The sequence below is a fragment of the Bacillus mycoides genome, from assembly GCF_001757995.1.
GTDB classification, from domain to species: Bacteria; Bacillota; Bacilli; order Bacillales; family Bacillaceae_G; genus Bacillus_A; species Bacillus_A mycoides_B.
On the sequence record NZ_LXLV01000032.1, the window covers coordinates 57,672 to 104,571 of the forward strand.

General features: G+C 34.5%; 34 protein-coding genes, 7 pseudogenes, 1 riboswitch and 1 other annotated feature. Of the genes and pseudogenes, 9 read left to right on the plus strand and 32 right to left on the minus strand.

Annotation, left to right across the window (positions count from 1 at the left end; translation table 11 throughout):
• Positions 1 to 44: 44 nt before the first annotated feature.
• Positions 45 to 323, minus strand: a pseudogene (locus BWGOE10_RS33400) (alpha/beta fold hydrolase); the annotation flags it as partial.
• A 59-nt stretch (positions 324 to 382) separates the two neighbouring features.
• Positions 383 to 868 (minus strand): DUF2798 domain-containing protein, encoded by a 486-nt coding sequence (locus BWGOE10_RS12685; protein WP_070142600.1) that lies wholly within the window; start codon positions 866 to 868, stop codon positions 383 to 385.
• Positions 869 to 1,091: 223 nt separating this feature from the next.
• On the opposite strand from BWGOE10_RS12685, the gene BWGOE10_RS12690 reads away from it, so the two are divergent.
• Both BWGOE10_RS12690 and BWGOE10_RS12695 read left to right on the plus strand, forming a co-directional pair.
• Positions 1,092 to 1,694 (plus strand): DUF2441 domain-containing protein, encoded by a 603-nt coding sequence (locus BWGOE10_RS12690; RefSeq protein ID WP_070142598.1) that lies wholly within the window; start codon positions 1,092 to 1,094, stop codon positions 1,692 to 1,694.
• 33 nt (positions 1,695 to 1,727) lie between these two features.
• Positions 1,728 to 2,681, plus strand: coding sequence for a nucleoside hydrolase (locus BWGOE10_RS12695; protein ID WP_070142596.1), 954 nt, complete (start codon positions 1,728 to 1,730; stop codon positions 2,679 to 2,681).
• Between the two features lie 252 nt (positions 2,682 to 2,933).
• Here BWGOE10_RS12695 and BWGOE10_RS12700 read toward each other — a convergent pair whose 3' ends face one another.
• The 3 genes and pseudogenes from BWGOE10_RS12700 to BWGOE10_RS12710 form a co-directional block, all read right to left on the minus strand.
• Positions 2,934 to 3,800: an MBL fold metallo-hydrolase gene (locus BWGOE10_RS12700; protein ID WP_070142594.1), complete on the minus strand. Its 867-nt coding sequence runs from the start codon at positions 3,798 to 3,800 to the stop codon at positions 2,934 to 2,936.
• A 388-nt stretch (positions 3,801 to 4,188) separates the two neighbouring features.
• Complete coding sequence (locus BWGOE10_RS12705) at positions 4,189 to 5,502, minus strand: hemolysin family protein (RefSeq protein ID WP_070142592.1); 1,314 nt, start codon at positions 5,500 to 5,502, stop codon at positions 4,189 to 4,191.
• A gap of 506 nt (positions 5,503 to 6,008) precedes the next feature.
• Positions 6,009 to 6,780 (minus strand): annotated as a pseudogene (locus BWGOE10_RS12710) (class I SAM-dependent methyltransferase).
• A gap of 154 nt (positions 6,781 to 6,934) precedes the next feature.
• On the opposite strand from BWGOE10_RS12710, the gene BWGOE10_RS12715 reads away from it, so the two are divergent.
• Together BWGOE10_RS12715 and BWGOE10_RS12720 are read left to right on the plus strand one after the other, a co-directional pair.
• A complete protein-coding gene (locus BWGOE10_RS12715; RefSeq protein WP_070142590.1) occupies positions 6,935 to 7,672 on the plus strand; it encodes a ZIP family metal transporter in 738 nt (245 codons plus the stop codon).
• 82 nt (positions 7,673 to 7,754) lie between these two features.
• Positions 7,755 to 9,455: a pyruvate oxidase gene (locus BWGOE10_RS12720; protein WP_070142588.1), complete on the plus strand. Its 1,701-nt coding sequence runs from the start codon at positions 7,755 to 7,757 to the stop codon at positions 9,453 to 9,455.
• Between the two features lie 47 nt (positions 9,456 to 9,502).
• Here the strand turns inward: BWGOE10_RS12720 and BWGOE10_RS12725 are convergent, their stop codons facing one another.
• The 8 genes and pseudogenes from BWGOE10_RS12725 to BWGOE10_RS12760 form a co-directional block, all read right to left on the minus strand.
• Positions 9,503 to 10,507 carry an ABC transporter permease subunit gene (locus BWGOE10_RS12725; RefSeq protein ID WP_070142586.1) on the minus strand — a complete coding sequence of 335 codons (1,005 nt, stop codon included), beginning with the start codon at positions 10,505 to 10,507 and terminating at the stop codon, positions 9,503 to 9,505.
• A 1-nt stretch (position 10,508) separates the two neighbouring features.
• Positions 10,509 to 11,375, minus strand: a complete 867-nt coding sequence (locus BWGOE10_RS12730; protein WP_070142584.1) for an ABC transporter permease subunit — start codon at positions 11,373 to 11,375, stop codon at positions 10,509 to 10,511.
• Positions 11,376 to 11,417: 42 nt separating this feature from the next.
• A pseudogene (locus BWGOE10_RS12735) lies at positions 11,418 to 11,714 on the minus strand (MFS transporter); the annotation flags it as partial.
• Between the two features lie 288 nt (positions 11,715 to 12,002).
• On the minus strand, positions 12,003 to 13,358 hold the full coding sequence (locus BWGOE10_RS12740; RefSeq protein WP_070142580.1) for an RNA-guided endonuclease TnpB family protein: 1,356 nt from the start codon (positions 13,356 to 13,358) through the stop codon (positions 12,003 to 12,005).
• Between the two features lie 43 nt (positions 13,359 to 13,401).
• Positions 13,402 to 13,491 (minus strand): annotated as a pseudogene (locus tag BWGOE10_RS12745) (MFS transporter); the annotation flags it as partial.
• Between the two features lie 268 nt (positions 13,492 to 13,759).
• Positions 13,760 to 14,791 (minus strand): alpha/beta hydrolase, encoded by a 1,032-nt coding sequence (locus BWGOE10_RS12750; RefSeq protein WP_070142579.1) that lies wholly within the window; start codon positions 14,789 to 14,791, stop codon positions 13,760 to 13,762.
• A gap of 233 nt (positions 14,792 to 15,024) precedes the next feature.
• A complete protein-coding gene (locus BWGOE10_RS12755) occupies positions 15,025 to 16,908 on the minus strand; it encodes an ABC transporter permease (protein WP_070142577.1) in 1,884 nt (627 codons plus the stop codon).
• Between the two features lie 12 nt (positions 16,909 to 16,920).
• Positions 16,921 to 17,688, minus strand: coding sequence for an ABC transporter ATP-binding protein (locus BWGOE10_RS12760; protein WP_070142575.1), 768 nt, complete (start codon positions 17,686 to 17,688; stop codon positions 16,921 to 16,923).
• A 389-nt stretch (positions 17,689 to 18,077) separates the two neighbouring features.
• Here BWGOE10_RS12760 and BWGOE10_RS12765 point away from each other — a divergent pair, with 389 nt between their 5' ends.
• Both BWGOE10_RS12765 and BWGOE10_RS12770 read left to right on the plus strand, forming a co-directional pair.
• On the plus strand, positions 18,078 to 18,560 hold the full coding sequence (locus BWGOE10_RS12765) for a DUF2975 domain-containing protein (RefSeq protein WP_070142574.1): 483 nt from the start codon (positions 18,078 to 18,080) through the stop codon (positions 18,558 to 18,560).
• Between the two features lie 10 nt (positions 18,561 to 18,570).
• Positions 18,571 to 18,789, plus strand: a complete 219-nt coding sequence (locus BWGOE10_RS12770) for a helix-turn-helix domain-containing protein (RefSeq protein ID WP_002168434.1) — start codon at positions 18,571 to 18,573, stop codon at positions 18,787 to 18,789.
• A gap of 164 nt (positions 18,790 to 18,953) precedes the next feature.
• Here BWGOE10_RS12770 and thrS read toward each other — a convergent pair whose 3' ends face one another.
• From thrS to BWGOE10_RS12790, 4 genes and pseudogenes are all read right to left on the minus strand, one after another.
• Positions 18,954 to 20,873: a threonine--tRNA ligase gene (gene thrS, locus BWGOE10_RS12775; protein WP_070142572.1), complete on the minus strand. Its 1,920-nt coding sequence runs from the start codon at positions 20,871 to 20,873 to the stop codon at positions 18,954 to 18,956.
• Between the two features lie 303 nt (positions 20,874 to 21,176).
• Positions 21,177 to 21,399, minus strand: a binding site (T-box leader).
• 124 nt (positions 21,400 to 21,523) lie between these two features.
• Complete coding sequence (locus BWGOE10_RS12780) at positions 21,524 to 22,231, minus strand: pseudouridine synthase (protein WP_070142879.1); 708 nt, start codon at positions 22,229 to 22,231, stop codon at positions 21,524 to 21,526.
• A 186-nt stretch (positions 22,232 to 22,417) separates the two neighbouring features.
• Entirely contained in the window at positions 22,418 to 23,038 is a 621-nt protein-coding gene (locus BWGOE10_RS12785) for a YdbC family protein (RefSeq protein WP_070142570.1), read from the minus strand.
• A gap of 221 nt (positions 23,039 to 23,259) precedes the next feature.
• Positions 23,260 to 23,603, minus strand: a pseudogene (locus tag BWGOE10_RS12790) (hypothetical protein).
• Between the two features lie 131 nt (positions 23,604 to 23,734).
• Between BWGOE10_RS12790 and BWGOE10_RS12795 the strand changes: the two are divergent.
• On the plus strand, positions 23,735 to 24,310 hold the full coding sequence (locus tag BWGOE10_RS12795; protein WP_070142566.1) for a hypothetical protein: 576 nt from the start codon (positions 23,735 to 23,737) through the stop codon (positions 24,308 to 24,310).
• A gap of 213 nt (positions 24,311 to 24,523) precedes the next feature.
• A riboswitch (glycine riboswitch) is annotated at positions 24,524 to 24,644 on the plus strand.
• Positions 24,645 to 24,751: 107 nt separating this feature from the next.
• On the plus strand, positions 24,752 to 26,119 hold the full coding sequence (locus BWGOE10_RS12800; protein ID WP_070142564.1) for an alanine/glycine:cation symporter family protein: 1,368 nt from the start codon (positions 24,752 to 24,754) through the stop codon (positions 26,117 to 26,119).
• Positions 26,120 to 26,382: 263 nt separating this feature from the next.
• Here the strand turns inward: BWGOE10_RS12800 and BWGOE10_RS12805 are convergent, their stop codons facing one another.
• Positions 26,383 to 26,907, minus strand: a complete 525-nt coding sequence (locus tag BWGOE10_RS12805; RefSeq protein ID WP_070142562.1) for a DinB family protein — start codon at positions 26,905 to 26,907, stop codon at positions 26,383 to 26,385.
• A 14-nt stretch (positions 26,908 to 26,921) separates the two neighbouring features.
• Positions 26,922 to 27,689, minus strand: a pseudogene (locus BWGOE10_RS12810) (DUF3891 family protein).
• Between the two features lie 205 nt (positions 27,690 to 27,894).
• Here BWGOE10_RS12810 and BWGOE10_RS12815 point away from each other — a divergent pair.
• On the plus strand, positions 27,895 to 28,167 hold the full coding sequence (locus BWGOE10_RS12815; protein WP_001043908.1) for an HU family DNA-binding protein: 273 nt from the start codon (positions 27,895 to 27,897) through the stop codon (positions 28,165 to 28,167).
• 43 nt (positions 28,168 to 28,210) lie between these two features.
• Here the strand turns inward: BWGOE10_RS12815 and BWGOE10_RS12820 are convergent, their stop codons facing one another.
• The 13 genes and pseudogenes from BWGOE10_RS12820 to BWGOE10_RS12875 all read right to left on the minus strand — a co-directional run bounded on the left by BWGOE10_RS12820 (position 28,211) and on the right by BWGOE10_RS12875 (position 46,728).
• Complete coding sequence (locus tag BWGOE10_RS12820) at positions 28,211 to 28,753, minus strand: cold-shock protein (protein ID WP_070142560.1); 543 nt, start codon at positions 28,751 to 28,753, stop codon at positions 28,211 to 28,213.
• A 29-nt stretch (positions 28,754 to 28,782) separates the two neighbouring features.
• A complete protein-coding gene (gene sfp / locus BWGOE10_RS12825) occupies positions 28,783 to 29,538 on the minus strand; it encodes a 4'-phosphopantetheinyl transferase Sfp (RefSeq protein ID WP_070142557.1) in 756 nt (251 codons plus the stop codon).
• A gap of 64 nt (positions 29,539 to 29,602) precedes the next feature.
• On the minus strand, positions 29,603 to 31,045 hold the full coding sequence (locus BWGOE10_RS12830; protein ID WP_070142555.1) for an MDR family MFS transporter: 1,443 nt from the start codon (positions 31,043 to 31,045) through the stop codon (positions 29,603 to 29,605).
• Positions 31,045 to 31,269, minus strand: coding sequence for an MbtH family protein (locus BWGOE10_RS12835; protein ID WP_000184075.1), 225 nt, complete (start codon positions 31,267 to 31,269; stop codon positions 31,045 to 31,047). The genes BWGOE10_RS12830 and BWGOE10_RS12835 overlap by 1 nt, the downstream gene beginning before the upstream one ends.
• Positions 31,266 to 38,426: an amino acid adenylation domain-containing protein gene (locus BWGOE10_RS12840; protein WP_070142553.1), complete on the minus strand. Its 7,161-nt coding sequence runs from the start codon at positions 38,424 to 38,426 to the stop codon at positions 31,266 to 31,268. Before BWGOE10_RS12840 ends, BWGOE10_RS12835 begins: the two co-directional genes overlap by 4 nt.
• A 33-nt stretch (positions 38,427 to 38,459) precedes the next feature.
• The gene (locus BWGOE10_RS12845; RefSeq protein WP_070142551.1) at positions 38,460 to 39,350 is read right to left on the minus strand and encodes an isochorismatase family protein; all 891 of its coding nucleotides are present in this window, start codon (positions 39,348 to 39,350) and stop codon (positions 38,460 to 38,462) included.
• A 24-nt stretch (positions 39,351 to 39,374) separates the two neighbouring features.
• On the minus strand, positions 39,375 to 40,991 hold the full coding sequence (locus BWGOE10_RS12850) for a (2,3-dihydroxybenzoyl)adenylate synthase (protein ID WP_070142549.1): 1,617 nt from the start codon (positions 40,989 to 40,991) through the stop codon (positions 39,375 to 39,377).
• 13 nt (positions 40,992 to 41,004) lie between these two features.
• Positions 41,005 to 42,204: an isochorismate synthase DhbC gene (gene dhbC, locus BWGOE10_RS12855; protein WP_070142547.1), complete on the minus strand. Its 1,200-nt coding sequence runs from the start codon at positions 42,202 to 42,204 to the stop codon at positions 41,005 to 41,007.
• 26 nt (positions 42,205 to 42,230) lie between these two features.
• Positions 42,231 to 43,016, minus strand: a complete 786-nt coding sequence (gene dhbA, locus BWGOE10_RS12860) for a 2,3-dihydro-2,3-dihydroxybenzoate dehydrogenase (protein WP_070142545.1) — start codon at positions 43,014 to 43,016, stop codon at positions 42,231 to 42,233.
• 745 nt (positions 43,017 to 43,761) lie between these two features.
• Positions 43,762 to 44,964 carry an OFA family MFS transporter gene (locus BWGOE10_RS12865; protein ID WP_070142543.1) on the minus strand — a complete coding sequence of 401 codons (1,203 nt, stop codon included), beginning with the start codon at positions 44,962 to 44,964 and terminating at the stop codon, positions 43,762 to 43,764.
• A gap of 195 nt (positions 44,965 to 45,159) precedes the next feature.
• Positions 45,160 to 45,281, minus strand: a pseudogene (locus tag BWGOE10_RS33410) (DNA-binding response regulator); the annotation flags it as partial.
• A 165-nt stretch (positions 45,282 to 45,446) separates the two neighbouring features.
• The gene (locus BWGOE10_RS12870) at positions 45,447 to 45,665 is read right to left on the minus strand and encodes a hypothetical protein (RefSeq protein WP_070142541.1); all 219 of its coding nucleotides are present in this window, start codon (positions 45,663 to 45,665) and stop codon (positions 45,447 to 45,449) included.
• Positions 45,652 to 46,728 (minus strand): RapH N-terminal domain-containing protein, encoded by a 1,077-nt coding sequence (locus BWGOE10_RS12875; protein WP_070142539.1) that lies wholly within the window; start codon positions 46,726 to 46,728, stop codon positions 45,652 to 45,654. The genes BWGOE10_RS12870 and BWGOE10_RS12875 overlap by 14 nt, the downstream gene beginning before the upstream one ends.
• Positions 46,729 to 46,900 lie beyond the last annotated feature (172 nt).

Here is a 46,900-nt window from a genome sequence, read left to right on the forward strand (position 1 = left end):
TATAATTCAATATTCCAATCATTAACCCTCTCTTTGTTTTTATACTATATTTCTAAAAACTCTATAATCGCTTCACATACATTATCTGTTTCTTCAATATCTGAAAAATGAGCACTATTTTCAAATATAACAAGTTTACTATTCTTCATATGATTCGTTATCCTTTACTCATTTCCACACCAGTATTATAGTCCTACGCTCCAACAATGACACATGTATCTTAAACCATTAATGCGCTCAATAAGCGGTACAATTGATTTCGTTTCAAAAATAACTTTACTCACCTTCCCTGTATTACTTAAATGACTTTCTTCCCAAACTCTTTCGATACATTGAATCTATAACATCACTTAATTTTTATAAATAAATAATACATATTTATTTATGCTACATTAACACCTTTACTTTTCAAAACAAACTTTCCAAATAAGAAACGCACAAGTGGCCCCATAATAATTAATTGTAATGGATACGCTACAATAAAGTTCCTCATAAAGATTGAAAAATAAATGGTAACAACTGAATCTCCGTGTAGTCCGCCATGTAAATACATCATAGCCATTCCGTAAAATGACATAAAGAAAACCATCCCAATTACCATTGCTGTCGCCATCGCAACGATAATATTTATTTTCTTTGATTTATCAAATGGTAACGCGAATACAATTTTTTTCGCACAGGGCCCAACAATACATATTTCAATTAATAGCGCAATAATAAATCCAATAATTAGTTCAAATGCGACCTCCTTAAAATGAATTGGCCCTCCTGCTCCATTCATTAATAAATTGTAAAACGTCATTACGATAACCATCCCTAGGCACATCATCATTCCAAATTGGAGGTTTTCCTTTCTTGTTGTTGGCAATTTTCATCATCCCTTCTCTTTGAGTCTTTGCCATTATATCGATATTGGAAACTCCTTCGTAAGTGAACATTTTGTGAACGTTTTTAAAGCGGTTATGTGTATTTCTTTCACTCTTCACTCAAATCTTCCCATTCTATAACTATATGCTTATAAAGGTTTTATATATTTCAATGTTGAATTACTAAATTTAACATTGAATTACATTACTACTAGGAGGATAACCATGAATGAAGCTGAATTTTACGCATATCACATCGTTACAAGGAAAAAAATGAATATCGGACAAATCATTCATTTTGACAAAAATCAAACTAACACTTTATTTCACTTCTTTTTTGAAAGAGAACAATTGAATGCTAACAGTGAAGATTGCATGCAAATTTTAAACAAGCATTATATAAATGACGGATTACATATAAATAATGAAAATGCTCAAGTAGTTATGAATTATATGGATCAAACAATAAGAGCGGTTAGAGAAACGATTGTAGAAATGGTTAGACTGCAAGAATATCCTGAATACCCTTCAAGGTTGTCTTGCTTATATGCTTCCAAAAGCTATGAAGATGCTTTGAAATGGAAAGCGCTATTTGATTCTTACAATCGAGAAGTTTTGCAGATTGTTAAATTACGAGTGATCGGTAGTTCTTTTGAAGGTGACGGAAATCTTTTACCGAAAGAAGATGGTATTCCTTTCGCTCAAAAAATTGAACAGGCTAGAGAGTATTGGAAAGGAAACGTTAGAAATGAACTTCCTGAGCTACTAATTAATGGGAGAATTGAAGTGGTAGAAATTATTGATGATTTTTCCCAAATTCATATTTAATTCCTGACTAAATATTATAGGATGGAGATTACAATGATGAAAAAAGTGTACTTCAATCATGATGGTGGTGTAGATGATTTAATTTCATTGTTCCTATTACTTCAGATGGACAATATTGACCTCACAGGTGTTTCTATTATCCCAGCAGATTGCTATTTAGAACCAGCGATATCTGCAAGTCGTAAAATTATCGATCGCTTCGGAAAAGGTAATATTGAAGTAGCAGCGTCAAACTCTCGTGGGAAAAATCCATTTCCAAAAGACTGGCGGATGCATGCATTTTATGTAGATGCTTTACCAATTTTAAATGAGTCTGGGAAAGTTGTAACACCCGTAGCAGCCAAACCTGCGCATCACCATTTAATAGAAACTCTTCTACAAACTGAGGAGAAAACAACTTTATTATTTACAGGTCCTCTTACCGATCTTGCCCGTGCACTATATGAAGCGCCTGTAATCAAAGAAAAAATTGAAGGCCTCGTTTGGATGGGCGGTACATTTCGTACTGCGGGCAACGTACATGAACCTGGGCATGATGGAACAGCCGAGTGGAATTCGTTTTGGGATCCCGAAGCAGTCGCTCATGTATGGGACACTAATATAAAAATTGATTTAGTGACGCTAGAAAGCACAAACCAGGTTCCGCTAACATTAGACGTACGTGAACGCTGGGCAAAAGACCGTAAATATATTGGTGTCGATTTCCTTGGTCAATGTTATGCAATGGTCCCCCCTCTCGTTTATTTTTCAACTAACTCTACCTACTATTTGTGGGATGTATTAACTACTGCATTTGTTGGAAAAAGTGATCTCGCAAAAACACAAATGATTAATAGTATTGTTCATACATATGGTCCTAGCCAAGGGCGTACAGTGAAAACTGCTGATGGACGACCTGTAAATGTAGTATATGATGTAAACCACAATGCATTTTTCGACTATATAACTGAATTAGCTAAGAAAGCTTCTACTCGAAACCCCCGCTAATAATAACGTATTCTACTTAGGGGATGAAAACTAACACTTGTTTAAAGGCTAGGAATTGCAACGAAAAGTTTATTATGTTAACTTTCACAACCGTGGTATAAATCCAGATGATGAGCCATCTAAAAGATTTAGAAATTGGTTGGAACTAATTATTTAATTATTAAAAAGAGTATTGAATTAACTTTCAATACTCTTTTGTGCAGTTAAATTGTATTTGGTCAGAATAAGCATTAATTTCATTAGAGTTAGGTTTTACAGATTAACCATTTCATAACCATTTACAAAATACGCTATTGTTTCTAGCTCATCTTCATTTAATTCTCTATCTAGCTCTTGCTTATACGCTGCCTTTATCTTCTCTTCATCGCCTTTATGAGTTTCCGTATAACTTCCTACTGTTTTTAGCAAACAAATCTCTCGCAAAAACTCATTTCGATCTATTGCTTCCCCATGAGAAAGAATATATGTCTCAGCATCAAATTTCTCTAATTCTTCTATTAATGTAAACGTTCGTTTCGTCGTATAGTTCCACTTCGAAGAAAAAATATCTGCATATATACAGTCTCCTAAAAACAATATCTTTTCTTCTTCAATATACATAACAACAGAGTCATGTGAATGATCTCCGCCCACATGCTTTAACACACATGTCACATCACCAAGGTCTAATTCAAGTTGATCCTGGAACGTTAAGGTCGGAGGAATAATTTTAATATTTCTTGTTTTTTCACTGAACTCTTTTTTGATACATTCCGCACAAAATTCAATTTCTGTACCTTCTTTTACACGTGCGTCCAATGCCTCATCCGTCCACTCGTAAGAAACAAGTGTGTTCATCTCTTTTTTCGTTTCAATATGTGCAATAGATACTGCATCTTGTAATACAGGCAATCCAAAAATATGATCCCAATGCCAATGCGTTAATGCTACGAAATCAGGATTTGATACATTCTGTTCTTTTAGCATTTCTAAAAACAATTGTGTATGTGCTTCTGAATTACCTGCATCTATCATCAAAGTCTTTTCTTTTCCAACTACCATTCCTAAGATAGGTCTATCAGTCTCGGAAACTGGTGTCATATACCAAAATGCGTTTCCTATTTTTTTAATTTGCTGCATAACTATTGCCTCCATTTTATGACTGTGTAAAAATTCCCAGCCAAGAAATTTCTTTATTTTGTATTTTGATTATTAGTAAATAACAATGTCAGAAATGAAATCATTCTACATTTTTTATTATCTAGTGAAATACAAATACTAATGTTGATAAAGGCATCCTTTCTCAACATTTGTTACTTTTAATCTATTTTACGCTACGAATTTACATTTAAATTATATTACAATATGTATAAATGAGATACATTTTACAATATCGAAGAGGTGTTGAACCTTGAATACAAAGGAAACAATCATTCCTATTTCGGTAATATGTTACAGATAAAGAGTTGATTAATCAATGAATTTAATGAGGAAGGCTACCATGTTATCAGCTGAATAAAAGCAGCAACTATACAGTTGCTGCTTCCATCATTTCTTTTTGTATTTCAACACGTTTGATTTGGTGAGGGTCTTTAGAAAGAATTTTAAATGCATATCCTTCGCTATTTACTGTTTGCCCTTCCTCTATATCATAATTCTGCATCAGAATCCAACCACCAATCGTGTCAACATCACTATCATTCATATGTAATCCTAGTAAATCATTTAATTCACTAATTAATACCTTACCTTCTACGACAACATGACCTTCATTCATTTGCTGGATGGGCGGACGTTCATCTTCATCGTATTCATCACGGATTTCTCCTACAATCTCTTCCAGAATATCCTCAATGGTTACAATACCAGCCGTACCGCCGTATTCATCATATAACACAGCCAATGGAATACGTTTCTTTTGCATTTGTAGTAAAAGATCATGTATTGGTATAGTTTCAATTACTCCGATTACTGGACGCGTATACGAGTGAATTGAACTAAATTCTTTTGTTTCCTTATTCATATAACGAATAAAGAAGTCTTTCACATTCACCATACCAATGATTTCATCTTTATCTTCCCCAAATACTGGGTAACGTGTATACTTTTCATCCCGAATTATTTTTAAATGATCTGCTAAAGAATTATCTACATGTAGCCCTATAATTTCTGTACGAGGGACCATGATTTCTTTCGCAATACGATTATCAAATTCAAAAATATTATTTACATATTTGTATTCAGCTTGATTAATTTCTCCACGTTCATAACTTTCAGAAAGAATCAATCGTAATTCTTCTTCTGTATGTGCTACATCATGCTCTGATACAGGTTTTAAGCCGAACATTCCTGTTATCATCCTTGCAGAGCCATTTAACAAGCGAATAAACGGATACATGATTTTGTAGAACCAGATAAGCGGAGCCGAAAGTAATAAAGTAACCTTCTCAGCCTTTTGAATCGCCAATGTTTTTGGTGCTAATTCACCAACTACAACATGTAAGTACGTCATTATAGTAAAAGCAATTCCTAAAGATAATACACCTGCAATGGAAGGATTGATGTTCCACTTATCAAATAAAGGATGTAAAAGTCTCTCAATCGTTGGTTCACCTAGTGCTCCAAGTCCCATTGCTGTAACTGTAATCCCTAATTGACAAGCTGACAAATATTCATCCAAGTTTGATGTCACTTTCTTAGCTGCCAGCGCACCCTTCTTTCCTTCTAATACAAATTGATCAATCTTTGAACCTCTTACTTTTACAATAGCAAACTCAATTGCCACGAAAAATGCAGTACATGCGATTAAAACCGCTACCATGATTAAATTAAATATGTCCAACTAATTCCTTTAGCTTCCTTGAAACTAAAGGATTCACCTCCTGATATATTTTCTCTTTCCATACCTACAATTTCATACACATTAACATGAGATTGTATAAAATCTACATTCTCAAAATGATGATGGGTACTCTGAGAAAATCGAGGTCATTTAGCCACCTATCCGAGTCAACATCTGAGTCCAATACATTTCCACCGCCTTGATTAAATTATCTATATGTTAGCATGAGAAATAAATCCCAGTCAACGTTTACATTTTGTATACCCTAAAATTCAAACAAAAAACTTCTCTTTCCTGTTACATAAAATCTCTTAATACGTACATCAAACACTATAACATACCCTTCGCCTCCACTAACTATATTATTTTTTGTTCATGAGTGCGAGCGACTTTGATTCGCTGTTTCTGCCAGTTCGCTCCGCCTTTTGTATGTCTAGATAGAATGCGCTTAGCATGAGCAAATTTGACAAGACCAAAATGTCATTTTTCCTTAATATCCACCAACACTATCTTTTCTTCCGACATACTACCACCATCGAATAACAATCCTCACCTAGCTCATTCCCCTCCCAATCATTGTATATATGTAACAATTCAAACCTATTCGCTACTAGTAATCTTTCTAATTCTTGCGGATACGTATATCGAAGATCTATCGTAGTTTTTAGTTCCTCTACTAGCGTATCTCCCTTATAAAAACGTCTCGTTGTAATATACATGCTGTATTTGCTGAATTGAATCATATGTCATTTCAGTATATAGATCACATTTTCTTCCCTTTTCATCACTAACAGTTGTCCAATATTCTTCTGTAGATGGTTGCATTAATTCTTCTTTTAAAGGAAAACGTGTATCGAATATAAATATACCATAGTCAGCTAACACATTATGAATAGATGTTAATAACTGATTTTGATGTATATTTGTAAGAAAATGCTGGAATCCGTGCCCTACCATAAATGCTAACGGAATAGTTTCTTCTATGTTCAATTGTAAACAGTCTTGCTGTAACCATTTCACTTTCGGATAACTTGTTGATTTTTTCTTCGCTTCAGCAAGCATTCTTTCATGTATATCTACTCCAATCATTTGATATCCGTTTTCTATGAATGGTATTGTAACTCTCCCTGTTCCACAAGCAATATCTAGAATCCATTCATTTTGTATATTTAGTTTTTGTGCCCATGATAGTAAGAATGGAAAATCTGACAAACTTTTATTTTCTATATCATATCGTTTTGGATTTTTATATTCAGATAAACTCCATTTTGTTTGCAATCTTATTCCCCCTTTCGCATCTTCTATTAAATACAATATACAGATTATGACGAATTAATAGATTCTTCTCTATAATCGAACACAATTATTTGGACTAATCTCCCTCCCCCATTAGTAAGCTGAAATTAAGGGTATAGAATCGGAGTGTGATACTATGGAACGTTTATGGATTCCAATAATCGTTACGTTTTTTTCGTTCGGCGGGTTACTATTAGGAGGTGCTGTTGGAATAGCAACACGCCAACTAATTGAAGAAAAGATGCATCGCTTATACGCATTATGTGGTGGGATTTTACTTGGATTATTATCACTTGAAATTATTCCTGAAACATTTTCAAGCTATGAAATAATTGGGCCTATGCTCGGTATAGCTATCGGTATTTTAGTTATGAGCTTATTAGATAACTATTGCCATCATCCGATTATACATAAGAAAGATCAACAAGCATGGCAAACCTTCCTTTTTCTTTCTTTCGCTATATTCATTCATAATATGCCGAGTGGATTTGCGTTAGGAACAGCGTTTATAAATCATAATGACTCTGCCATTCCTTTCTTACTTGCGATTGTCATTCACCATATTCCAGAAGGGTTAGCTTTAATTATTCCATTTCTCTTTACAAAACATAAATACATTTCATTTTTATTAACAACTTTATTACTTTCTCTTATCCTAGGGACCGGTACTGTTTTTGGCATTATGATGGACGGGAAAGCTCTCCATTTACAAGGACTTATTATGGGAAGCGCAATTGGTTCTCTTGGCTATGTCACAATTCACGAAATGCTTTGGAAAGCAAAAAAACAGCTACCTTCCCTTCCGTTTCTATCGTGGTCTATTAGTGGATTTTTACTAATAACAGTCTTCACTCTTTTCACTGGCCATCATTAAAATAAATAAGTCATACCATTTGTATATTTTTCCTTTTTCTCCAAAACATAATAGTATCTACCTATTATAAGGAGGAACGATTATGTTTGGGAAAACAGCCGGTGAGGCATTAGTTGATCTTTTAATTGACTGGGGTGTAGAACACATATATGGTATGCCTGGAGATTCCATCAATTCTATAATTGAAGCTTTAAGAAAAAAACAAGATAAAATTAAATTTATTCAAGTTCGCCATGAAGAAGCTGGCGCGTTAGCAGCGGCAGCCTATGCGAAATTAACAGGAAAACTTGGTGTTTGTATGGCTATTGCAGGGCCTGGAGCTATTCATTTATTAAATGGTTTATACGATGCCAAACTCGATCAAGCTCCCGTACTAGCAATTTCAGGACAAGTAGAAAGTGATTTACTCGGAACGGATTTTTTCCAAGAAGTAAACTTGGAAAGAATGTTTGATGACGTTGCGGTTTATAACCAACGAATTATGTCAGCTGAACAGTTACCTGCTGTAGTGAATCAAGCGATTCGAATGGCATATACGAAAAAAGGTGTATCGGTTCTTACAATTCCAGATGATGTTCCGAAATTTGAAGTGAAAAATGGTGCGCGCATTACAAACTCTTCCTTTACATTACCAGAAATATTTCCGCAAGAAGAAGATTTAGCTGTAGCAAAACTCGCACTTAATGAAGCGAAAAAACCTGTTATTTTAGCTGGGAAAGGAGCGAAACATGCGAGAGAGTCTTTACTTGCATTTGCAGAACATATCGGTGCTCCAATCGTACTTACATTACCAGCTAAAGGGATTGTTCCTGATGAACACCCTCTTTGTATCGGTGGATTAGGATTAATCGGGACGAAACCTTCTTATGAAGCAATGAAACATGCAGATACTTTAATTATGGTTGGTACTTCTTATCCGTTCACTGGTTTCTTACCCGAAAAAGCAAAAACACTTCATATTGATACAGACCCCGCACAAATCGGGAAACGTTATACGACAGATATCGGCTTAGCTGGTGATGCTGATAAAACATTAAAATGGTTAATTGAAAATGTAGAAAAACACGAGGACCATTCCTTCTTAGAGCATCATCAAGAAATGATGAAAAAGTGGGAAGAAAAATTACACAATCAAGAAGAAGATTCTTCGACTCCAATTAAACCACAGCGAGTTATGCACGCTCTTCAACAAGTAGCAGAAGATGACGCAATTCTTTCAGTCGATGTCGGAAATGTAACAGTATGGACTGCAAGACACTTCCGTATGACAAACCAGCAATTTATCATTTCTAGTTGGCTTGCAACACTTGGCTGCGGTTTACCTGGTGCACTTGCTGGACAAATTGCTTTCCCGGATAAACAAGTGTTTGCAGTTTGTGGTGACGGCGGGTTTGGAATGACAATGAACGATTTCGTAACAGCTGTTAAATATAAACTGCCAATCGTTGTCATTGTATTAAACAATAATAAAATTGCTATGATTAAATTTGAACAAGAAGTTATGGGGAATATTGAATTTGGTACCGACTTAACGAATCCTGATTTTGCAAAATATGCTGAGGCGTGTGGTGGTATTGGATACCGTGTAGAACATTTAGATGACTTACTTCCCGCCTTTGAAAATGCAGTAAAACAAAATAAACCGTGCATTATTGATGTAGTTGTAGATGTAAATGAAGCACCAATGCCAGCAAAAATCACATTTGGTCAAGCAGCTGGTTATACGAAACATATGATAAAAGAATTATTTGAAGAAGGTAAGATTGATCTACCTCCACTTTAAAATATAAAAAAGGTAGCTGAAAACTTTTTGTCTTCAGCTACCTTTCCCTATTTTGATACCTCTCTATGAAATGAAAAATCATTCACGGTAGGCTGTATTTGTTTCTCTACTTTCACCTCTTTATCCTTCCGTTTCGCTCTTCTAACATTTCCTAATTTAATTGCATCCTGCATACTATTACTAATAAGATTTCCTGACAAGATTGTCATACTATAGAAAGCAATCGGAATAAGTACAATCCATGTATGAGTAGTTAAGTGACGGAAGTTTTGTCCGATTAACCCTGTCCATTCTTTTGTTACACTATCTGCATCTATACCGCCAAAGATTATTGTTCCACCAAAAAATAATTGCAACAAACCCAGATGTAAGAGAAGTAATAAAGTGCTAACAAATTGCTGGGCTACTAATAAAAGAAATGATGGTAACATATGCGGCCATACATGACGCTTCAGTCTCTGCCACTTACTTCCTCCAAGCACTGTTGCCGCCAACATAAATTCTTCTTTCTTAATACGCTTGACTTCTTGCGCTACATACAACATAACTGTCGGTACTGCAAGAAATGCAAGAACTATAATTTGAAACGCAACTCGCAAATGAAACGGAGCAGCTGCCTCTCCACTGTCGAACATTAAAACTCCCTTTAATATAAAATAGGAAATCATAATCATCGGTACAATACTAAACGGATCAAAAAAAGATGAGATAATTGGAAATGAGCGTTTACTGTACATACCAAGTAATAAACCAATGCCTCCCCCAATCACTACACGTAAAACTGCAATAATTATACTCGCACCTACGGTCCATTTTGCTCCCTCTATTATTAGTTGAAAAAGATCGCGGCCTTTCGCATCACTTCCAAACCAAAATTCACTTGATGGTGAAAACGGAGCAGCCTCCAATTCTCCTTTTTCGTTATACATCATCGTTAGTTCGCGAATATTCCCATCAAAAAACAACGTATTCCCAATACTAACAATCATAAGTACACTTAAAAAAGTAACACCAAACCAAAATCTTATATCCCTTTTTACAACTTGCCACATATTACACACGCTCCTTTATAACATTTTGTAAGAACGTATGTAATAAATGAAATAAGATAAAGAGCGGTACATATAATATAATTAAACTTACTGTGAAAATTTCTATATTCGAATATTCTTTTACGAATACAAACATTCCATATGTGTTAAAAATCCATTCAATAATATATAAATTGGATAGCATAAATAAAATATTTGTTTTCGCATAATAAATTGTCGTCAATAAAACATTTCTTGAAATATGATGTGTCAAAATATGCCGTAAGCTTAACCCTTTACTCTTGGCAAACATACTATAATCTTTCTCTAATTCTTCTCTGAACCTTAATAACAAAAGTTTAATAAACAATAACGTTGTTGGTATTGTAAGACATATAATCGGTAACAAACGTACTCTTTCTTCCCCTAATCCAGCAAGTTTGATTGGCATAAAACCTGTTTTTTGAAAAATAAGTATGACAAGAAGTTGCGATAATAAAATAAGTAAAATATCTGGTATGCTCTCAAGGGTAAGAAAAATCCCATTCCATATTCTTTGTTTCATATGAGAACGCTGCAGCACAAAAACAACAAGTACATATGCTATACATAAAGAAAATAAAAAAGCTGAAAGAAATACTATCATCGTTTCAATATAATGGACCCAAATTTGCGGAAACAATTTTTTCGGTACCTGAAACCCATATGTAATTTCAGTTGGATGAAGTAATTTCTCTCCTACATATATGATTGCATTCCAAAAACCGATTAAATCAATTTGCAATCCCTTAAATAACCGAGGGAGCGCACCTAGACAGATTATACATAAGATTGCAGCAAATAACTGTAAACAAGTAATCCCACACCACTTAGCAGTTCGCATTAACATAACTATTACCCCTTTACTTTCAGAAATAAAAATTCAGATATATTACATCTCTTCAGCTATACTCTGCACTCGCTTTTTCCCACTAGGTAAAATAGCTTGGTATAAACACGTAACAAATAATAATAAACCAAATAAAATAATATACAATGTATCTGCACTAATCCATTTTGGGAACAACATTGCTATGGTGCCAAGAGATAACAGTTGGAATCCTGTCGTTAATGGACTAAGTAAACTTTGAACGCGTCCCATGAATGACTCTTCTACAATTTCATACATCCAGCCCGATATTGCAACATTAATAAATGGTAAAAAGAAAGTCGCAAAAGCGATACATACGTCAACTCCCCCACTGAGATGAAACGTTTCAGTGGGGGCTTAAGTTAGTACTCTAGGTCTTTTCGTCTATCGCTAGACAGTTTGACGCTCTAGAATTCATGCCACCTTATGGGTAACACCCCAAGTAAGTTTTTGGTTGGGACTGGCAACGAACTATCGTTTTCCCACTTGCACCACCCTTTCGAAAAAGAGCAATTCTTCCTTGTGGAAGAAGCCACCACTCAGATGACTCCGGCGTGTGCTACAAGCCCCGACAAGTCGAGTACACATGGATGGTTGACGCACCCACTAAGCTATGCACGAAGCAACAGCCTTACGTTTTTGCACTTCTAATAGAATCGGCGTTTTCACTTTGAGATTGTCATCCAATTCTACAACTCTCGATTTTTTCAATGTATTCAATGCACCATTAATATCAGCATGAATACATTTCCCTGCTTTACTTTGGTACAGACCACGAGTGATCCGTTTGCCGCTAAAACGATAATGAGTTCTATCATCCTTAGACCAAACTGGAATCGTATCTTTATCTAGAAAACTAGCTTTTGAAGTATAGCTTTCTTCTTGTTTTAAAAATCGGATACCTTCTTTTACACATTTATTCTCAATTGCTGAAATCAGTTTATGAAATGGGATTTGAACAAATGTTTGATTATTCTTTTTTCCCATATCAGATTTTTGTTTCCAACCAGCGTTATACCCTACGACAACCGTATCTATGTTGCATGCTTTCACTTTTTTGAACAACAGGCCTACAGTTTGTGAGATATAACCATTTATTTGTCGTTCTCGTTTATGCCAAAATGCAGCCATTTGGTTCGTTACAACACGTTTTGAAAGTCCATTTTCAATATTTTTCAGTTGCAGATTACGTATCATTTTGTTGAAGTACTGGTTAATGGATTTTAGTTTTTTTCCATCAATTAAAAATGCATCACCTGTATTTGTTACGCAACTTAATAATCTATCTACACCTAAATCGCAACTCAAAGCGTTACTAGTAGTCGTGGATTGTTTCTTCATTTGAGAAACGTGCATTTCATATGTATAATGCACCTCAAAGAACCGACCTTTTTGCTTGGGTACAATCTCAATGTAGGAGATTTTTTTATTTCTTAAGTTTTTAGGCATACGTATTTTAATGGAACCGAATTTTTTCCTGAATGCAACATTCATCGGAATCATCCAATACCCGTTATCATCCACTTTTGGAACTTGATAGATTTCAATGATTCGTTTGTCAGTTGAACCAGAATAATTCGGAAACTTAGGACGACCTGTGAAGGTTTCAGTTTTTTTCTTCCACTGCTCCAATGCTTTAAAAAAGCTTTTTACTTCTGTAAATAAGGCTCTACGAATTGCTTGAACAGAGTTTGATTGAATGCCCCAGTAGTTCATATCGGTTTGCATGGCAGTGTCCACTTCTTTTACAGTAGCCATCTTGTTATTATTCAAGTAACTTTGTTTAATAGTGTACAATCCAACATTTCGCAACGCTTTTGAACTATGCGACATGCGTTGCAGTAAGCGAAATTCTTTTGCAGTAAGGCAAGCTCGTCCGATATTCTGTTTCTGAGTGAATCGTTGCATATTTTCTCTTTTCTTTTGTTTACGTAATACTTTCATTGCTTTCTTTTTAGCCATCGTTTTCACCACCTTTCTCAGAGAGTTCAGCCTATTGACTGACAGCAATCATAGAACCAAGGCGTTCTAAAATATTCGCTAGAAAAAAGCGTGCATAAACTTTGTTTCGAAATAACTGTAGCATTTCTTTCATACGTAATATCCTTTCTCTCGACAAAATATTATTATTTCAGTCATTTCTCGGAAGTTACATTATATTTTTCGACCAATATCCAATATTTTCCTTTTCCATAAAGAATATCCTATAAAAAAGACCCTTGTTCATTAATACAAGAGTCTTTGCATTTTTCTTCGCTTCACGAATCTGCTGTTGATATTTATCTAAAATCTTTAAAAGTATTGCTAATACCTACTTAATCTCTCTAACCTTTTTGATTTCCTAAAGTTCGGATCAATTGTATTTATTTCACAAATGTATCACACATCCACTCATAAAACTTTTCCTTCTCTTCAAATTGCGGATAATGAGCTGATTTCTCAAAAGTAATAAATTCTTTTTTATCCGCTTCAATCATATCAAAATATTTTCTTGCTGCAAGAAATGAAGTATTATAATCGTATTTTCCCATAAGAAAATAAAACGGTAGATTCAGCTTAGTTACTTTAGTAGGTAATGGATTCTTTAAATCTTCTTCTAATAAAACTGTTTGAGAATAGGATAATCCATAGTTATAACGAATTACGTCAAACAAGTTATATTCATTACTGAATAACATCCCTATGCTATCACCATCTGGATTTTCAATAAGTCTTGAAGTTCCACCGTATTTCGCAACATAATTTCGCGGGGTATATGTATCGCCATTTTTAATTTGTTCAGTTAACCCTTTTAAATGTGAAACCTCATCCGCATTCCCAGCATTTTGTGCCTGTTCAATAACGTAGTTTAAACTATCCATCTCACTTTCTACTGTATCGCTCATCTGTCCAATGCCAATATATGCTTCATATTTTTCAGGAGCTTTGTTGGCAGCCTGTATTCCAATATATGTACCATAAGAATGGCCTATTATAATTACTTTTTCTTTGCCTAGACGTTTTGAAACGTAATCCGTCATAGCTAATAAATCCTCCACGAGTAGATCTGATGAAAGGTTAGAATAGTCTTCAAAGAAATGATACGATTTTCCACTTGCTCTTTGATCGTAATTGACAACCGTGAATTTCTCTTCCAATAAGTCTTGGTATTTTTGAGCATATGGTATTTCCGAAGAACCTGGTCCACCATGAACAAAGATAATAACTGGATTACTCTTATCTTTGCCTCGTATCATAATTTCATGACCAGTTCCATTTATCTCTACTTGTTCTAATGTACTTATACTGTTTTTGACCTTTATTTGTGAGGTCCATGTAGGAAATACCAACGCTATGATTAGTAATAGTATAGTAATGACTCCGATAAGTTTTATTAATTTTTTTATCTTCCTCATACAACGTTTCCTTTCCTTTAAATTTATAAAAATATCAATTCCATCTAAATTTGTTTGTACATTATTAGTCTCCCATACACTTCTTAACTTTCCACTACATAAACCCTTAACATTTCCTTAATTTTCTATATATTCATTACAGAAAGACTTGAAAACATCTCGCATACACGTATTTATGTATCACAAGCACAGAAAAAAGCCCTTATTTTCATAACAAGGACTCCATTGTTTTCCTATTTCGCTATCTCTTCTTTCGGCATTACCATACCTTTATAAAGTTGGACAGTAATCCAATAATAAATGAAATAAATTACTATGAATATTCCTATTGGCATCCACACTTTTACAAACGGGTCAACTAATATAAAGCTGAATAAGTTAAGCCCTACTAACACGTGGGAAATTCCAATAATTGCTGGGAATATAAATAAATATGAGATTTCTTTATATATACTTTTTGTTAACATACTACGTCTCACACCGATTTTTCGTAGCATTTCATAACGGCGTACATCACGAGAAGCGCCTGTTAATATTTTGAACATAAGGGAACTCGCCATCATTGCTAAAAACGCAATTCCAAGGAAAAACCCCATAAACATTGTTCCGCTCATGAAACTGTTCATGAACTGATAAATTGTCATTTTCGTATATAGTTCTACTTTTGCGCCTGTTGTTTTTTCAATTAATTCTTTTTGTCTCTTATCTATATCGAGCAACAATGGTTTATATTTTTTCATATCATCTACTTTTGCTAATGTTACAGTATGTTCTGTTCCTTGAATTCCTTTATAACGCTCTTCATCTGCAATTCTTACAGGTTTTCCGTTAAATTGATTATGTGTAATTTGTATTTCTCTTACAACCGCATCTTCCCAATCTTTTGGCATACGAGGAAGCTTATTCGCTACCTCAGGAGCTTCCAAAGCAGAATAGACAGGTTCAGTTAAAGGTTCAGTCACACGTTTACGAGCAGGTTCTTTCAAAGTCTTTGTATCAAAGTGATCAGAAACAAGTGGCGGTTTAGCAGTTAAATCGTTACGTAAGTAATAAACCGCTTCTCCATCTACTTTATACTTATACTTACTTTCTTCAACAATTTCCATTTCTTTTAATGCTGCTTTATCTTGTTCATTTGGATCATGAATTACGACATCATATACACGTGAGAAGTCTGTCATAATGCCTACATTCTTTTGAAACGCCATACCTGCTGTCATGGCACCTGCACCTAATGCAATTAACATCGCTACAGTGCCTAGTACTCTCGATAAACTAGTTACTCGAAAACGTAATTGTGCATAAGTAAAACTATTTAATCCCGTTTCATTTCGTTTTTTATTCCCCTTAATTTTCATTACAAAAAGTGGGAGTAACGAGCTAAAAATGAAATACGTTCCTACTGTCGTAACAATTGTCGCTATTATAAATCCTAGTTCAGCAAACATTTTTATATTTACCATAAAATAGTATCCTGTACTTACTAGCAATACACCTAGTACTGTCATAATAACTGTGCGAGTTTTACTTTTCTTCACTTCATCTTGCGTTTCGTCTTCACGTATTAACTCTAATTCTGTTTTACGTAATAATCGGAAACTATTCATTACACCAGTAATGAAAAATAATATTAAGAAGAAAATAGATGTAACTAATATAGCTGGTGTGTATACAGATGCGTAATTACCTTTTGCTGAAATTTCCATTCCATTCATTAAAAAATTTCCTGCTACACTAGCAAGTATTATTCCTACTAAAATACCGATAATAATACTGACAATACCCATACCAAAAGTCTCAATAAATAATAATTGCGCTACTTTTTTCTTTTTCGCTCCAAGCATCATGTACATACCGAGTTCTTTTCTTCTTAATGTAAGTAAAAAAGAATTGGCATATATGATGTAAAAAACTGTAATGAAAGAAAGCAATATTGCACCAACCCAGAAGACGAGCCTAATACTACTAATGAGACTATTATCTTTTGTAAATTCACTATTCATCGCCATCGTTTGGAACATGTAAAAAATACTAATACTAATGACTAGACCAATAAGTAAAACCATATAATCCTTTAACATTTTTTTCATACTATGACGTGATAATTTGAATAACATAGTCTCGCCCCCTTACTTCGACTCAGTTGCTGAGCCCATTTGGGCAAGCACACCTAAAATATCTTGATAGAAATTTTCTCGTGTTCCTTGACGATTTAACTCTTTATAAAGAAGTCCATCCTGAATAAATAAAATACGTTCACAATAACTCGCACTAAATGCATCGTGTGTTACCATCAAAATACTTACATTGTGATTTTCATGTAAATCTTGCATCGCTTCTAATAAACTTTTTGCATTTTTACTATCAAGCGCTCCTGTCGGTTCATCTGCTAATACGATTGCCGGATTATGTACTAAAGCTCGTGCTGCCGCTGTTCTTTGTTTTTGTCCACCAGAAACAGCAGTCGGATATTTTGTTAAAATTTCAGTAATCCCTAATTTCTTTGCTACTCCATTTACCTTCCCAGTAATTTCACTTGACGGTACACCTTGCAAAGAAAGTGGTAAAGCGATATTTTCATAAATTGATAAATTTTCTAGTAAGTTAAAATCTTGAAAAATAAATCCTAATTTTTGAGAACGAAAATCTGATAATGCATTCCCCTTCATAGAAGTAATATTTGTGCCAGCTATTGTTACACTACCACCTGTCGCTTGATCAAGTGTACTAATCACATTTAGTAATGTCGTTTTACCAGATCCAGAAGGACCCATAATCCCTACAAACTCTCCTTCTTTAATACTTAATGAAACACCCCTTAATGCTTTGGATTGATTTTCATTCCTTTTTCCGTACGTTTTTTCTACACTTTCCACAGTAACTACATTTGTTGACATCTCTTTCACTCCATCCCTTTTGTATAAAATTAATTTCTCACATTTTTCTTATCTTTTTCTCATGTAAATCCTTAAGAATTTTTTAATTTTTCTAACAAAAATAGATATATAAGTAGAATGAACCTATTTCCTCTTTCATATTCTCACTTTTCTAAAACTCGTTCCTTCGATTTCCCTTACATTTACCTTACATTTTTGTAAGGTAAACAAGAAAACACACAACTTCATAAAAGCATTTCTTTGTAATGAGAAATACTTTTTATTTTTGTTAAAATTAAAAGGATATTTCAATAACAATAATAACATAATAAAAAACAACACAATTTTATTGTTAAACGATAAATTATATGATAAAATCATGTTGACATTAAATAATCGAGGTGCTTTTTATGAAACAAGTTACGACACTCTTTTTAAAGCTAGCTATTATTTTTATAGGAATCCCAGTTCTTGCATTGTGCATATTTTTGGTGCCTAAGATCGGGAATTTTGCTGGAGAATTGTATCCAGATATTGCTTATATGAAATCTCTCATTTTAATCGATATGTATGCGGCAGCGATACCTTTTTACTTTGCTCTGTATCAAGCTTTTAAACTTTTAAGCTATATTGATAAAAACCAAGCGTTCTCGGAATTATCGGTAAACGCTTTAAAGAATATAAAATACTGTGCCATCACGATCAGTACCTTGTACTTGCTAGGTATGCCACTCTACTATCTCATGGCGAAAAAAATTGATCCTCCAAGTTTCATACCAATCGGATTGACCATCATTTTCGCCTCTATGGTAATCGCCGTTTTTGCTGCTGTTCTCCAAAGACTTTTACAAGAAGCTATTAATATAAAATCAGAAAATGATTTAACGGTCTGAGGTGGAGGATATGGCAATTATTATTAATATTGATGTGATGTTAGCAAAACGAAAAATGAGCGTAACGGAGCTTTCGGAGAGGGTCGGGATTACGATGGCGAATCTTTCCATTCTGAAAAATGGGAAAGCAAAAGCGGTTCGTTTTTCAACATTAGAAGCGATATGTAAGACTTTAGATTGTCAACCAGGTGATATTTTGGAGTACAAAAGCGACGAATACACTCAATAAAAACCGACAACAACTTTCTTCAACCAATGGGATTAAATTGTGAAACGCAGAGAAGGGATAGCGATTAAGCTATCCCTTCTCTGCATTTATTATTGTTATTTAATTTATCTTTAATTACTTTAAATTCAGTATTACATATAAATGGTATGTTTTATTATCAATCTCTATTTCCTGTTTTTCATTTCCTCTTTCATACTTTCCACAAACGCATCTAGCGCAACAACTTCTGACTTCTCTTCACCATATTTACGTACATTTACAGCTTCGCTTTCCATTTCCTTATCCCCAATAACAAGAACATAAGGAACTTTTTGCATTTGCACTTCTCTTATTTTATATCCTAATTTTTCATCTCGCATATCTTGCTCAACACGAATGCCAGCTTGTGCTAATTTATCTACAACCTCATTTACGTATTGTTCATGTACTGCATTTGAAACTGGAATTACTTTCACTTGAACTGGTGCCACCCACGCTGGGAACGCGCCTCCAAAGTGCTCAATTAATATTGCTAAGAAGCGATCTAAAGATCCTAAAACTGCTCGGTGGATGACAACTGGTCTTCTCTTTTCATTCTTCTCATCTATATAATTTAAATCGAATTTCTCTGGCATTTGGAAATCGAGCTGGATTGTTCCGCACTGATGACTTCTATTTAAAGCATCTTTAATATGGAAATCAATTTTCGGTCCGTAAAATGCACCGTCACCTTCATTTAGTCTGTATTTATAATTTAATGATTGTAATACATTCGCTAATGCTGCTTCTGCTTGCTCCCATAACTTATCATCACCCATTGAATCTTCTGGACGAGTAGAAAGCTCTACTTCATACTGGAATCCAAAAGTTTTATATACGTAATCAATTTGCGCCATTACTGATTTGATTTCATCTTCAATTTGTTCTGGAGTTACAAATAAATGAGCATCATCTTGGCAGAAAGTACGAACTCTTAATAATCCGTTTAAAGCGCCACTAAATTCATGTCGATGTACTTGACCGAACTCACACATGCGAATCGGTAATTCACGATAAGAGTGCAATTTGTTTTTAAACATAAGCATATGTCCAGGGCAGTTCATCGGTTTTAATGCAAAACTTTTATTATCCACTTCTGAGAAATACATATTATCTTTATAATGTCCCCAGTGTCCTGACTTCTCCCATAATTCTTGATTCATCATAAATGGAGTACGCACTTCTTGATAATTGTACTCTTTTTGAATTTCTCTTAAAAATGCTTCTAATTCGTTGCGGATAATCTGTCCTTTCGGCAAGTAAAACGGCATGCCCGGAGCTTCTTCCGAAAACATAAACAATTCAAGTTCACTACCTAATTTTCGATGATTTCTCTTCGCAGCCTCTTCAACAAAATGCAAATAATTTTCTAATTCTTTTTGTGAAGCAAATGCAACGCCATATATACGCTGAAGCACTTGATTATTACTATCACCTCGCCAATATGCACCGGAAACGTTAGTTAATTGAAATGCTTTCAAATAGCCTGTTGACGGTAAATGTGGTCCTCTACATAAATCTACAAATTCACCTTGTTTATATAGTGTTACACTTTCCCCATTAGGGATTGCTTCTAAAAGTTCTAATTTCAAGTGATCGTTCATTTCTTTAAACAGTTTTTTTGCCTCTTCTCGTGAGACCTCAACTCGTTCTATCTTTACATTTTCATTTATAATCTTTTTCATTTCTTTTTCGATTTTCGGTAAATCTTCTACGTTTACACTACTCGGAAGATCCATATCATAATAAAATCCATTTTCAATAACAGGCCCTACACCCAGGTTTATGTCACCATACATTCTTTTTACAGCTTGAGCTAAAATATGTGCAGCGGAGTGTCTTGCAATTTCTACACCTTCATTTGAATCTATAGTAATGATTTCTACTTCCGCATTTTCTTCAATGTTTCGGCGTAAATCAAAAAATTGATTGTTTACTTTTCCTGCAACTGCTTTCTTTTTTAAACTACTGCTAATGGATCCAGCAATTTCTTCTAAAGTAATTCCTTTCACAAATTCTTTCACGCTACCATCTAGAAATTTAATTTCGATCATCTGTTCTTTCATTTTTCATCTCTCCATTTCATAATAAAAAGCACACTCATCCCTAATATAGGGACGAGCGTGCTTTTACCCGTGGTTCCACCCAGATTCCCATCACTAAATGCAATGGCTTCTTTTACGGTAACGTCGTTTACACGGCACTAGATACTTTGTTTCCCCAGTGCAGCTCTAAGGTGGTAAGTTATTTTTCTGCGTTAGGAAGTTCTCAGCTTTCCTTCCCTCTCTGTATAACCGGGTAAAATAACTCGTGTCCTTTTCTTCGCTTATTATAAAATTGAATGCAAAAAAAGCATATTCATCCCTAAATATAGGGACGAATATGCTTATATCCGTGGTTCCACCCAGATTCCCATCGAAAAAAGACGATGGCTTCTTTTGCGGTAACGTCGCTTACACGGCACTAGATACTTAATTTCCCCAGTGCAGCTCTAAGGTGGTAAGTTATTTTTCTGCGTTAGGAAGTTCTCAGCTTTCCTTCCTTCTCTGTATAACCGGGTAAAATAACTTGTGTCCTTTTCTTTGCTTTTATAAGTACATCCATTAATTGTTATTTACTATATCTTATTCAATTTATTTTTGCAAGTGTTTAAAAAATATTTTTTCATTAATAAAAAAGAAACCAAAAATCCACTTTTGGTTTCCCCTTCTCTTTATTACCAATCTTGTGGTTCGTAATTTAAGTCTGAAAATAGGCGTTTTTTCTCTTTTTTCGATAAATCTCTCCACTGTCCAACCGGTAAATTATTCAATTCAATATTCATAATTCTCGTACGTTTTAACGTATATACTTGATAACCTAAAGCTTCACACATACGGCGAATTTGACGATTTAGCCCCTGTGTTAAAATAATTTTGAACTCATATTTTGATAACTGTGTAATCTCACAAGGAAGAGTTTTTGTATCTAAAATTTTAACACCTGCTGCCATTTTCTCTAAAAACTCCGATGTAATCGGTTTATCTACTGAAACAATATATTCTTTTTCATGTTTATTTTCAGCACGTAAAATCTCATTAACAATATCGCCATCATTCGTTAACAAAATTAAACCGTCTGAGTCTTTATCAAGACGTCCAATATGACTAATTCGTAAAGGATGATTCACTAAATCGATAATATTACCTTTTACTGCTTTTTCACTTGTACATGTAATACCTACTGGTTTATTTAAAGCGATATATACGTGATCTCGAGCAATACGAAGTTGCTCTCCATTTACGCGCACATCATCACCTGGATTTACTTGGTCACCAATTTTTGCAACCTTACCGTTAATAATTACTCTTCTCTCATTAATTAATTTATCTGCTCCACGTCGAGACGCTTTTCCAGCTTCACTAATAAATTTATTGATACGCAAATTAGGCACATCCTTTTCTAAAAAAAATTTCAAGCTCACACTGCTTCTACCGTACAATACAAAAGGGTAAGCCTCCTATTATAACTTAAATATATTAACATGAAAGGGTATATAACGTCTTCTATTAATTACTCATTTATAAGAAAATATCATTATTATACATTCATTTATGCACGTTTTGTACACTTAATATACAAGCCACTCTTCCTTACATACAGCTTGTTTACTTCTTATATCTTCTAAATCTTCATGAATATTAGCTAGTTTATACAACTCAGGGAAAATCTCTTCTACATAATTTTGATGCGCCATTTCATCTTTCCAATAAGTTAACACTATGTAACGATTTTCAGTTTTTAAAGACTTCCCAATAACGCCACCTAACATCCCTTTTGCATTTTCCATTCCTTTATTCCAAATTGTTTCTTGCTTATGTAAGAATTGCTTTTCCTTTTCTTCCTTTACATCACAAATTGCAACTCTTACAAATGCTCCTTGTGTAATTACATCTTTCATAGACGTTTCTGTTATATCATACAACGCTTGAAACATCTCGATATTACAGGAAATATATGTACCTTCTTGATTACTATTTAGAAAAATTGTATCATGAGCATCATTCATAAACGATTGATATGCATTTCTATCTGCCCATAAAGTAAATACACATGCTTCCTCTTCACTCCACCCACCAAATTGTCCATTAAATCCATCTAAATGCTGTAAATCACGCCATTTTTCTTGAGCAGCCGCAAACATCTCCCTTTTCTCTTCTTCCACTTTGCAAAATATTGTTTTTAGTAACATTTCTAGTTCCCCCTTATAATACAATCTCCCTCTTACAACAATTAGTTTACATAACAAAACTATAGTAACTTACAGTTTCTACTTTTGTACAATACACAAACAATCATTTTGTAGCACTATATCTATCAAACCATCTATCTATGTTCATTTCAAATAATTATGAATATAAAAAAGATGTAGCCCTATACGAATTACATCTAAATCTTATCTCCCTTGTATATCTATTGCTCAAATAAATAATACGTAATTTCTCCCGGATAATGTAATATAGTTACATTTCGCTCCCCTTTTTTAAAACTAACAGTATGCCCATTTTCACCTAAGTTCTCCCATCCACCTGCATTCGTAATAGGCATTACACTTATATATTTATAATCCTCTTCATTATCATCGTTAATATGTATTGCTGACATTGGTACTGGAAAATCTTCAATTTTAGATTCTTTATTCATATATATGAGTGCAAATAAACCAACCAATAACATAGCCGTTGCACTATTTGAAACTAGTTTTCTTTTATTCATTTTCACTAAAAATCCCCTTTCTCACATATTACTTTCATCATTTTACTAATTTTAATTATTTATGTATAGAAAAGATGTAATTCAAATCTCTTCTAACCTATTTTCACTATTTAAAACAACATTATTGTTATATATTATAATTATAAGTTTTTATTTTTGGAGGCGTTACATATTGAAGAAATTATTTTTTACTAAATGGACAGTTGTTATTTTTATTTTCATCATTTTCGGTACGATTTTCTACGTAACTAATGTTAAAAATAACAACGAAAAAGTAACTGTAGAAACAGTGGATACAAAAACTTTTAAAGCTAAATTACAACCTAAAATTAATGAATTAACTACTAACTATAATGACATCATTGAGAAAGATTGGTTGCCCGCCTGGGAAGAGATTAACACGAATGGAGATGCAGTAGATAGAAATAAGCTATTAGTTACAATGAGTGCTGTTTCCAAGCAATATGAAACAATTATGAAAGAAATAGACACGATAAAAATTGAAGAAAACATAACAGATATACATATACAAGAACAACTAATCCAATTCACAACTCAGTTTAAAGCTGCATCAAACTTCATGAAAAATGCAGCAGATTTAATTATTGATAAATACAATAATTCTACTCCAGCCAATGAAATAATTGAAGAGACAAAACAGGCTTTAGGGCTTGCGGATCAACATATTGTCATCGCTTTATCTACTTTAAATGAAATTGAAGATAAATTAGGACTTTCTAAAAAATAAAACTGTTTACTATTTTAAAATAAAAAATGATTGCAATTCTCATTTTGTCTGTCTATAATATTTTTATTGATTTATAATCAATGCGTTTAAGTTATTAATTTTATAATTCGGATGAACCATTCAGGAGAAGGTCTATTGATCTACCGACGGGGCAAAAAGTTGTTAAACCAACTTTGAAACTCTCAGGTCTTGGTTACAAGTAGAACTGCATGGGGACGAATCTCTGGAGAGACTCCCTCTCGCTTTTAATAGCGCGGAGGAAAACGAGCGCCGAAGGAGCAAATCCGCTATTTTAGCGGATAATCTCTCAGGTAAAAAGGACAGAGACAAGCGAAAGAAAATGCCGATTTGTATCGGTTTATTTTTCTATTCCTTGTTTCTCCAGAGACCATTTCATTTACTTGAAGTGGTTTTTATTTTTTCTAAAAAAGGAGAATAAAGATGGAGACAGTAAGTAAAGTATTAGAACAAATTAATCAGTATGTGTGGGGGTTGCCAACTTTGTTGCTACTCGTTGGAACTGGTATCATTCTCACAGTGCGCTTAAAAGGTTTACAGTTTAGTAAACTAATATACGCTCACAAACTAGCTTTTAAAAAATCAGAGGATACATCATCTTCTGGAGATATTAGTCACTTCCAAGCACTTATGACGGCTATGGCTGCAACGATTGGTATGGGAAATATAGCAGGTGTCGCAACTGCTGTGACGATTGGTGGACCCGGCGCAATCTTTTGGATGTGGATTACTGCTTTATTCGGAATGGCAACAAAGTATGCCGAAGCAATCCTTGCGGTGAAATACCGTGTTAGTAATGAAAATGGTGAATACTCTGGTGGACCAATGTATTATTTAGAACGTGGTTTAGGGAAAAAGTGGCTGGCTGTTTTATTCGCTATATTCGGCACAGCTGCTTCTTTCGGTATCGGTAATATGGTTCAATCTAATTCAGTTGCAGAGGCAATGCGAATCAACTTCTCTTTCCCTCCTGCATTAACTGGTATATTCATGTCATTCTTAATCGCTATCGTTATTTTAGGTGGTGTAAAAAAAATCGGGAAAGTGACAGGATTTATCGTTCCTATTAAAGCTTTCTTTTATATAATTGCTGGTCTTATTATTATTTTCTATCACTTTGATCAAATTCCAGAAGCATTTTCACTTATTTTTTCTGGTGCATTTAATGGTACTGCAGCTGCTGGTGGTTTTATTGGAGCAACAGTTGCATCAGCTATTCAAATAGGAATGGCGCGCGGTGTATTTGCGAACGAAGCTGGTTTAGGTAGTGCTCCTATTGCTGCGGCTGCTGCCAAAACAGATTCACCTGCAAAACAAGCTTTAGTTTCTATGACTGGTACTTTTCTCGATACATTTATTGTATGTACAATTACTGGTCTTGTATTAATTACAACAGGTGCATGGAAATCTGGTAAAACCGGCGTTGAAGCTACAACATTAGCATTCCAATCTGTATTCGGTACTGCTGGTAGTATGATTCTCGGTATCGCCATTATATTATTCGCCTACTCTACTATATTAGGATGGTCGTATTACGGTGAGAAATGTGTAGCTTATTTATTTGGACAAGGTGCTGTACGATATTATAAAGCAATCTTTATCGTTATGATAGCTATTGGAGCTAATTTAAAGTTAGGTGTTGTATGGACATTTGCTGATATTGCAAATGGACTTATGGCGATTCCAAACTTAATTGGTCTAATTGGATTAAGTGGTGTAGTTGTCGCTGAAACAAATCGGTTTTTACAAGCAGAGAAATTAAAAGAACGCAATAAAAAACAGGCAAGTTAATGTTTGCTTGAAATAAAATCCGTTCAAATTTCATTACAAATATCGATTGTATATAGAATAAACCCACACATTTTGAAAAATGTGTGGGTTTTAATTATTGTCCACTTAAACAAACACAACTGTTAGTTTAAGAATATTCCTTCATGATTAACATAAATAACGCTTTCTTTAAACGGTATAACTTTATTTTAAAGCCACAGTTAATCTATCAAAAAAGGAATGACTCATATATAATATAATGAGCATTCTTTTTTCAAACTATATTACTCCCCATCCTTCTGAACCATATGTAAATACAGTACAAAATCCATCATAGTCGACGAATGACCAAGTTGACGAATCATTGCTGTTATATTTCCTCTATGATATGTACCATGATTTACGACGTGTTGCACTAATTCTAAAATTGAAGTATCTAGTGTCCCTGCATATGGATTCTTGATAACAAATTCAGCATTTACATCTTGTTGTGTACTTAGAAATTCTTTATACTGATTAGCCATATTTATAAACATTTTTTCTAATTCATTTAGCGATTTTGTATCGATTTGTTTTTTAAATTTTTCACGATTTTGTATTGCTTCACTCATACTACTGCCATGTAATATGTGTAACCACACTTGATCTGTAATATAAATATGCGCAAAAGTATCCTTAATTGATGGAAATACACTCTGTATCTGTTCATTAAAAATTGTCTCATAGTTTGGTAACTCTTTTAGTCGATTGAATAATCGTGTATTAGCCCAAGCATGGTAATCAAACTGCTTTAACATATAATCTTTCAATTTAAATCGCCTCCTTATTGTATGAAACGAATGTTTTGCTTCTTCATTTCCGATTCTCTATCAGCTTTTACAATCCCTTTTTCATTCATTTCATGTTTATTTATAGTTTTATATTTTACGTACGTATGAAATTCCGTTTTAAATGGAAACGGTGTAATTTGAATTGTTTCCTCGTCCACCCATTTAGCTTGAATAGGCTTCTCCCCCTTACTATTAAACATTTCTGTTCCTTCAAAACCCTCTTTAAATAAATCAATTTCATCTTTCTTTTTTACACCAGGTTTATTCATACATACATATAAAGAAAGTTCATCGCAAAACTTTAATAATCTATAATATTTATCGAACATCGCATATTGTTCTTTTGTTAACGTTTTCAAAATTCTTTTTTGTCGTTCCAATTCATGTTTATAAAAAGACATCATCTCTTCATTTTCCTCATTTAATGGAAATGATAAAAAGTGCTTACTACAAAGTAGCGCCCCGTATGGATTAGAATCTTCAATTTCATTCAAGCCAATCGTATAAAAAACAAATCGTAATGAACTTGGACAATCCATAAATGTATACGGAATATTTTTAGCATCATTCAAAATTGGTACTTTATCAAGCTCTATCCATCCTCTATCATGTTCGTATATTGCATCAATTGTCTCTTTTTAGTATGTTTTATCTTCAAAAACATCTTCTTTTATATGGCTTGCAATCTCATCAGCTAAAAAACCATGATCATGTTGACGAATTAATATACTTTCTTTCTCATTCTTTTCACGAAAAATCATCCGTATACTCCCCCCTCATCTTCATATTATAACTTGTCGTATGCATCAATTCTTAATAAATTCCTTTTAATTTGCAGGGATTCAGTTTCTTTCAACGAAATTAACATAAATATACAGCATTCTTTCTAATCACAAAGTTAGCTTTATCTTTACTAACCATTATACTAAAACATTCATTCTAAAAAATTTTTTATGAGGTGAAAACATGAATAAAACAGAATTAATTAAAAATGTGGCACAAACAGCTGATATTTCTCAAAAGGATGCTTCTGCAGCTGTACAATCCGTATTTGACACAATTGCTAACGCATTACAATCTGGCGATAAAGTGCAATTAATTGGCTTTGGAACTTTTGAAGTGCGTGAAAGATCTGCCCGTACAGGACGTAATCCACAAACTGGCGAAGAAATTCAAATCGCTGCTGGTAAAGTTCCAGCATTTAAAGCAGGTAAAGAATTAAAAGAAGCTGTAAAATAAACAAGAAACCAGCCATTTTATAGGCTGGTTTCTTGTTTATTTCTTATTTAAGCAGTTCCTTTATATTCTCTGCATGATACACTTCACAAATATAAAATACACATTTGCAGTTACTTACAATTTGATATTTTCTAGTTGGATAAACATTCGCCGTAACAGAACATCCATCAAACAATTCGATAATATTTCCAGATGGCTGATATCCTTCATATAATACGTTTCTTCTTACTTCCATCTTTTCTATAAGGTTTTCAACAGGAATATTTCCACTCTCTAATTCACTCTTTATTGTATCCGGTAAAAACGAAGTGTCTGCAAAAATTAGATTTTCAGATAACACCTTACCTTTATAACTAACATTAGATACGCGATAAAGAAATGTTCCGTTTTTATCAAAGAAATTCTTTGCTTCTTTCGGAATATGCTGTCTATCTATTACCTCTTGTTCTAGAACATCAAATTGAACTGTATCATTCAAAAGCTTTTCTAAAGCGAGAATAGATGATGTATCTCCAGAAAATAAAATATTTTTAATTGCTTGTACATTATAAGTTAATTCGTTTTTTCTATTTTCCGCCACTAACATGAGGAACACCTCTTCTATAAAATATTTTATTAAATTGATTTATAATTTAATAGCGATACCGCGTCTAACTGCGTAATTTCAGTTACTTCTTTACTAAATATTGCAATGGAAGCCATATAATCTAAACTAGGTCTTACATCTTCCATCATTGTATTTTCTGCTAACTCTTGTTTATCCTTAAAAACCAACAATTTAGGAGGATCATTTGGAGCTGATACAGTAATTTCTACTGGTGGAATCAATAGTCCTTCACCTGTCGCTTTCAGCACTGCTTCTTTTCGAGTCCAAAATGTTAAAAATCCTTCTAGTCGCTGCTCATCAGGTAATTTCATAACTTGTGCTATTTCAATGTCTGTTAATACGCCCTCTGCCATTTTCATAACATCTACATTTGGATTCATTTGTTCAACATCAACACCGACAGATGCAGATTTTGTAAATGCAACGACAACCCACTCACCCGAATGTGAAACGGATAATTGTGGCATACCTTCTGGTAATTGCGGCCTACCATGTTGTAACTTACATACCGGGCACATTCGATCAATCGGCACTTGAACTGGCGACATAGAAAGTATCTTTCCAAGAACTAACCTACTAATTACGCAACCTATTATAAAACGTGCACGATCTACCGAATGATGATATGAATTTGCTTTCTCTCTCTCTACATCATTTAGCAAATTGTAATGCCATGATTGCAAATCTGAAATTCTTGCCCACCATATTTGACAATCATTCTCATTCAAAGTTGGTACAGAATCTACAACTTTACTCTCTATCATGTAAACTCTCTCCTTTTAAATGCCAATATCACTTTATTTCAAAAGAGTATTAGCATGGTGCAACTCATTCATTTACAACTTCTTTCTCTTTTTGTAATACAGATAACGGCTTTTTATTCTTCTTTGACATTACCTCTTTATCAGAAATACGTAAAGAAAATAGTAATGCTATAAGTAAAAATAGTGCTGATCCAATTAATGCCGCTTGATATGGTAAGAAATCTGATTGTGCGTTATTCTGTACGTTATTACTTCCAAAACCAGATAGTATACTAGCTAAAACAGCAACTCCTATGGCAGATCCTAATCGATTTTGCACATTGAATATAGTAGTTGCTCTACCCATAGAAGGTGGTGCAATATTGTTAAAAGCAGAAAATTGAACAGCACCGACAGATTGACCTAAGAAAATACCTATGCCAAACAATAGTGCCCGTATTTGCCATGGATTCGTATCATGATTTACAAAACTTAATAAAACAAATATTACCGCTGTACTTATTAATCCAATAGAGATTACCTTTCGAGCGCCTAATTTCTTATACGACCATGGTACAATCTGTGAAGAAATCATTAATCCAATCGCCTCTGGGAATGTCGTAAGACCTGATTCCAGCGCGGAAACTCCTATTACATTTTGATACATAAGTGGAAAAATAAATAACATTCCTAGTAAACCAGCTGATGAAAACAACGAAATAAGACTCATTTTTCTAAAGACCGGTTCTTTTAATAAGCGTAAATCTAACATCGGTTGCTTCACTTTCAGTTCTACAATAATAAACAATGTAATGAACACAATCCCAGCTATCCCAGTACTTATTATTTCTGGAGAAATCCAACCTTTTGATGGTCCTTGGCTAAGTGCATAGATGAGCATCGCAAAACCTGGTGCTGAAAGAACAAAACCGATAGAATCAAAACGACCAGCTGATTTTTCAATATGCTCTGCTAAAAATAGAAGTCCAAATAGCAACGCAATGATACCAAACGGTAGATTAATATAAAATGCCCAGCGCCAAGACATTTGATCTACAAAGAAACCACCAATAATTGGTCCGATCGCTGGTGCAACAGCAATTGGAAGTACAATAAATCGAGAAATTTTTGGTCTTTCCTCTGGTGAAAATGTTCGGAATAACATCGCCATCCCGACTGGTGTTAAAAGCCCGCCACCAGCACCTTGAATGATACGAAAAATATTTAATGAAGTAATATCATTCGCAATTCCACATAATGCAGATGCAATTGTAAAAACGAAAAGGGCAGTTAAAAATACTTTTTTCGTACCAAAGCGATCGCCTAACCAACCAGAAATCGGAAGAAAAACAGCTAAGCTAACTAAATACCCAACATTCACTGTCCCCATTGCAGATGGGGGCACTTGTAGTTCTTTACTTATCGTTTGCAGTGCTACATTCACAATTGTTGCATCCATCGCAGCCATAAACATCGCTGTTATATAAACGATGCTTACAACTACTTTTGGATTTATTTTTACTTTCATTATTGTTTTCCTACTAATATTTTTTCGCTAATTTGATTTTTTTTCGGCTCTAAATCATTCCAGTTAACTTCAACGTATTCTAAGCAAACTTGTCTGCTAGCTTCTTCATGTACGACATTCCATCCAATTGGTACATCGAGAAAGGCAGGCCAGAGAGAATACTGGCCCTCCTCATTCATTAATACTTTATATGTGTAATTATCATTTTCAAATGGATTCGTCATACTCTATTTACCCCTTTCTTATTCTGTAAATATTTCGCTAGCACTTGTCCAATTTCTGTTAGCGGCCCTGGCTGACATAAATCTTTATGTCTACAATCAATATCATGCTGCACGATTTCCCCGTCTAAATAATTTAGCCACGTATTTGGAGAAATAGGATCAAACCAGTCTGGTATAACAGTAGATCTAAAGAATAAAATATCCCCGTTATAAACTTTCGGTACGTATTTCCCTAACAACCCTACCGAATTTACATATGTTTCTTTCAAGTTCAAAATAGTCCCTTCTTCAAGACTTGCTAATGCACTTCCATCTTTGCGAAGTATTGCAACCGCACTTTCCATAGTTAGTGGTTTACCATCCATATTATCTGGATCATATCCACCTAAAGCAAGTAATGCGATTAACGCTTCTTCTTCAGTAGGTGCTTCCGTATTCGGTAAGAAGTGACCAGGATACGAATCAAGCATAACGAGTATTTCTACTTCTTCCCCTTCATTTTGAAGTTGCGCCGCCATTGCATGAACAACATTTCCTCCAAGCGACCAACCGAGTAAACGATACGGTCCGTGAGGCTGTACTTCACGAACGTGTTTCAAATAATCCGCCGCCATCTCCTCTAAGCTTTTTGGAAGTTCTTCGTTTTCAGCGATACCACGTGCTTGTACACCATAGATTGGATAATCTGTTCCTAAAGATTTCATAAGTCCTGCATAGCACCAACTTAATCCACCCGCTGGATGTACACAAAATAGTGGTAATTGATCTCCGCTTGCTCGTAATGGAAGCAACACATCAAGTGCACTTTGACCATTCCCCATTTCAAGTCTTTCAGCAAGCCCTGCAACAGTAGGTGCTGCAAATAAAGTTCCAATATTTAGTTCAACTCCAAGTGCCTCTTTTATACGACTCATAAGTTGCACTGCAAGAAGTGAATGACCACCAAGATCAAAGAATCCGTCATCAATTCCAATTTGAGACACACTTAAAACTTCTGTAAACAAGTCACATAACATTTCTTCTTGCGGTGTTCTTGGTCCGCGGCTAGAAGATGACGCAATAAATTCTGGAGCTGGCAATGCCTTTCTATCTAATTTACCGTTTGGAGTTAAAGGTAACTCCTTTACTACTACAAAAGCGTATGGAACCATATAATCTGGCAAACTACCTCCAGCATGCTGACGCATTTCATTCGTATCAATCGTTTCATTATTTGATGCGACGATATAAGAAACTAATCGTTTATCCCCTGGTTGATCTTCCCGGACAATAACAGCTACTTGTTCAACTTTAGGATGTTTCATTATTACCGCTTCTATTTCCCCTAATTCAATTCGGAATCCACGAATTTTAATTTGATGATCTGCACGTCCTATATAATCTAACGTCCCATCTTGACGCCAGCGCGCTAGATCTCCTGTACGATACATTCTTGTACCTGGCTTACCAAATGGATCTGCGATAAAACGTTCAGCAGTTAATCCTGCTCTTCCTAAATATCCACGAGCCAGTCCTGCACCTGCAACATACATTTCTCCAACTACTCCAGGTGGCATCGGTTGTAAATAGTTATCTAATACGTATACTTTAAGATCCGGTATACTGCACCCGATTAAACTATTTGCTCGTAAAGAGACGATGCTCTCATCTAATTCAATATAACTAACATGTACCGTCGTCTCCGTTATACCGTACATATTAATAAGCTTCGGTGAGTTATGAGGATGACGACTATACCAATCTTCTAATCGACTTAGTTCAAGTGCTTCTCCTCCAAAAACAACATATCGTAAAGATAATTTTTGACCAATCTCTTCATTTTCACGATCGGCTTGCATCAATTGATAGAACGCTGATGGAGTTTGGTTTAAAACAGTCACCTTTTCCTTAACAAGAAGCTGTAAAAATTCTTTTGGCGAGCGACTTACAGTATGTGGTACTACAACTAGACGCCCTCCATATAATAAAGGTCCCCAAATTTCCCAAACCGAGAAATCAAAAGCGTATGAATGGAACATCGTCCACACATCGTCTGCGTCAAATTGGAACCAATGATCAGTTGCTCCTAAAAGTCTTACTACATTTTGATGGGGTATCATAACGCCTTTCGGTCTACCTGTTGAGCCTGACGTATAAATAACGTAAGCAATATGTGAAGGAGATAACGGCTTAATGCGCTCCATTTCATCAATATTGTCTTCACTATATTTCTCAATTTCTTCTATTACGTTCACATCATCAACTAAAATCTTTAGTGCTCCATCACATTCAATTTCCACATCTGAATTTGTTAAAACACATGATGGTTTCGCATCGTGTAGCATAAATGAAATACGATCTGACGGATAATCCGGATCTAACGGAAGGTATCCCGCACCAGCTTTCAGAACAGCTAGTAAGCTCACAACCATATTTAAAGATCTCGGCATCGCTAAAGCAACGAGTTGATCAGGACCGACTCCTTTTGCTATTAACAAACGAGCTATTTTATTCGCTTTTCTATTTAGCTCTTCATAAGTTAGCTTTTCATCTTCAAAGACGACAGCAATAGAATTTGGATTTACATGAGCCTGCTTTTCAAATAATTGTGGCAATGTCATTTCAGGTACAATTTGAAAACCACCATTCCACTTTTCTAAAACTGTATTTCGCTCTGCTAAAGTTAATATTTCTAATCTACCAATTGATTGATCAGGATGTTTCGCTGCATCATCTAATAACAGAATGAATCGTTCTATTAGTTTTTGAACCGTTTCACGTTTATATAAATCGGTACTAAACTCTAGCAATCCGTGTAAGCCGTTTGAAGTACCATCAACTCCGTTACTCTCGCTAATTTCAAATGTTAAATCAAATTTTGCAGAACCAACACTTTGAATTTCAAGGCTCGCTTCTAAATCCGGGACATCAAACGTCGCTTCAGGCGTATTTTGGAAAGCTAACATAACTTGAAACAGCGGATGACTATTTCGGGTACGTACTGGGTTTAACACTTCAACGAGTCGTTCAAATGGAACATCTTGATTTTCATAAGCTGCCAGATTTACCTGTTTCACTCTATTTAATAGCTCTTTAAAACTTGGATCTCCTGATGTATTTGTACGTAACACTAATGTATTTACAAATAAACCAACTATATTTGATAGCGCATCGTCATTTCTTCCGGCAATTGGACTACCCATTGGTATATCAGTACCAGCACCTAATCTCGTAAATAAAGCGCTTAGTCCTGCTTGCAACACCATAAACAAACTAACTCCATTTTTACGAGCGAGCTCTACTAACCTACTATGCATACCTTCATCTATATGAAAATGAATTGTTTCCCCACGATAACTCGTTTCAATTGGACGCTGAAAATCTGTAGGTAACTCCATTTGATCTGGCAAACCTTTTAGCTCTTCTTTCCAAAAATCTAATTGTGTTGAAATAAGACTTTCTGGTGTATTTTCATCACCTAGTAGTTGCTGTTGCCATAGTGAATAATCTGCGTATTGAACTGGAAGGGCTTCTAGTTGAACACTATCACCTTGACATCGTGCTTTATAAGCTACTGTAAAGTCTCTCGTTAATGGTTGTAATGACCATCCATCTCCTACAATATGATGTAAAAGAATTAGTAATACATGTTCGTTGTCACTCACTTTAAAAAGTTGTAAACGAACTGCTGGTTCGATATCAAGATTAAAACTATATCTTACAGCTTCAGACAGTGCACTTTCTAATTCATCCTTACATGTTTTTGTTATGATCATTTTTAGATTCAATTTATCCATTTCTAGAATTCTTTGATATGAACTACCAAGTGAATTCGGGAAAATCGTTCTAAGTGTTTCATGTTTTTCAACAACATCATAAAAGGCACCTTGCAGTGCTTCCTCGTTCAATTCTCCTGACATACGAATGACTAACGGAATATTATAAGTAGGACTTGGACCCTCTAAACAATTTAAGAACCATAACCTGCGCTGTGCAAATGAAAGTGGAACTTCATTTGGTCTATCAGTTTTCTTAATAGCTGGTCTTGCGCTTTTTGCACGATCCAATTGTTTCGCTAATTCAGCAACAGTTGGCGATTCAAATAGCTTCCCTATTCCTAATTCCACACTTAAAGTTTCACGAATTCTTACCATTAGACGAGATGCAAGAAGCGAATGACCACCCATTTCAAAGAAATTATCATCAATGCTAATTCGCGATACACCAAGTACTTCTGCAAATAAATCACATAGTATTTCTTCTTTCGGATTTCTAGCAACTCTCTCATTGTCCATTCCATTAAAATCAGGAGCAGGTAATTTCTTTCTATCAACCTTACCATTTGGCGTTAATGGTAATTCTTCTAACAAAACAAATGCCGATGGTACCATATAATTCGCTAAACTTTCTGAAACATAAGAACGAATTTCCGAAAGATTAATTGGTTCCTTCTCTTCGGCAACGATATACGCAATGATTCGTTTATCATTTGGGCGATCTTCTCGTACCATTACTACCGCTTGTTGAATATTTTCATGTCGTTGTAATACCGTTTCAATTTCAGCTAATTCAATTCGGAAACCGCGAATTTTAATTTGATGATCCGCGCGACTAACGTACTCTAAAACACCATCGTTACGCCATTTCACAAGATCACCTGTGCGGTACATACGCTCCCCTGGTTTTCCATAAGGATTTGCAACAAACCGTTCAGCTGTTAACTCTGGTTTTCCTAAATATCCATTCGCAAGTCCTTCCCCTGCAATATATAATTCACCAATTACTCCAGGTGGAACTGGTTGTAACCCGGCATCCAATACATACACTTCTGTATTCCAAATCGGCTTTCCAATAGGAGGTATACCAATTTCATTTTCATCAATGTTCATGACAGTAGACCAAATTGTCGTTTCAGTTGGTCCATATAAGTTTGTTATAGAGCAACCTAATTCTTTTAATTCATTTGCTAAATGGGCCGGAAGCGCTTCACCACCAACGAGCACATTTAGCCCTTGTAGCCTCTCTGGATATTCAGTTATTAACGCCTGCCATAACGTCGGTGTAGCTTGCATAATTGTCACTCTTTCTTCTTGTAACAATGCAGTTAACGCAGAAGGCTCTTGAATTACCTCTTTTTGAGCAATTGTTATACTTGCACCACTAATAAGAGGTAAATAAATTTCTAAAGCAGAAATATCAAACGCAAATGTTGTAACTGCTAATAAATGATCGTTTTCATGTAATGAAAACATATCGTCCATGGCCAATAAAAAGTTACTTAAAGCTTTCATAGGAACAATTACACCTTTTGGATTTCCGGTTGAGCCTGAAGTATAAATTGTATAAGCTGGGTTTAAAAGTGACTCATCATTTTTTAATGGTATATTCATAGGAGAATATGTTTTTAACGCTATTTTCATTTCTTCACTATCTAATTCGATTTTTTTCATATCATTTTCTATTACTAAAGTAGATGAAACAGATGAATGTGTGATGATACAAACTGGTTTTGCATCATTTACTATATAATTTATTCGCTCAGCTGGATATTCTGGATCTATTGGTAAATACGCTGCACCAGCCTTTAAAACTGCTAGCATACTAACTACCATTTCTATTGATCTTTGAAATACTAAGGCTACAAACTGATTTGCTTGTACTCCTTCTTCTACTAAATAGTTTGCTAATTCATTCGCTCGTTCATTTAGCTCTTTATACGTAAGTTTTATCCCGTTACAAGTAACTGCTATTTTATTTGGATTTTTTTGTACTTGTTTTTCAAATAATATAGGTAGATTAATTAGCTCTTCAGCTTTTTTAGTTTCATTCCATTCCAATAAAACTTTATGATTTTCTTCAGGAAGAGTAATGTTTATTTTTCCAATCGGCTCGTCTTTGTAATAATTATTTATCACTAATTCTAATAGATTCATAAATCTTTCTTTATGCAATGCTAGTTCCGTACCATTATATACTTCCGGATTCGCATCAAAATGAATCATTAACTCATTTTCATCGAAGCGTTTATATACATTTATCGATAAATCATCGACAGGTCCTGCTGATAAATTATGTGTAATACCACGATTTCCAGCAAAGTTAAGCCCATAATCAAAAGGCATAACATTCACTAACGGCCCAAATAATCTTTGATTTTCACCTAGTAACTTCAAGTCTCTTCTTAATTCCTCATGACGATATTTATGATGACGACGTACGTCTCGAATTTCTTTAGAAACTTGCTGTATTAATTCTGCAAAAGTTATATTTGGAGCTACAGTGAGACGCAGTGGAACTAAATTCATTACCATGCTTGGTGTATGAATGGATACAGAGCCTAGACGCCCCATCATTGGCAAACCTAAAACAATATCATTTGCACCTGTTAACTTATGCATATAAATACTTGTTACAGCTACAACAAATTCGGGCCAACTCGTTAACGAAATATTGATATCTTCTAGTAAAGTTTTCGTACTAGAATTTGATAAATAAGCAGTTTCTCGTGAAAATCCATTTGATGTTCTCGGCGCTCGTTCTGCCAAACTTACAACTTCCGGTTCATCTGCAAACTTCTCTAACCAAAAAGTACGATCTTCCTGAAATTGTTTAGATTCACGATACTCATTATCTTCTTGTACAATTTTTGCAAGAGAGCCAAATGGCTTTTCATTCTTGTTTGTTTCTTCTATAAGTGATGTATACTCATTCGCTACCTTTTGGCTAAGAAGTGAAAATCCATAACCATCCATCACAATGTGATGGATGCGCTGATACCAAAAGAAACGATTATGTTCAACTTGAATAAGTACTTCAGTAAATAATTTATCCTCTTTTAAATCCACAGGCATAGATAAATCATTTTTCATCCATACTTTAGCAGCTTCTTCAGGATTTTTTTCTTTACGAACGTCAATAAAATGCATATGAAACTTTGACGATTCCTCAATAACTTGCCATGGGCCAATTTCATCCTCTTCGAAACGAACATGAAGTGCTTCTGCTTCTGTTACCACTTTACGTACAGCTAATTCGAAAATTTCTTGATTAATTGTTCCGTTTATTTCTACATATTCCCCAGTATTATAAATCGGACTAAGCGGATCTAATTGTTGCGCAAACCACATACCAGACTGCGCAGATGATAACGAATGACGAATCTTTTGACTGTTAGGCATTCTTTACTACCCCTTTATTATGTAGTCTATTTGTTACAGCACTTGTGCTGCTTGTGAAGATAGTAAACGGTACCAATCATCAACAGTTGGACGTTCTGCTAAATCTGCAAAAGTGATTTCTTTCCCTTCGCGACGCCATTTCTCTACTAAACTCATAATTCTGACCGAATCAAGTCCTCTATTTAATAAGTCTTCAGCAACTTCAATACTCTCTACTGGCTCACGGAGTAATTGTGCAACTAGTTCATGCACTTCCTGTAAAGTGATCCCTTCACCGTCATTACCTTTTAAATTTTGTAAATCTTTTAACAGTAAGTTGGTTGATGTCGTTACTGCACATCTATTAGATGCATACTGCAATGCTTGTTTATGATGCTCTAGTGAAAAATCAGCAACTGCATCTGCTACAAAAAATGGCTCTATACCATCCATAAATGCTTCACAAGCTGTTAAAAGGCAGCCAATATGCGCATAAATACCGCAAATAATAAGTTGATCTCTTCCCTGTTCATTTAAAATTTCTAATAGATTTGTCTTTTTAAATGCACTATATCTCCATTTTGTCAGGAATATATCATCTTCAGGAGTAAGTTCATCGACAATTTTCTTTTTATCTGGTCCAGCAGGAATACCGTCACCCCAAAAGTCTTGTAATAACCCTCGTTGTTCTAACGTTTGTCCACCAGGTTGTGCTGTATAAACAACTGGTATACCAAGTTCCTTGCATCTTTCTCTTATCACCTTAATATTTGAAATTAGTTCTACTTTTGGCGATTCTTTATCGCTATATGCATCAAGAAAATATTCTTGCATGTCGTGGATTAGAAGAACTGCACGTTTCGGATCCGGTGTCCAATTCACTTTATTTTTTGGTAGTTCTGATTCAACTGGCATTTTATATACTGAAATAGATGGGATAGCCATCTAATCACTTCCTTCCGATTTTTATTATTGTTTTACTGTAATAAGTTTTTCAGCAATGACTTTACGTAATTCTTTTTTGCTTACTTTTCCAACACCTGTTTGTGGGAATGATTCAATAAATTCAATTCGGTCTGGAATCTTATAGGCTGCTATACCACGTTCTCTTAAGAACATTTTTAATTCGTTTGCAGTTAGGGCTTGTCCACGAGCGATAACAAAAGCGCAAGTACGTTCTCCTAAATAATCGTCAGGCATAGATACAATTGCTACATCATGTACTGCATCATGTGCTAATAGATGATTTTCAACTTCTTCTGCAGCAACCTTCTCACCACCACGGTTAATTTGATCTTTATCTCTTCCTTCTACAATGATGTAACCTTGTTCATTTACTTTTACAAGATCACCTGTACGATAAAATCCATCTTCTGTAAATGACCTTACATTATGCTCTTCCGCTTTATAATAGCCACGAATTGTATATGGCCCTCGTGTTAATAAACTACCTACTTCACCAGGCTTTACATCATTATCATTTTCATCAACAACTCGAATTTCATCAAATGTAGACATCGGTCTACCTTGTGTATGAATAATGATTTCTTCTGGATCATCTAGTCTTGTGTAATTTACTAATCCTTCCGCCATACCAAATACTTGTTGTAACGTACATCCAATTGTAGGACGTATTCGTTTTGCAACTTCAGCGCTAAATTTCGCTCCACCTACTTGAAGTACTTGTAGGCTCGATAAATCGTTGGTACGCGAATCAACTGCATCAAGCCAAATCATTGCTAATGGTGGAACGAGCGCTGTAATCGTCACTTTTTCTTTTTCTATAAGAGCAAATGCCTCATCTGGACTCCCTCCAGTTGCCAACACTACTTTTCCACCCGCATAAAAAGTTCCAAATGTCCCTGGAGAACTCATCGGGTAATTGTGTGCTACTGGAAGAACTGCCATATAGACACTTTCTGCATTTAAATTACAAATCTCAGCGCTAACACGTAAACTATAAATATAGTCATCATGTGTTCTAGGAATTAATTTAGAAAGTCCTGTTGTCCCTCCTGATAATTGGAGAAACGCAACATCACTTGGAGAAACTTCTGGTAATGGAACCGGATCCATATAAAGATTATTTATATTCACAAATTCTTCTTCTTCCCCCACTACGATTACATGTTGTAAAGTTGGAACTTTCTCTTTCACTTCTCTTGCTAATTTTCGATAATCAAATCCAAATGCCTTGTCTGAAATAACATAAGCGCTCGCCTCACCAAACTCGCAAAAATAACTAATTTCACTGCTTCGATGTGAAGGTAGTGCAAAAACAGGAAGCGCTCCAATTCGAAATAGCGCAAAACATATTTCGAAAAACTCTATAATGTTAGGTAATTGGATTACAACTCGATCCTCTTGCTTTATTCCTAAATTCAGTAAACCTGCAGCTAAGCGATCCACCTTTTTATCAAGTTCACTATACGTTATATGTGTATTACTACTTACAATCGCAATTTCATCTCCATGCCTTTCAGCGCGTTCTCTTAACATCGCACCAAATGTCTCTCCATGCCAACAACCTTCTTCTCGATAACGGTCTACTAATTCTTTTGGCCATTCCGTATAACCTGCTAACATTCTTTCTTCCCCCCTACTTTTCATTCAATGAATTATCACTTAACCCTAAAGCTTTTAACATTGTTTGAAATTTAGCTGATGTTTCCGCTAACTCTTCTTCTGGTTTTGATTCAGCAACAACTCCAGCTCCTGCAAATAATCGAAGTGTATTCTCTTGCACTTCAGCACATCGAATTGTAACAATCCATTCGCCATCTCCATTTAGATCGCTCCACCCTAACATTCCTGTAAAGAATTCACGGTCAAATGGCTCAATTTGTTGAATAGCCTCTCTCGCTTCTTCCGTTGGAGTTCCGCAAACTGCTGGCGTAGGATGAAGAGCAATTGCTAATTCTAAAGAAGAAGTATTTGGATCCTTAAGTTCACCTTTCACTTCTGTAGACAAATGCCACATTGCTTCACTATGAATAACTGATGGTTTTTCCGGAACATGTAATGTATGACAATACGGAAGAAGTGCAGCGGCAACCGCTTCAACTACTACCGCATGTTCATGTAAATCTTTTGGAGAAGAAAGTAATTCTTCTGCTCTTCTTTTATCTTCTACTGGATCATCACTACGTGGTCTTGAACCAGCTAACGGATTAGAAATTACTTGCATACCATGACGTGAAACAAGTAATTCAGGGCTTGCTCCAATTAACGTCTTACTGTTCTCGTTTTCATCTTTCGGTAAATTAACAGCAAATGTATAACCGTGCTTATTATGCTCTGCTAATTCACGAAGTAGTTTTTGTTTATCAATTATCTCGGAAGACTTAACATCCAACGATCTAGATAGAACGATTTTCTTAAAATCTCCGTCCTGAATTTTTTCAATCCCTTGCTTCACACCATCCATATAAACTTCAGGAGCTGGAACCGGTGTCATTTCAAATGTCAGTTTCTCATTTCGTTTTATCTCATTTGTTGACTCTAACTGTAAACGCTCAGAAGTCCTGCTATATTCTGGTACGATAAGTTGAACTTCTTTTCTACGATCAAATGGCAAAGCTCCTACAACGATAGGATCTGGATTTCCATCCTGTTTGGCAGTACTTAATACCGCCTTTACAAGCTCTGGAAAGCTTTCAATTTCACTATGTTTTACTGTAGTAAACTCTCCTTCTGCCAATATCGTTCTATTTGGCGAAGCGAAAAAGAATGAAGATTCAGTCTTATAATCTTCTAAAAGTTTTTCTGACAGTTCCTTTACGGCTGTAAGTTCATTCATAGTATAATAACCTCCTGATTTTTTTATTAAGCTCCTAATGTAGCTCCGCCATCTACACATAAATTGTGCATTGTAATATGACTCGCTTTATCTGAAGCTAAAAACAATACTGCTTCAGCAATTTCTGAAGGTTGTGCAATTTTTTGTAAAGGAATTCCGAGTCTATATGTATTTTGAGAACCAGCAATTATATTTTCAGCTCCATTCTCATCAGCCCATAGTAATCTTTGCATTTCAGTTTCAGTAGAACCTGGAGAAACTAAGTTACAACGAATATTGTATGCTGCGAGTTCTAATCCTAAACATTTCATAAACATTGTCGTTGCAGCTTTTGATGCAGCATACGCAGCCATCTCCATTCTCGGAGTATTTGCCGCATTTGAGCCAACTGTAACAATTGCCCCAGACTTTCTTAACATCATGCGTTTACTTACTGCTCGGGACATATAGAAAACGCCAGTAGAATTTACAGAGAATGTTTTATTCCAATCCTCATCACTTAAAGAGTGAATCAGTCCCATACGTAATACCCCTGCAACATTTATTAATATATCTATAGGACCTAGGTCATTTTCAATATGATTGACTAGCTCTTCAACAGCAACGCTATCACTCACATCTAAATGAAATATCTTAATACACGGTTCATTTATTTCATGATCATGTAAAAGCATATTAAGTCCTTCTTCATTTTGATCAACTGCAATAACTGTTGCTCCTCTTTCTATAAACATTTTAGCTACAACCATTCCTATACCTTGAGCAGCACCTGTTACTACAACGGTCTTCCCATCAAATTCCCTGTATTCCATTGTCTCTACCCTTTCTTTACAAAAATAAAGTTAACCAAATTAAACAGAGTTGATAAAATAATTAATAATGATTTTCATTATCGATTATTTTCAGTAAAAAAATAATACACTTACTAAACTAATTGGTCAAGTATGTTTTTTATTACATAATCATAGAAAAGAAAACAAATTAACCAATTGATAATGATTTTCATTTTCTTTATCTACACCAAAATGATAATGTTTCTCAATATACTTGTCAATCTTTTTTTATTTTTCAGATAAAGTATTTTTATGTTTCTATATAAAATTGCATATATAAGCATTAAAAAGTGCTTAAGTTAAAAATTAAATCCATAATTCCTTCTCATCATTTTGAAATTTAAAAAGAAAAACTGCAGATTTCTTCATCTTCAGTTTTTCTTTTCTCAATATTTTTCTGAAAATATCTCATTTTACATCTTGCATTTCTCAATGAATGTCATGTATATAATCTAATATTTAGTAAGAGTTTCATATATTATGCATCACTTAATAATATTCCAGTATAATCCAACGAGATGTTTTACTCGCTTTTTTCATCAGGGAAATTCCGAAAATAATAAAGACTGGGTAGAGAAAATCAATTAAAATATAGTTCATAAAGAAAACAGGAAAGTGGTTTGGCATCCACTTCCCTTTCGTAATTTTATAATAAACCGTAAAAAAGCACCCTGTTTAACAGGGTACTTTTTAGTTATAGTAGTGTAATAGAAGATATAAATACTCACGCTACACTGCGATACTCTTCTTCTTTTTCTTTTTTCTGATTAGGTGCTTGAATTAAAATTGCGATAATAAATGACACGACACATAATACGCCGATCACCATGAAAGTTGGTTTGAACCCACCTAAAATTGCACCGATAAAGGATCCTGCAAGCGCTCCAAATCCAAATCCTTGATACACAATTCCGTAGTTTTTACTATGATTTTTCATACCGAAGAAATCACCAACAATAGCTGGGAAAATAGTGATATTTCCACCAAAGCAAAACGCTACACTTGCTACACAGACGAAGTAGATACCATAATTTAAATCTACGAAACTTAGAACCAAGACTGAAGTCGCCATAGCAACAAAAGTACCAGTAACGATTTTTAAACGGCCGATTTTATCTGATAACGGTCCCAGAATGATACGACCCAATGTATTGAAGATTGCAACCATAGCCACCGCATTAGCTGCTGTTGCTGCGCTAAGCCCTACAAGTTGAACACCGATGTCTTTTACCATGCCAATTAAGTATAAGCCACTCATACATGATGTAAATAACATAATAAATAATAAGTATACTTGTTTTGTGCCCAGCATTTCTTTTGTTGTATATTCCTTAGTTTTTGTTTCCTGAACTGCACATTGATCAGCGGCTTGGTGGATTAAACAAGCGCCAATCACAATCATAGCTGTAACAATTAAGCCCCAGTATATAAACGCTTGCGATACACCAACTGAATCAATTAACTTTGCGTTAATGTATTTAAATATGAGGCTACCCGTACCATATGCAGAGACAGATATACCAGCGATTAAACCTTTACGCTTTGGAAACCACTTTATTAAATTGGATAGTGAAGTGATATATGCTGTTCCATCTGCGTAACCTACAACAACTCCCGCTAGTACATAAAGCATTAGTAATGAGGAAGCTTGTGAACTAAGTATTAATCCCATTCCTAATGCTAGTCCAGCTACCATAATGAGTTTACGAAGTCCCCATTTTTCTTGTAATTTACTCGCAAACAAAGTTGAAAACGCTAAAGACAGGCTAGTAATGGAGAATGTTATAGCAACAGCGTTTAGACTCCAACCGTATTTACTCACTAAAGGCTGATTGAATAAGCTCCATGTATATATCGTTCCAAGCCCCATTTGTACTATGACTGTGCCGAGGACAACAAGCCATGGGTTAACAGATGATTTTTTCATACCATTTCTCCTCCTCTTTCTATTTCAATGCTATTCGCTAAATATGCTTTTTTTATTTTCATTTTCGCCACCTCATTCGATTTAACAACTTCATTGTATAGGATATCCCTGTCCATGTAAGCACTTACAAGACGGAGCGTCAAAAATATGGAATCAGTTACAGAAAACGAAGGATGAAATACAAAAAACTACTTGTTAAATACGTCGCAACTTTTTGTATTGTTTTGCATAAGTACGACTTACAGGTACTTTTGAATCTTCTTTCATAAAAAGTTATGCGTAAAGTTACGCCATGGCTGGACTTCAGAATTTTGATTACCGTATACAAACAAAAAAGTACCCTAATAATAGGGTACTAAAATATATAACCTCTTTTAGAAACTACAGGCTATTTAAACAAACACAAAAAAACATTACATTAAAAATGTAATAAAACCTTCCCTTTTATATGTCTAAAAGTCTTCTTACTTTATGGGGTCAATTTATAAGGCTGACTTTCTTTGTACGTTTACAATTGTTTCTTCAAATGTAACAATTCGCTCTACAAATTCCATAATAACGAATGCGTTTTTAATACGTCTTGTTAAAACTTCTTTTAACTCTACACACTTGTTAAAAAAACTGATCCATATACTCCGAGAAACAATACTGCTAATCCTAAAAACACTTAAAATACCTACATTTAATTTAGACGTATACACCCTCTTTTTGTTGAATAATTTTTCTAGCTTCATAACTTAAATAAAAATACTGGATAGCTTTCTTTTCATTTGCAACATCAAAATATTGAATCGCTAACCGCTCCGCATATTTTTTTACTTCTATCCATAAATTTTGTTCTTTAAAATATTGAATTGCTTCTTCGATAATCACTTCTAACTCTTCAATCGGCATTTCTTCATTTAATGCTTTTAAAATATTGAAATGATACTCATATTCTCTGTTACATATTTTTAATCCCTTTTCAATATATCGACTCGCTTCTTTGAATTTTTTTAGTTTTGAATATTCACTCGCTAATAAAAATATTGTTTTATAATCTTTCTCAATTTCTTCAAAAGAATTAATTAATTGTTGGATAGCTAATTCTGAAAATTTTTGCTCTGCATATAATAAACATAAATTGCATCTAACTTTTATTATTAGTTGTTCTTCTTTTAGATTTGTAAATGTATTCATCGCCGACACTAAATATTCTTCTGCAAGCTCATATTGTCCTAGTGCTATACAACACACCCCTAAAGTATTTTTACAAGCCGCAGTTTTAACTTCATACCCTAAACTCTTACCAAAAAAATTTTGTGCTTTCAAAGCATAAGAAATCGCTAAAGTCGGTTGTGATATACAATAATGAAATAACGATACTCGATAATTAAATTCCGCTTTCTCCGCTTCATCTGGTATTGAAGCCAGCAAACTCTCTGCGAGTTTATAGTGCTTTTTTGCGTTACAATAATTCCCTAGCTCCATTGCGTAAATAAATTCAAAAAAATAAAAATAATACTGTAAAAACGTATCCGTTCTTTCTGAAATCGAATTTATATTAGTTTTCCTACTATCAACTTCCCCAATCAACATTTTGTATCGAAAGCTAAGTAAAGAATAATAAATTAAGATTTCTTGATCTTCTTCTATATTATAAATTTTACTATCTATTTCTTTTTTTAACTCACCAGCTTTAATTACATGTTGCACCCGTATCTCTTGATACCAATCATTTAATAGTCTTATAATCTGGCTTTTCATTACAATGCTTGTACTCAAATATCCCACCCTCTCTTTGTTCTACATATTAATACAATTATTAACAGAGAATAAAGTGTATTTCCACTTTCACTTTTTTTATTTTTCTAGCAAAATATTTGGAATTAAAGGAATGGATTTTTACAATTCTCTACACATAAATAGAAAATATACAATTTATTAACATAATGAC

Bases quoted from the DNA above. Each gene is read 5' to 3' on its own strand.
- BWGOE10_RS12690 (WP_070142598.1), top strand. From the start codon at position 1,092: ATGAATGAAGCTGAATTTTACGCATATCACATCGTTACAAGGAAAAAA.
- BWGOE10_RS12695 (WP_070142596.1), top strand. From the start codon at position 1,728: ATGATGAAAAAAGTGTACTTCAATCATGATGGTGGTGTAGATGATTTA.
- BWGOE10_RS12700 (WP_070142594.1), bottom strand. From the start codon at position 3,800: ATGCAGCAAATTAAAAAAATAGGAAACGCATTTTGGTATATGACACCA.
- BWGOE10_RS12715 (WP_070142590.1), top strand. From the start codon at position 6,935: ATGGAACGTTTATGGATTCCAATAATCGTTACGTTTTTTTCGTTCGGC.
- BWGOE10_RS12720 (WP_070142588.1), top strand. From the start codon at position 7,755: ATGTTTGGGAAAACAGCCGGTGAGGCATTAGTTGATCTTTTAATTGAC.
- BWGOE10_RS12725 (WP_070142586.1), bottom strand. From the start codon at position 10,507: ATGTGGCAAGTTGTAAAAAGGGATATAAGATTTTGGTTTGGTGTTACT.
- BWGOE10_RS12730 (WP_070142584.1), bottom strand. From the start codon at position 11,375: ATGTTAATGCGAACTGCTAAGTGGTGTGGGATTACTTGTTTACAGTTA.
- BWGOE10_RS12740 (WP_070142580.1), bottom strand. From the start codon at position 13,358: ATGGCTAAAAAGAAAGCAATGAAAGTATTACGTAAACAAAAGAAAAGA.
- BWGOE10_RS12750 (WP_070142579.1), bottom strand. From the start codon at position 14,791: ATGAGGAAGATAAAAAAATTAATAAAACTTATCGGAGTCATTACTATA.
- BWGOE10_RS12755 (WP_070142577.1), bottom strand. From the start codon at position 16,908: ATGTTATTCAAATTATCACGTCATAGTATGAAAAAAATGTTAAAGGAT.
- BWGOE10_RS12760 (WP_070142575.1), bottom strand. From the start codon at position 17,688: ATGTCAACAAATGTAGTTACTGTGGAAAGTGTAGAAAAAACGTACGGA.
- BWGOE10_RS12765 (WP_070142574.1), top strand. From the start codon at position 18,078: ATGAAACAAGTTACGACACTCTTTTTAAAGCTAGCTATTATTTTTATA.
- BWGOE10_RS12770 (WP_002168434.1), top strand. From the start codon at position 18,571: ATGGCAATTATTATTAATATTGATGTGATGTTAGCAAAACGAAAAATG.
- thrS (WP_070142572.1), bottom strand. From the start codon at position 20,873: ATGAAAGAACAGATGATCGAAATTAAATTTCTAGATGGTAGCGTGAAA.
- BWGOE10_RS12785 (WP_070142570.1), bottom strand. From the start codon at position 23,038: ATGTTACTAAAAACAATATTTTGCAAAGTGGAAGAAGAGAAAAGGGAG.
- BWGOE10_RS12800 (WP_070142564.1), top strand. From the start codon at position 24,752: ATGGAGACAGTAAGTAAAGTATTAGAACAAATTAATCAGTATGTGTGG.
- BWGOE10_RS12815 (WP_001043908.1), top strand. From the start codon at position 27,895: ATGAATAAAACAGAATTAATTAAAAATGTGGCACAAACAGCTGATATT.
- BWGOE10_RS12820 (WP_070142560.1), bottom strand. From the start codon at position 28,753: ATGTTAGTGGCGGAAAATAGAAAAAACGAATTAACTTATAATGTACAA.
- sfp (WP_070142557.1), bottom strand. From the start codon at position 29,538: ATGATAGAGAGTAAAGTTGTAGATTCTGTACCAACTTTGAATGAGAAT.
- BWGOE10_RS12830 (WP_070142555.1), bottom strand. From the start codon at position 31,045: ATGAAAGTAAAAATAAATCCAAAAGTAGTTGTAAGCATCGTTTATATA.
- BWGOE10_RS12835 (WP_000184075.1), bottom strand. From the start codon at position 31,269: ATGACGAATCCATTTGAAAATGATAATTACACATATAAAGTATTAATG.
- BWGOE10_RS12840 (WP_070142553.1), bottom strand. From the start codon at position 38,426: ATGCCTAACAGTCAAAAGATTCGTCATTCGTTATCATCTGCGCAGTCT.
- BWGOE10_RS12845 (WP_070142551.1), bottom strand. From the start codon at position 39,350: ATGGCTATCCCATCTATTTCAGTATATAAAATGCCAGTTGAATCAGAA.
- BWGOE10_RS12850 (WP_070142549.1), bottom strand. From the start codon at position 40,991: ATGTTAGCAGGTTATACGGAATGGCCAAAAGAATTAGTAGACCGTTAT.
- dhbC (WP_070142547.1), bottom strand. From the start codon at position 42,204: ATGAATGAACTTACAGCCGTAAAGGAACTGTCAGAAAAACTTTTAGAA.
- dhbA (WP_070142545.1), bottom strand. From the start codon at position 43,016: ATGGAATACAGGGAATTTGATGGGAAGACCGTTGTAGTAACAGGTGCT.
- BWGOE10_RS12865 (WP_070142543.1), bottom strand. From the start codon at position 44,964: ATGAAAAAATCATCTGTTAACCCATGGCTTGTTGTCCTCGGCACAGTC.